Annotated in this window: 44 protein-coding genes and 1 tRNA gene; 18 read left to right on the top strand and 27 right to left on the bottom strand. The window is 59.4% G+C overall.

Annotated elements, in window-relative coordinates; all coding sequences use genetic code 11:
* Positions 1–124: 124 nt before the first annotated feature.
* The 8 genes from thrC to KUL77_RS09705 form a co-directional block, all read right to left on the bottom strand.
* Positions 125–1,417, bottom strand: a complete 1,293-nt coding sequence (thrC, locus tag KUL77_RS09740) for a threonine synthase (RefSeq protein ID WP_297146374.1) — start codon at positions 1,415–1,417, stop codon at positions 125–127.
* Positions 1,414–2,346 (bottom strand): homoserine kinase, encoded by a 933-nt coding sequence (locus KUL77_RS09735; protein WP_297146372.1) that lies wholly within the window; start codon positions 2,344–2,346, stop codon positions 1,414–1,416. The genes thrC and KUL77_RS09735 overlap by 4 nt, the downstream gene beginning before the upstream one ends.
* Entirely contained in the window at positions 2,343–4,847 is a 2,505-nt protein-coding gene (gene thrA / locus KUL77_RS09730; protein ID WP_297146369.1) for a bifunctional aspartate kinase/homoserine dehydrogenase I, read from the bottom strand. Before thrA ends, KUL77_RS09735 begins: the two co-directional genes overlap by 4 nt.
* Before the next feature lie 219 nt (positions 4,848–5,066).
* Complete coding sequence (locus KUL77_RS09725) at positions 5,067–6,296, bottom strand: dicarboxylate/amino acid:cation symporter (RefSeq protein ID WP_297146367.1); 1,230 nt, start codon at positions 6,294–6,296, stop codon at positions 5,067–5,069.
* Positions 6,293–7,069: a hypothetical protein gene (locus KUL77_RS09720; protein WP_297146366.1), complete on the bottom strand. Its 777-nt coding sequence runs from the start codon at positions 7,067–7,069 to the stop codon at positions 6,293–6,295. Before KUL77_RS09720 ends, KUL77_RS09725 begins: the two co-directional genes overlap by 4 nt.
* A gap of 19 nt (positions 7,070–7,088) precedes the next feature.
* On the bottom strand, positions 7,089–7,934 hold the full coding sequence (locus KUL77_RS09715) for a MurR/RpiR family transcriptional regulator (RefSeq protein WP_297146363.1): 846 nt from the start codon (positions 7,932–7,934) through the stop codon (positions 7,089–7,091).
* Between the two features lie 9 nt (positions 7,935–7,943).
* Positions 7,944–9,050 (bottom strand): dipeptide epimerase, encoded by a 1,107-nt coding sequence (locus KUL77_RS09710; RefSeq protein WP_297146360.1) that lies wholly within the window; start codon positions 9,048–9,050, stop codon positions 7,944–7,946.
* The gene (locus tag KUL77_RS09705) at positions 9,047–10,474 is read right to left on the bottom strand and encodes an SH3 domain-containing protein (RefSeq protein ID WP_297146358.1); all 1,428 of its coding nucleotides are present in this window, start codon (positions 10,472–10,474) and stop codon (positions 9,047–9,049) included. The genes KUL77_RS09710 and KUL77_RS09705 overlap by 4 nt, the downstream gene beginning before the upstream one ends.
* A 252-nt stretch (positions 10,475–10,726) precedes the next feature.
* Between KUL77_RS09705 and KUL77_RS09700 the strand changes: the two genes are divergently transcribed.
* From KUL77_RS09700 to KUL77_RS09690, 3 genes are all read left to right on the top strand, one after another.
* Positions 10,727–13,711 (top strand): TonB-dependent receptor, encoded by a 2,985-nt coding sequence (locus KUL77_RS09700; RefSeq protein ID WP_297146355.1) that lies wholly within the window; start codon positions 10,727–10,729, stop codon positions 13,709–13,711.
* 87 nt (positions 13,712–13,798) lie between these two features.
* Positions 13,799–15,058: a diaminopimelate decarboxylase gene (gene lysA / locus KUL77_RS09695; protein ID WP_297146352.1), complete on the top strand. Its 1,260-nt coding sequence runs from the start codon at positions 13,799–13,801 to the stop codon at positions 15,056–15,058.
* Positions 15,055–16,623 carry a serine hydrolase domain-containing protein gene (locus KUL77_RS09690; RefSeq protein ID WP_297146349.1) on the top strand — a complete coding sequence of 523 codons (1,569 nt, stop codon included), beginning with the start codon at positions 15,055–15,057 and terminating at the stop codon, positions 16,621–16,623. Before lysA ends, KUL77_RS09690 begins: the two co-directional genes overlap by 4 nt.
* A gap of 6 nt (positions 16,624–16,629) precedes the next feature.
* Here KUL77_RS09690 and KUL77_RS09685 read toward each other — a convergent pair whose 3' ends face one another.
* On the bottom strand, positions 16,630–17,112 hold the full coding sequence (locus KUL77_RS09685) for a peroxiredoxin (protein ID WP_297146346.1): 483 nt from the start codon (positions 17,110–17,112) through the stop codon (positions 16,630–16,632).
* Positions 17,113–17,210: 98 nt separating this feature from the next.
* Here KUL77_RS09685 and KUL77_RS09680 point away from each other — a divergent pair, with 98 nt between their 5' ends.
* Entirely contained in the window at positions 17,211–18,110 is a 900-nt protein-coding gene (locus tag KUL77_RS09680; RefSeq protein ID WP_297146343.1) for a DnaJ C-terminal domain-containing protein, read from the top strand.
* Here KUL77_RS09680 and pilH read toward each other — a convergent pair.
* The 10 genes from pilH to purB form a co-directional block, all read right to left on the bottom strand.
* Positions 18,107–18,487: a twitching motility response regulator PilH gene (pilH, locus tag KUL77_RS09675; protein WP_297146340.1), complete on the bottom strand. Its 381-nt coding sequence runs from the start codon at positions 18,485–18,487 to the stop codon at positions 18,107–18,109. The two genes, KUL77_RS09680 and pilH, sit on opposite strands and share 4 nt — an antisense overlap.
* A gap of 69 nt (positions 18,488–18,556) precedes the next feature.
* On the bottom strand, positions 18,557–19,561 hold the full coding sequence (locus tag KUL77_RS09670) for a YhdH/YhfP family quinone oxidoreductase (RefSeq protein WP_297146337.1): 1,005 nt from the start codon (positions 19,559–19,561) through the stop codon (positions 18,557–18,559).
* Positions 19,558–20,169: a TIGR00730 family Rossman fold protein gene (locus KUL77_RS09665; protein ID WP_297146379.1), complete on the bottom strand. Its 612-nt coding sequence runs from the start codon at positions 20,167–20,169 to the stop codon at positions 19,558–19,560. The genes KUL77_RS09670 and KUL77_RS09665 overlap by 4 nt, the downstream gene beginning before the upstream one ends.
* Before the next feature lie 17 nt (positions 20,170–20,186).
* The gene (locus tag KUL77_RS09660; RefSeq protein WP_297146335.1) at positions 20,187–21,275 is read right to left on the bottom strand and encodes an ionic transporter y4hA; all 1,089 of its coding nucleotides are present in this window, start codon (positions 21,273–21,275) and stop codon (positions 20,187–20,189) included.
* 106 nt (positions 21,276–21,381) lie between these two features.
* Positions 21,382–22,812 (bottom strand): dihydrolipoyl dehydrogenase, encoded by a 1,431-nt coding sequence (gene lpdA / locus KUL77_RS09655; RefSeq protein WP_297146332.1) that lies wholly within the window; start codon positions 22,810–22,812, stop codon positions 21,382–21,384.
* Positions 22,813–22,869: 57 nt separating this feature from the next.
* A complete protein-coding gene (sucB, locus tag KUL77_RS09650) occupies positions 22,870–24,048 on the bottom strand; it encodes a dihydrolipoyllysine-residue succinyltransferase (protein WP_297146329.1) in 1,179 nt (392 codons plus the stop codon).
* A 32-nt stretch (positions 24,049–24,080) separates the two neighbouring features.
* Entirely contained in the window at positions 24,081–26,918 is a 2,838-nt protein-coding gene (locus KUL77_RS09645; RefSeq protein ID WP_297146326.1) for a 2-oxoglutarate dehydrogenase E1 component, read from the bottom strand.
* Between the two features lie 159 nt (positions 26,919–27,077).
* Positions 27,078–27,578, bottom strand: a complete 501-nt coding sequence (locus KUL77_RS09640; RefSeq protein ID WP_297146324.1) for a hypothetical protein — start codon at positions 27,576–27,578, stop codon at positions 27,078–27,080.
* Positions 27,575–28,777 carry a cupin domain-containing protein gene (locus KUL77_RS09635; protein WP_297146322.1) on the bottom strand — a complete coding sequence of 401 codons (1,203 nt, stop codon included), beginning with the start codon at positions 28,775–28,777 and terminating at the stop codon, positions 27,575–27,577. The genes KUL77_RS09640 and KUL77_RS09635 overlap by 4 nt, the downstream gene beginning before the upstream one ends.
* A 1-nt stretch (position 28,778) precedes the next feature.
* Entirely contained in the window at positions 28,779–30,152 is a 1,374-nt protein-coding gene (gene purB, locus KUL77_RS09630; protein WP_297146318.1) for an adenylosuccinate lyase, read from the bottom strand.
* A 144-nt stretch (positions 30,153–30,296) separates the two neighbouring features.
* Here purB and KUL77_RS09625 point away from each other — a divergent pair, with 144 nt between their 5' ends.
* Positions 30,297–32,267, top strand: a complete 1,971-nt coding sequence (locus KUL77_RS09625; RefSeq protein WP_297146316.1) for an oligopeptide transporter, OPT family — start codon at positions 30,297–30,299, stop codon at positions 32,265–32,267.
* Between the two features lie 33 nt (positions 32,268–32,300).
* Positions 32,301–34,367: a S9 family peptidase gene (locus KUL77_RS09620; RefSeq protein ID WP_297146313.1), complete on the top strand. Its 2,067-nt coding sequence runs from the start codon at positions 32,301–32,303 to the stop codon at positions 34,365–34,367.
* Positions 34,368–34,413: 46 nt separating this feature from the next.
* Here KUL77_RS09620 and corA read toward each other — a convergent pair whose 3' ends face one another.
* From corA to KUL77_RS09605, 3 genes are read right to left on the bottom strand one after another with little or no spacing between them, the layout of a single operon-like run.
* The gene (gene corA, locus KUL77_RS09615) at positions 34,414–35,409 is read right to left on the bottom strand and encodes a magnesium/cobalt transporter CorA (protein ID WP_297146310.1); all 996 of its coding nucleotides are present in this window, start codon (positions 35,407–35,409) and stop codon (positions 34,414–34,416) included.
* Between the two features lie 31 nt (positions 35,410–35,440).
* Positions 35,441–36,664, bottom strand: a complete 1,224-nt coding sequence (locus KUL77_RS09610) for a DUF4105 domain-containing protein (RefSeq protein ID WP_297146307.1) — start codon at positions 36,662–36,664, stop codon at positions 35,441–35,443.
* Positions 36,651–37,529, bottom strand: coding sequence for a transporter associated domain-containing protein (locus tag KUL77_RS09605; RefSeq protein ID WP_297146304.1), 879 nt, complete (start codon positions 37,527–37,529; stop codon positions 36,651–36,653). Before KUL77_RS09605 ends, KUL77_RS09610 begins: the two co-directional genes overlap by 14 nt.
* A gap of 145 nt (positions 37,530–37,674) precedes the next feature.
* Here KUL77_RS09605 and KUL77_RS09600 point away from each other — a divergent pair, with 145 nt between their 5' ends.
* Positions 37,675–39,153, top strand: a complete 1,479-nt coding sequence (locus KUL77_RS09600; RefSeq protein ID WP_297146301.1) for a tetratricopeptide repeat protein — start codon at positions 37,675–37,677, stop codon at positions 39,151–39,153.
* On the opposite strand, the gene ybeY is transcribed toward KUL77_RS09600, so the two are convergent.
* The gene (gene ybeY, locus KUL77_RS09595; RefSeq protein ID WP_297146298.1) at positions 39,150–39,632 is read right to left on the bottom strand and encodes an rRNA maturation RNase YbeY; all 483 of its coding nucleotides are present in this window, start codon (positions 39,630–39,632) and stop codon (positions 39,150–39,152) included. The genes KUL77_RS09600 and ybeY overlap by 4 nt on opposite strands.
* 9 nt (positions 39,633–39,641) lie before the next feature.
* Entirely contained in the window at positions 39,642–40,619 is a 978-nt protein-coding gene (locus tag KUL77_RS09590) for a PhoH family protein (protein WP_297146295.1), read from the bottom strand.
* Between the two features lie 102 nt (positions 40,620–40,721).
* Here KUL77_RS09590 and KUL77_RS09585 point away from each other — a divergent pair, with 102 nt between their 5' ends.
* Positions 40,722–42,380: an amidohydrolase gene (locus KUL77_RS09585; protein WP_297146292.1), complete on the top strand. Its 1,659-nt coding sequence runs from the start codon at positions 40,722–40,724 to the stop codon at positions 42,378–42,380.
* Between the two features lie 46 nt (positions 42,381–42,426).
* On the opposite strand, the gene KUL77_RS09580 is transcribed toward KUL77_RS09585, so the two are convergent.
* Positions 42,427–42,502 (bottom strand) — tRNA-Glu (locus KUL77_RS09580).
* 134 nt (positions 42,503–42,636) lie between these two features.
* Here KUL77_RS09580 and pcnB point away from each other — a divergent pair.
* The 6 genes from pcnB (at position 42,637) to pgi (ending at position 48,229) form a co-directional block, all read left to right on the top strand.
* Positions 42,637–43,983: a polynucleotide adenylyltransferase PcnB gene (gene pcnB / locus KUL77_RS09575; RefSeq protein WP_297146289.1), complete on the top strand. Its 1,347-nt coding sequence runs from the start codon at positions 42,637–42,639 to the stop codon at positions 43,981–43,983.
* The gene (gene folK / locus KUL77_RS09570; protein ID WP_297146286.1) at positions 43,980–44,492 is read left to right on the top strand and encodes a 2-amino-4-hydroxy-6-hydroxymethyldihydropteridine diphosphokinase; all 513 of its coding nucleotides are present in this window, start codon (positions 43,980–43,982) and stop codon (positions 44,490–44,492) included. The genes pcnB and folK overlap by 4 nt, the downstream gene beginning before the upstream one ends.
* 69 nt (positions 44,493–44,561) lie before the next feature.
* The gene (gene panB, locus KUL77_RS09565; protein WP_297146284.1) at positions 44,562–45,380 is read left to right on the top strand and encodes a 3-methyl-2-oxobutanoate hydroxymethyltransferase; all 819 of its coding nucleotides are present in this window, start codon (positions 44,562–44,564) and stop codon (positions 45,378–45,380) included.
* A gap of 7 nt (positions 45,381–45,387) precedes the next feature.
* Positions 45,388–46,242: a pantoate--beta-alanine ligase gene (gene panC, locus KUL77_RS09560; protein WP_297146281.1), complete on the top strand. Its 855-nt coding sequence runs from the start codon at positions 45,388–45,390 to the stop codon at positions 46,240–46,242.
* Positions 46,243–46,337: 95 nt separating this feature from the next.
* Positions 46,338–46,718 carry an aspartate 1-decarboxylase gene (gene panD / locus KUL77_RS09555; RefSeq protein WP_297146280.1) on the top strand — a complete coding sequence of 127 codons (381 nt, stop codon included), beginning with the start codon at positions 46,338–46,340 and terminating at the stop codon, positions 46,716–46,718.
* Entirely contained in the window at positions 46,715–48,229 is a 1,515-nt protein-coding gene (pgi, locus tag KUL77_RS09550; protein ID WP_297146376.1) for a glucose-6-phosphate isomerase, read from the top strand. Before panD ends, pgi begins: the two co-directional genes overlap by 4 nt.
* Here the strand turns inward: pgi and KUL77_RS09545 are convergent.
* On the bottom strand, positions 48,203–48,895 hold the full coding sequence (locus tag KUL77_RS09545; RefSeq protein WP_297146277.1) for a response regulator: 693 nt from the start codon (positions 48,893–48,895) through the stop codon (positions 48,203–48,205). The genes pgi and KUL77_RS09545 overlap by 27 nt on opposite strands.
* A 42-nt stretch (positions 48,896–48,937) precedes the next feature.
* Between KUL77_RS09545 and KUL77_RS09540 the strand changes: the two genes are divergently transcribed.
* From KUL77_RS09540 to KUL77_RS09525, 4 genes are all read left to right on the top strand, one after another.
* On the top strand, positions 48,938–50,950 hold the full coding sequence (locus KUL77_RS09540; protein WP_297146274.1) for a hypothetical protein: 2,013 nt from the start codon (positions 48,938–48,940) through the stop codon (positions 50,948–50,950).
* Between the two features lie 28 nt (positions 50,951–50,978).
* Complete coding sequence (locus KUL77_RS09535) at positions 50,979–51,599, top strand: YdbL family protein (RefSeq protein ID WP_297146271.1); 621 nt, start codon at positions 50,979–50,981, stop codon at positions 51,597–51,599.
* A 79-nt stretch (positions 51,600–51,678) separates the two neighbouring features.
* Complete coding sequence (locus tag KUL77_RS09530; RefSeq protein WP_297146268.1) at positions 51,679–52,839, top strand: patatin-like phospholipase family protein; 1,161 nt, start codon at positions 51,679–51,681, stop codon at positions 52,837–52,839.
* 44 nt (positions 52,840–52,883) lie between these two features.
* Positions 52,884–53,708, top strand: a complete 825-nt coding sequence (locus KUL77_RS09525; protein ID WP_297146266.1) for a 3-hydroxybutyrate dehydrogenase — start codon at positions 52,884–52,886, stop codon at positions 53,706–53,708.
* Here the strand turns inward: KUL77_RS09525 and KUL77_RS09520 are convergent.
* The coding region (locus tag KUL77_RS09520) for an ATP-binding cassette domain-containing protein (protein WP_297146264.1) at positions 53,698–54,493 on the bottom strand (796 nt) is incomplete at its 5' end. The two genes, KUL77_RS09525 and KUL77_RS09520, sit on opposite strands and share 11 nt — an antisense overlap.

Genomic DNA, 54,493 nt, shown 5'->3' with positions numbered 1-54,493 from the left:
ACGCTCTATCCAGCTGAGCTACGGGGCCATGACCAATTATTATTGCAGCTATGCGCAGGTTTGAACAATTTGCCGGTGATAATGTCAAAACGTCGGATGTGTCTTTGCGCATTGCCGTAGAAAATCACCAATTTCGCAAGGTGTTTTCCAGTGTTGCTGCATCATTGGGCAGTGCTTCTGCGTGACTTGCGCGGGTGAGCATGGTGGCTAGTGCGGGCGGGGGGGGGACCTCTTGCCCCAGCAGTGGTTCGACGACTTCGGGGAACTTCGCCGGGTGTGCGGTGGACACCACGGCCCAGTTGCCCTGTTCGCCGCACGCGCGCAGGCGTTCGAGCACATCAACCGCGCAGGCGGTATGCGGGCAGATCACCTGCTGTCGGGTGTCGCGTGTACGGACGATGGTGGCGCGAATCTGGTCGTCGCTAACTGCTTCTGCACGCAGCACGCGGCGCAGTTCGGTGGCGTCTGGGTAAAGTGCTTGCAGGCGTTCGAAATTACTCGGTGCACCCACGTCCATTGCATTGGCAAGGGTGGCGAGGCTGGGCTGAGGCGTGTACTTGCCACCTGCAAAAAAATCGGGCAATACGGTATTTGCATTGCTGGCCAGCACCACTTCGCCCACCGGCAGGCCCATGCGCTTGGCGAGTAGGCAGGCCAGTGCGTTGCCGAGGTTGCCAGTAGGGATCACGAAATTGAGTGTGTGGCCGGTGCTACGGAAGTGGGTGAGTGCCGCATGGGCATAGTACGCGGCCTGCGGCAGTAAGCGCCCTAGGGAAATGCTGTTGGCCGAGCCCAGCGGAACTTCGCGACGAAATTCGGCGTCGGCCAGCAGGGTTTTGGCAAGGTGCTGACAGTCATCAAAACTGCCGTCCACGCGGAAGGCGCGCACGTTATCGCCAAAGCAGCCAAGCTGATGCGCTTGCCGTGGCGCGACGCGGCCATCTGGGTAAAGAATCGCCACGCGCACGCCGGGTTTGTTGTGGAAGGCGGCGCCAACGGCGGCCCCAGTGTCGCCAGAGGTGGCCACAACAATCGTGAGTGGCTTATCGCCGCGCGGCAGTGCGGAGAGGCAGCCTGCAAGAAAGGCTGCTCCGTAGTCTTTGAACGCGGCGGTGGGGCCGTGGAAGAGTTCAAGGATGTAGTCATTGGGCTTGCCAAATGGGGCAAGTGGCGGCGTGACGGCAAACGCATTGGCACAAATGGAAGGCAGTGCCGCTTGCAAGGCATCGCCCGCAAAGAAGGGCGTTAGAAAACGCGTGGCAATTTCGGTGAGCGATGCTGCGCCGTCAAAATCGTGGGTACTAAACTGGGGCCAGTGCTCCGGCAGGTAGAGCCCGCCGTCGGGGGCGAGGCCTGCAGCAATGGCATCGGCAATGGAAACGGAGGGCGCTTGCCCGCGGGTGCTATACGCGTTCATAACAGGACCTTGGCCGCTGGGCCAGCAATGGGGGTGATATGGATGTCGCTGCCAACGCCTGCATCTGCAAAGGCTTGGGCCATCGCGTTACCGGCATGCTGTGCATGTGCTTTAGATTCAAACCACGCAAACACACTGGGGCCGCCGCCGGAAATGCTGGCACCAAGCGCACCTGCATTAAGTGCGGCCTGTTTGACCTCGGCAAACCCTTGGATCAGTGGCGCGCGGCGTGGTTCTACCAAGACATCAGCCAGGCCAGCGCGCACCAGTTCGCTATCGCCGCGTTCGCAGCCCAGTAGTACTTGTGCAAGGTTGGCGCTTTGCTCCACAAATTCGTGCAGCGCGTAATGCCCGGCCAAGGCGGCGCGTGCGTGGCGGGTTTCTAACACGGCATGTGGGTGCACCACGGCGGCGTGCCAAGCGTGCGGAACCTGCACGCGGGTGAGGCGTGTAGCCGTGGCCAACACCACGCCGCCCAGCAGCATGGGGCCGATGTTATCGCCGTGCTTGCCGCCGCTGGCCACGGCTTCACCGGCAAGCGCAAAGTCGTACAGTGCGTGCGCTGAAAGTGGGTCGTCTAACAGAGCATTGGCGGCCACCAGCGCGGCGACGCAGGAGGCGGCCGAACCGCCGAGGCCGGAGCCCAGCGGGATGCCTTTTTCAATTTCAATGTCAAACCCAAACGGCAGCGCCAGCGCTTCGCGCAGCGCAATGAGCGCTTGGCCTGCGGTATTACGCTCGGCCTCTCGTGGCAATTCAACCACGGTGCCGCGAATAGCGGAAATGCGCACGGTGGGTTCGGCAATTTTGCGTGCAATCACGGTGTCGCCAATCCCGGCGATGCTATGGCCTAGGATGTCGAAGCCTACGCCGATATTGCCCACCGAGCCGGGCGCGAAGGCGCGCGCTTCTTGACGTGCAGCGCTCATAGCTTGGCCCCCAGTGCGGCGCAAAGGCGCAGCAGATCGGAGAACACGCCTGCGGCGGTAACTTCGGGGCCAGCGCCCGGGCCTTGCACGACCAGTGGGTTATCGCAGTAGCGGCGGGTCGTGAACGACACGCAGTTGTCGGTGAGACGCAGATGCGCGAACGCATGTGTGGTGGGAAGTTCTTTCAGCGTCACGCTGGCGTTGCCGTTGTGATCAAGTGAAGCGACATAGCGCAGCACACAGCCGTTCGCTTTGGCGGCATTTAGCGCCGCCTGCATCGGTGCGTCGAGTGCTTCAAGGCCCGCCATAAATGCATCGCGATCAGCACCGCGCAAGGCCTCGGGAACAAGGCTTTGTACCTGCACATCATCCAAAGAGATGGGCATGCCTGATTCGCGCGCCAAGATCACCAGCTTGCGTGCAACGTCGGTGCCGGAGAGGTCATCACGCGGATCGGGTTCGGTATAGCCCAGTGTGTGGGCTTCGCGCACGAGTGCAGAGAACGGTTTGCTGCCGTCAAATTTATTGAACAACCATGCAAGCGTGCCAGAGAAAATGCCTTCGATGCTGAGCAGCTCATCGCCGGTATCCAGTAGATCGCGCAGGGTGGAAATCACGGGTAAGCCAGCACCCACCGTGGCTTCATAACGGAAGCGCGCGCCGCTGGTTTTACAGGCGCTGCGAATGTCGGCGTAGCGCTGCAGCGGGCCTGCACCCGCTTGCTTGTTGGGGGTGATGACGTGGATGCCGGCGGCCAACCATTTGGGATAGTGCTCGGCCACGTTATTGCTACCGCTGCAGTCGATGATGACGGCGTGCGGAAGGTGGGTGTCGAGAAGGTGCTCTGCGAGATGGTCAAGATTGGCTTCGGCGGGCGGCGTTTGCATGCGCGCGTGCCAATCGGCGTCGTTGCCGTGTTCGTGCAGCCAGAGCTTGTTGCGGGTGGCCAGCGCGCGCAGACGCAGGTCGATGTTGTGTACGGCGCGCAGGCGTGGCAGTGCGGTTTGCAGTTGATCGAGCAGGGCGCTGCCCACTTTGCCTGGGCCAATGACGGCCAGTGCAATGGTCTGCGGTGATAGCCAGAACGAGGCGTGTACGGCGCGCAGTGCGCGGGTGGCGTCTTCGCTGCTGATGGCCACCGAGATATTGCGCTCGGAGGCACCTTGCGCAATGGCACGGATATTAACGCGTGCACGCGCCAATGCATCGAACATCTGTGCGGCCACACCGGGGGTGCCTGCCATGCCGTCGCCCACGGCGGCCAGCACACTGATGCCGGTACCCATGCGGACACCGTGTACTTGTTCGCTGGCGATCTCATTGGCAAAGGCTTCACGCAGCGCTTCACGCGCACGCGCAGCGTCTTGTTCGTGCACCACACAGCAAATGGAATGTTCGGAGGAGCCTTGCGAAATCATCACCACCGATACATGTGCAGCGCGTAACGCCGCAAATACGCGCTCGGCCGTGCCGGGCACGCCGATCAAACCGGTGCCTTCCAAGCACAGCAGCGCAAGATGATTGCCTAAGGTGAGGCCTTTGACCGGGCCGGTGCTGGCGCGATCGCCTTCGGCATCGATGCGCGTGCCGGGGAACTCGGGGCGGAAGGTATTACGCATCAAGATAGGCAGGCCGCGCGCGATGGCGGGTGTCATCGTCTGCGGGTGGATGACCTTGGCACCGAAATACGCCAGTTCGCAGGCTTCGCGATAGCTCATCGCGGTAAGTGGCACCGCTTCTGGCACCACGCGTGGGTCGGCCGAGAGCACACCGTCCACGTCGGACCAGATATGCAGTTCGTCGGCATCAAACAGACTGGCAAAAATAGCGGCGGAATAGTCGCTGCCGTTGCGGCCAAGCGTCGTGGGCATGCCGTTTGCGTCGCTGGCCACAAAGCCGGTGACGTTGACGCGTGGCTGCGGGTGTTGATTGCGCCATTCTGCGAGCTTCTTCGCACTGGCTTCCCAATCCACCACGGCACCAAGGTCGGTGTGCTTGACCACCAGCACGTCGCGCGCGTCGAGCAGCGCGTAGTCGTGGCCGCGTTCGCACAGATGCGCGTTGAGCAGGGTGGTAGAGAGTACTTCACCCATTCCCTGCACGCGCTCTAGTGCCGCGCGCCCGGGTTGGCGCAGCAGGGCGGTGGCGTGCAGCAGTTCGGTTAGTTCATCGCATAGTGCATTGACGCGTGCCTGCATGGCTTCAGGTTGCTGCAGTAGGGCATGCGCAGTATCGACGTGGCGCTGCCGCACATGTTCTAACGCGCTCTTCCAGTCGCCTCCCGCCGCTGCGGTTTCGCTGAGTGCAATCAGGGCATTGGTCGTGCCTTGCATGGCCGAGGTCACGGCAATTTGCTGGGCCGCGTCGTCGGCAATCAACAGGTCTGCAACATGACGAATACGCGCAGCATCGGCCAATGAACTGCCGCCGAACTTATGGGTTCGGCAGTGTGCGGTGCGTTTGGATGGGTCTGAATCGTCCTGCTGCAGTGCTGCGTTCATTGGGGCTCCTATGGGGCCCGCTCGCGGCAACCGGGATTTGCGCCCCGCTTGCTTCGCTGCGGGGCCGTTGTCTGGGAAGGTTTATCCAGGCATGACCGACCGCACCGAGGTAATGGTACCGGTGGTAATGGTCGTGGTGGTGGTCATGCGGCGGGACATAGTTTCGACTTTGCTGCACTGCAGCGGGAGTTGTCAAGAGGTTGTTGCGAGTGGAACGAGTTATTCCTGATCGGTATTGCGCGCGGCCACCACGGTGGTGACGGTCATGTCGCCCGTGGCGTTGCCCACGGTGGCGAGCACGTCGGGGATGGCATCGACCGCCATGAGTACCGGCAGCGGCGCAATCGGCAGGCCCATCGCGGTGGTGATAGGTAGGTTGGTGGCGAGGAAAATGGCTTGACCGGGCAGGCCCACCGAGCCCATGCTCACCAAAACGCTCAGCACCACGCCGGTGGCCAGCTGCGAGGGCGTAAGCGCCACCCCAAGCGCCCACGCGATGAAGCAGGCAGTGGCGAGGTATTGGATGGGGGATGTGATGCGAAACAGCGATACCGCCATCGGCAGTACCAAGCCCGAAACGCGGGCGGGAATGCCCAAGCGATTTTGCGCACTATCAAGCATGGCGGGCAGGGTAGCCAGCGACGATTGGGTGCTTGCGGCAACCGCCTGCACCGGCACGAGACCACTCATGAAATGCCCTAGCCGCTGCTTGCCAAAAGCCACCGCGACACCAATTAGCAGCACCACGCACAGCACATACAGCGCACATTCCAGCAGGATATAAATGCCCAGTGCCTGCAGCATGCCCAGCCCGGCGCGCGCAGTGAGCGCGAGCACTAGCGCGAAGATGCCCACCGGCGCGGCCCAGAGCACCCAGTGCACAATGATGATCATGGCGTCGCTGATGGCTTTGAGCAGCCCAACAACCTGCGCACGCGGCTCGGGTTCAAGCCGAGTGAGGGCAAAGCCAAAGAACAGCGCAAACGTCACCAACGGCAGCATGGCCGCGTTGGCGGCGGCGGAGATTGCGTTACTGGGCACCATTGCTACCAGCGCATCGGCCCAGCCGCCGCTAGGTGCAGAGATCGCTTCGGTATGTCCGCGCAGCGCTGCGGCAACGGCGGGGTCGGGCTGCAGCATGCCAAGGATTGCGGGGGCCAGCACGGCGGCAAGCGTTGCAGCGGCGGTGAGCAAAATGACAAAGCTAATGATGGCCTGCCGCGCCACGCGCCCGGAATGGGCGGCGTCAGAGGCTTGGTTGATTCCCACGACCACCAGTGCGAATACCAGCGGCACCACAGTCATTTGCAGCGCATTGAGCCAAAGCTTTCCAAACGGCTCCACGATGCTGGCCACGGTAAGCCCCATTGCGGGCGATTGCCACGCCAGCAAAATGCCCAGCACGATGCCGCCAACAAGACCGCTCAATACGCGCGTGGTTTGGCTCATGGGGCGATCTCCGGAAGCGCCCAAGAGGCCTGTAGTGCGCTGTATTGTGGGGTGGGGAGCAAGACAAAAACAGGGTGGCGCTTTTCATCCAGCCACGCCAGTAGTGTGTCCATGCTCTCGGGTGCCATCGCCGTGCAGCCCGCGGTGGTTTCGCCGGGTGCTTTCCATAGGTGCGCGAAGATGCAGCTACCACCTTGGCGCGCTTTGCCGTCGACATTGTGTTGAATCACGAACCCTTCGCGATAACGTTGGTCGCCGTTTTCGTGCAGGTCGCGACGCATGGGCTCGCTGGACTGGTCGAGGTAGGGCGCTTTCACCACGCTACGGTCGATGATCTGGTTGTAATAATTGGATGCGGGAACATCGATGCACCAGTCGTTGGTGGTCATCGGCTGATAGTGCAGGCCAGTAGCGATACGCTCGGCGTAGCCAAATGCGCTGCCTAGTGCAAACACGCCAGCGGGGGATTTGCCGTCGCCTTCACGCTTCACTGGGCCATCGTTACGCGTGGCATTTAGCCCCATGCCCCAAGCGCTGCCGGTGCGGCCAAGCGTGACAGAAACCGCGCTGCCCACTTGCTGCCAGTGCTGATCGTGACGCTCAAAACGGCGCAACGTGGCACTGGTGGCCTCCCAGTTGGCGGGGGTCACCACGACCATTTGCGCGGCATTGGCCCAGTGCGAGGCTTCGCTTGAAGCAGAGGCAGGCATGTGGGCACAGGCGGTTAATGTGGACATGGCAAGGAGTGCAGCGGCAAAGCGATATGTCGGCATAAATAATCCAATGAGCAGGTCAGGACTCTAACCAGCGTTGGGTGAGCTCCAATGTCTGCTGCAGGCGCGTGCGGCGGCTGTCGTCGGCTTCGTAAAGGCGAATGAAGAGGCGATCTAAAAGGTGCTGCAGGGCCGAGTGGTAGAGCAACGGTTCGATCTGCGGGCGGTCGTCGTGCGCGGCAACAAGCAGCGGAATATCGGCGTGCGCGCGCAGAGCGTTGGCGCTGTGGCGGGTGATGGTCACCACTTTGCCCTGTTGGCTGCGCATGTGCCGCGCGAGTTGGCTTAGCGTGGGCTGTAATCCATGTTCAGAAAAAGCCAACAGCACATCATCGGGCTTGGCGGCCGAGAGGCTGGCGGTCATGTGTGCGGTGTCGAAATTGTGCACCGTCAAAATACCCAGCTGCGCTAGCCGCAGCGCAAGCGTGCGCGCGTGCAGGTCGTCTTCACCAAGGCCAATAATAAACACGGTATGCGCTTGGCCGATCATCGACGCCACTTGCGCAAGCGTGCCAACAGGGTTGATTAAACGCGTGGCCTCTTCCGCCTCAGATTTGCGCAGCCATAGGTCATAGCCCTGCACACTGGTGGGCGATGCACCTTTTGGCGGGCTGGGCGCTGCGCCTGTATCCGCGCGGATTACCGCTTCGCTGATCGCAAGCTTTAGATCGGGATAGCCCTTAAATCCCAGCTTTTGGCAAAACTTCACTACGCTGGATTGGCTGATGCCCAGTGCGTTGGCCAGTTGCTGGGAGGAGTAGTCGCGCAGCAGCTGAGCATTGTCGATGATGAAGTCGGCAATGCGGCGCTCGATGGCCGACATCTGGTCGCGTTCGGAGCGAATTTTAGTGAGCGCCGTTGTCACGCGGTTGCCTCAGGCGGCCAGTTCTTGGACAGGCGTCAACCCATCAATACTGCGAATGCCTAAGCCCGGTGCATTGGTCACGCTGATCTCCGATTCGTTGAAAATAACGCCACTGGCAACCGGATCGTATTGGCATAGTGAAGGCCCGTCCAAATCCACCTTGCTGATAACGTCCGATTTTGCCACGGCCAAGTGCACGGCAGCGGCCACCCCAATACTAGATTCCAACATACAGCCGATCATGCAATCAATCCCATAGAGGCTGCAGATGTCGGCGAGCTTCACTGCATTCGAGATGCCGCCGGTTTTCATCAGCTTGATATTGACGATATCGGCAGCGCGCATGCGGATCAATTCCACCACTTCGCGCGGGCCGAACACGCTTTCATCGGCCATTACTGGGGTGTGTACGCGCTCAGTGACATAGCGCATCCCGGCAAGGTCGTGCGCTTTTACCGGTTGTTCCACCAGCTCCAGTTTCACCCCCGCATCTTCCAACGTTTGCAGGGCATATACGGCCTGCTTAGCGGTCCAGCCTTGGTTGGCGTCAAGACGCAGCAGGGCGCGGCCTTCCACCGCGGCATGAATGGCCTTGGTACGTTCAATATCCAGGCCAATATCCTTACCTACTTTGATTTTGAGCGATTCAAAACCGCGATTAACGGCGTCTAATGCGTCGGCCACCATCTTGTCGATGTAGTCCACGCTAATGGTGATGTCGGTGGTAATGGCCGGTTCGCCGCCGCCCAGTAGCTGATAGACGGGGGCCTTATACAGCTGGCCCCAAAGGTCGTATAGCGCAATTTCTACAGCGGCTTTGGCGCTGGTGTTTTTCTCCATTGCACCTTGCACCAAGTAGGTGAGGTGGTTGAGGTTGGCGATCTCTTGCCCGATCAGGCGCGGTGCAATGTATAGGCGCACGGCTTCAACGATTGAGCCGTGGGTGTCGCCCGTAATCACGGCGGTGGCCGGGGCGCTGCCGTAGCCGGTGTTGCCGGTATCGGTATGGATGGTCACCACGACGTCTTCCACTTGGTTGACGGTGCGTAGCGCGGTTTTGAAGGGCGTTTTCAGCGGCACGCGCAGCATGCCAAAGCGGATATCAGTAATTTTCATTCTTGGGTTACTCGCACGATATTGGTGATGCGATCCACGTAATCGGTTGTTTTGTTGAAGCGCAAAGGAAGGAGCGGTGTGACGGAAACGCCGTTCAAATGCATGCTGTGCAGCTTGCCGTCTTGGCCGAGATAGCTGCCGCCGTTGGTGTCGTGAATGACCCAAGGCTGGCCGTCGATCGTGCCGATATACATCATGACGTGGCCGGGGATGTAGATGAGATCGCCCACATCGAGCGCAGCGACTGCGGCCATGCGTTCGGCGCGGCTGCTATTGGCCGTGAACGCAGTGCGCTTAAAAGCAGGGCTCACAGCCTGCGCACTGGTATTGCGCGGCATCTGCACGCCCATGCTGCGGTACACGTCGGAGACAAAACCGCTGCAATCACGCGCGTTGTACGAATGCCCCCAGCCGTAACGTTCGCCTAAAAATTTGAAGGCTTGACGCACGATAGTGCTGTGTGTCAGTGGCAGATAATCGGCGCTGCTGTCGGCAATGCGCGGTAGTAATGCAGGGGCAAATTGCAGTTTGCCATTGGTGCCGCGTAGCGGTAGGTCAACTATCCATGCGGTGTACGGGTGTTGCCCGTTAACGGGTTGATCAGGTGCTGCGCTAGCCAACGGTACACGCGTGCCCATATCAAGTTGCAGTTCGGACAGCTGCGGCTGCTCGCGAGTGAATACGGTGCTGGGTTTTGCGCCGGTAATGACGCGGTAGGGTAAGCGTGTGGCATAGCCTAAAACGGCGTCGCGTGTGCCTTCCGCAATCGTGCTGGTTTCAACCCATGCAGCGTAGCGTTCGCTTACAACAAACAGCCATTTGCCGTCGCGGCTGGTATGGGCAATCACCACTGCGTCACCGGGAAATAGGGCGCTTTCTTGAAAGCGGTCAATATCGGTTTCGCCCTGCGTTGAAAATACCCGGAATGAGGTTGGAAACGCGCGCTGATCGGTGCGGTGGATGGCCAGGCCGTAGCGCGTGGGCTGGGTTGCCGGAATTGCAGCAAGGGCGCGGTTGGCCATAACCGCATCCAGCGTGGTTTTGCTGATGGGTTTGCTGGCTTCATCCCAAAGCGGTTTGCTGGGCGGTGCGGCGAGGTTGGTGATCCATGCTTCCACCTTGGCCCGAGAGAGCGTGGCTGGAAATGCCGCGATGTTATGCATGGAAGGATCTTGTTGCAGCAGCCGCGTATTGCGCGCATTGATCGTGCTGCGCGGCAACAAAATGGCGTCTGGAGCCTGCTGGCGGTGGATCCAAAATTCGGGTGTTAGATAGGCGTCTTGCATGCCAATCACCCCACTTGCTGGAACTGGCAGCGGTGCGTTTTGCGCCGCAGCGGGCAGCACATGCAATGCCATGGCGAGCGCAGCAGCAAGCAGCGGTGCGGCATGGCGATAACGATGGTGTCGATACGGCGGATTCATGTCTTTACCACGGCAGTGGAATGGGATGTTGTCGTCATTTTAAGGGCTGGCTGCAGTGGTTGCGTAATAGGTGATTCTTCACATATATACGCTAAGAATAAATTATTGACCAGCCTTATTTGCCGTGGTACACATCTCTTTAACGAATGCCTGCCCGCTGTTGGCGGAGCGCGTCAAGGTGAGGACGGGCATCGGACAGTTCACATATTGAAGCCAACCATTTGGGGAGTCGTTATGCGTTGTAGCCGTTCTATGCGTAAGTCCATGCTCACTGCGGCGCTGGGCTTGTGCCTATCATCTTTGGTTGCCGCGCCAGCATTGGCACAAACCGCAACGGGTGGTGTCGCCGGACGCGCCAGCGCAGGCGATACCGTTGTGGTGGTCAACACCGCAACAGGGTTAAGCCGAACCGCCACCGTCAATAAAGACGGTACTTACCGTATTGGCCAGTTGCCGCCGGGTAACTACAAGCTCACCGCTGGCGCCGCTGCGCCGGTGGCCTTCACTGTGGATCTGGGCAGCACCACTACCGTCAATGTGCGCAGTGATGCAGGGCTCACCAATCTAGATGCTGTGCAGGTGATTGGGAGTGGTGTGGTCAATCATGTGGACGTGCATTCAACCGGCACAGCCACCGTCATTGATCGCCAAGAACTTGCGCGGCTCCCAGTGGCGCAAAGCATGGGGTCGGTTGCATTGCTAGCGCCGGGCGTCATCAAGGGTAATTCGTCGTTTGGCGGTATCTCGTTTGGTGGTTCTTCCGTTGCTGAAAATCAGATTTACATTAACGGACTGAACGTGACGGACTTCTACCGCCGTCAGGGCAACTCCAGTGCGCCGTTCGCGTTCTTCGATCAGTTCCAAGTCAAAACCGGCGGCTATTCGGTGGAATTTGGGCGCAGCACAGGCGGCGTCATCAACGCCTCGGTGCGCTCGGGCGGCAATGAGTTTCACGGTGGTGCCGAGCTGACGTTTGAGCCCGCTGCGTTCAATGCCAAGACCGACGATCATGTATTCACGCATCCCACAGCGCCCACTACTTATGTGCGTGGTAGCCATGACCGTTCGAGCCTGACAAAAACCAACGTCTGGGCATCGGGCCCTATTTTGAAAGATCGCCTGTTCTTCTTTGCGATGTTTGAAAATCAGGATTTCAGCTCCGGCAACACCGATAACACGGGTTCTGATTGGAGCGAAGTCGAGTCGAGTAATGGCTTCTGGGGCACGCGCCTAGATTGGAATCTCACCGATAACCACGCGCTGTCGTTTATGGCGTTCTCCGATAAGGGTGACTCAACTGCGTCTGCCTATGCCTATGACTGGGACAGTGCAGCGAAGGGCAGCTACGGCGGCGACACGCTCAACGATTTTGGCGGTAAGAACTGGACGCTAACCTATACCGGTCATTTTGGCGAAAACTTTGTAGCCAAGGCGATGTACGGTGAGAACGACCGTAATGCTTATACCCACTCGCTACTGGATGATGCGTGCAACTCGATTTCGGTGGACGCAAGTTATGCCGGTGCCGCCGCTCTAGTGGGTAAAACCGTTGGCTGCCACCCAACGGGCAGCTCGGTTACCAAGATGAATAACACGCGCAAGATTGGCCGCATGGATTTTGAATGGAGCCTTGGCAACCACTTGCTGCGCTTTGGTTTGGATCAAGAAAAGCTCACCACCGATCAAAGCTTGTTCTATCCGGGGCCGGGTGGCGATGCGTTGCTGGCGATGACACTCAACGCTGGCGTGGAAATTGTGGATGGTTCGGGCGTGTTTCTCAGCCAAAATACCGATGTGATCCGCAAGCGCCATAAGGTGTCTGGGGGTTCGTTTGAAACCGTCAACAACGCGTATTACCTCGAAGATAACTGGAACATCACCGATAGCTTCTTGCTGAACTTGGGTGTTCGTATTGATAGCTTTCAGAATAGAACCGCGAGTGGCGGTGCGTTTATCGATATTAAAAACCTTGTTGCACCGCGCGGCGGCTTCAGCTGGGATATGAAGGGCGATGGCACCACCAAGCTCTACGGTAACTTGGGGCGCTACTACCTGCCGGTGACCAATATCATCAGCACCTCGTTTGCAGGCGGCATGGTGGATGAGTACAGCTTCTACAACCTCTTAGGTTGGGAACAGGCCACCAATCCGGAAACGGGCGCCACCTATTTGACGCCGAAAGTTGGCACACAAATTGGCCCCACCGATACCAGTATGAATACCGGCGGCGATGATCTGCGCGGTATCTTCCCGAAAGATCTGAAGGCGGTGTTTCAGGATGAAGCCATCCTTGGCTATGAGCGTGCGATCGACGAGGCGTGGTCGTGGGGTGTCAATGCCACTTATCGCCGGATGACGCGTACGATTGAAGATACGCGCATCACCACGGCGGCCAACTGTCCTTCTGGTTTCAACTGGCCGATCATCAACCCGGGTGAGAAAAATACGCTGTGGTGTGACGATACGGGCAATGGTCAAGGCGGCTGGGTTGAGCTGGATACCAGCGTGGATGGTTATAAGAAAACCAATGGTGAAATTATTGGTTACAAGCGACCGAAGCGCGAATATAAGGCGGTTGAGTTCCAGATTGACCGTGCTTGGGATGGTAAGTGGGCATTCAATGCCAGCTATCTGTGGTCGAAGTCCACCGGTAACTTCGAAGGCCCGGTGAATTCGGATACCGGTTATAACGACACCGGCATGGTGCAGTACTACGACCACCCAGCGGTGAACGAGCGCTATGGTGTGCTGTTTAACGATCACCGTCATCAGGTCAAGCTGCGCGGTAGCTATAAGTTGAACGATATGTGGTCGTTTGGCTCAACGTTGACCGTGCTTTCTGGTGGGCCGATTACCGCATACGGCACCTACTGGCCGGGCGATAACCGGGCGGCAGGTTCTTCCGGCGAATTTAGCGGCGGCGGTTCGGGCTGGATTTGTGTGAGTAATTGCACAGCGCCTTATGCGCAGCGCACCTATCAATACAGCGAGCTAGGGGCATTTGGTCGTATGCCTTGGACATACGATCTAGGTGCAAGCGTCACATGGACGCTGCCGGTGCCGGACGTAGATCTGAAGGTGCGTTTCTCGGTGTTCAACCTGCTCAATCAGCAGACCGAAGTACGCGTTCGCACACGCTATGAGGTCACCCCTGGGGTGTATCGTGAAACCTTTGGTGAAGGCTCCAATTGGACGGCGCCGCGCTCGGCGCAGTTGGTGTTGACCTATAACTTCTAATCGTTGTTGTACGTTCCTCCCGTGCTGTTGTACCCCTTGACGGCGGCCTGAAATTTTAGGCCGCCTCTTTTTATTTGAGGCTCCCCCATGTTGAACGACGCAACCGCCGAACTATTTCCTGCATTGGATCTTCACAAGCTGGCAAGCCAAGAGGGAACACCGTTGTATGTGTATTCCGCGCCGGCCATCCTCAATAAACTGCGGTCGCTGCGCGAAGCGCTTAATGGCTTGGATGCGGGCATTCGCTATGCAGTCAAAGCCAATGGCAATGGCGCAATCTTGCAGTTGATCGCAAAAGAAGGTGCGGGGGCGGATATTGTTTCTGGAGGGGAATTGCAACGCGCCTTGCGTGCAGGTATCGCGGCAGAAAATATCGTGTTCTCAGGTGTTGGCAAAACCGATGCGGAAATTAGTCTCGCATTGGATGCAGGCATTGGCCGGTTTAATTTAGAGTCGCGCGCTGAGCTAGAGGCGATCCAACGCATTGCGGCGACGCGCGGCGAAATGGCGCGCGCTTCGGTACGGATCAACCCCGATGTGGATGCAAAAACGCACGCCAAAATTTCTACAGGGAAAGCTGAGAATAAATTTGGCGTGAGCATGGATGAAGCACGCACATGGTTTGAAGGCAAAGATCAGTGGCCGAATGTGCAGCTTGATGGGCTGCATATGCACATCGGTTCGCAGCTGCTTGATCTTGCGCCCGTGCGAGAAGCCTTGGCCCGCATGGCGGGTTTTTGGAAATCGTTAGAATCCGCTGGGCATACGATCGCCAGTATTGATGTGGGCGGCGGCTTGGGCGTTCGCTATCGCGATGGCGAGCAAGCCCCCGATGCGCACGACTATGCACAGGCAATTAGAGAAGCGCTGCACGGCTTTACTGGGCGCATTTTGGTGGAACCTGGGCGCTGGCTGGTGGCGGAATCTGGCGTGCTGCTGTCGCGGGTCATTTTAGAAAAACAGGGGCAGGCGCGACGCTTTTTGGTGCTGGATGCCGCCATGAATGATCTGCTGCGGCCTAGTTTGTATGAAGCATGGCACGACATTGTTCGCGTGGGCAGCAATGCCACGCGTGAGGCGCTGGCATACGACGTGGTTGGGCCTGTATGTGAAACCGGCGATACTTTTGCCGTGCAGCGCACGCTGCCGCGCTGTGAGGCTGGCGATCTTGTCGCGGTAATGAGCGCGGGCGCGTATGGCATGTCGATGGCCTCGACCTATAACTCGCGGCCGCTGCCTGCAGAAGTGCTTGTTGATGATGAGCGCTATGCGGTGATTCGCCGCCGCCAAACGCTAGACGCCATTCTTGCGGAAGAACAGCCAGCAAACCATTGGAACGCGCTATGAAAACGTCTCTACTTACCGCAGCGTTGTTCTGCGTGATCGGATCGGCTGCGGCACACACTCCGCCGCATCGGCCAGAGGTTGCAAGCATTGATGCGGCTGTCCAAGCAACGATTAAGCGCTATCAACTGCCCGGTATCGCCGTGGGGGTGATTGAAAACGGCCGCATTGTGTTTGCCAAAGGCTATGGTGAAACGGTGTATGGCAGTGGCGACCCCATTACCGAAAATACCTTGTTCAAAATTGCATCCAATAGCAAAGCCATGACCGCCTCTCTGTTGGCGCGGCTGGTGCAACAAGGAAAGCTGCGCTGGGATGATCCGGTCATCAAGCATCTTCCCGATTTTGCGATGCACGACCCTTGGGTCACCCAGCATATGACCGTCAGCGATCTGCTGGTGCACAACAGCGGCCTGCCGCAGGGCGGCGGGGACCTGATGTTCTGGCCGGAACCCAATCTCTTCACGCGCAGCGATATTCTGCATGGTTTGCGTTACTTTAAGCCCGCGTATGAGTTTCGCTCTGGCTACGCCTACGACAACCTACTGTATGTGGTGGCGGGCATGGTGGCGGAAGCGGTGGGTGGTGCTTCTTACGAAACGTTGATGCAGCGTGAGGTATTTACACCACTCGCGCTGCACGGCTGCAAGGTAGGCGCGTTCGCGCTGAAGGACGCAGGAAGCGTCGCTCAGCCGCACGGCATGGACGCGGGCAAGGTGGTGCCTACTCGCGCAGATGATGCCGAAGTCGCCGCGCTCGCCTCCGCTCCAGCAGGCGGGATCCGCTGCACCCTAAGCGACATGCTGGTATGGGCGAATAATTTTTTAGCGCCCACCGAAGCGCAAAAGGTTTGGCTAGAGGATCGCCAGCGCGCCGAGCTGTGGAAGGCGCGTACGATCATGCCCATCTCGCAGCAGAAAAAGCAGTGGGATAACACCCATTTCTACGCCTATGCCTACGGCTTTCGTCTGGCTGATGTAGATGGCCAATGGACGGTTTCACATACCGGTACGCTTGGCGGCATGTATTCCATGATGATGCTGCTCCCCGATCAGAAATCGGGCTTTGTTTTTATGATCAATGGAGAAGGCGACCGGGCGCGCACCGTGCTGGGCGAGGTGTTATTAAAACTGTTTACCGCACCGGAGCAATCGTTAGGTGTGAATGGCTATGCCGATGCGCTGGAGAAGCCGGCCTCGAAAGCCTCTGCGGCTCAGCAAAACATACCCGACATCGCCAAACGCAAGCCGGTGAAGCCCGCGCACATGCAGCAGTGGCTAGGCGTTTGGCGCGACCCGTGGTTTGGTGAGGTGCGCATTTGCCCGGTGGGGCAGCAGGTGGAATGGCGCTCGGCAAAATCGCCCAAAATGCACGGCCGCATTAGCACGCTCGATGGGCGTTATGTCCTCGTCTGGGATGATGAAGGCGTGGATGAAAACCCTTGGTTAAATTTCAGCGGCGAAGGCGCAACGCGCCAGCTGCATATGGCCAAGATCAACCCCGATGGGGATTGGAGCTCGGACTACGAAGACTTCGCCTTCACCCGCATTGGCGAGTGTGAAAATTAACCCGTATTAGCCTGGGAGCTGGCTCAGCACATGCTCGGCGGAGGATACGCGGAATTCACCGGGGGCTTCTACCCACAGCCCGCGCACCACGCCGTCTTCTGCATACAGCGCAAAGCGCTTGCAGCGCACCCCCATGCCATAGCCGCTGGCATCAAGCTCAAGGCCCAATGCGCGGGTGAAATCGGCATTGCCATCGGCCAGCATGCGCAGGCCTGCGGGGGTGTTCTGCGACTTGCCCCACGCTTGCATGACAAAGGCATCGTTGACCGCCATGCAGGCCACGCTGATCCCGCGCGCGCGGAAGGCGTCAAGGTGCTGGATAAAACCCGGCAGATGGCGCTCGGAGCAGGTAGGTGTAAATGCGCCGGGGACGGCAAACAGCACCATTTTGTTGCCGTGGAAGAGCGAATGCGTATCGACCCGGTGCACGCCGTTGTCGATGTACTGCAAAACGGCTTCCGGAAGGGTGTCGCCGACTTGAATCGTCATTTTGCAGCCTCATTAATGGGGATATACCAGTCTAACCAAGCTGCGGAAATAAAGGGCGATGCAGTACCCTGATACGCAGCTCTTTGTGTGGATCAATCATGGAATTTAAGGATTACTACGGCATTCTTGGGGTGGAACCCAGCGCAGGCGATGCCGAGATTAAAACCGCCTACCGGCGGTTGGCGCGTAAATACCACCCCGATGTAAGCAAGGAAAAGGGCGCGGAGGAGCAGTTTAAGGCGGTCAACGAAGCCTATGAAGCGCTGCGTGATCCGGCCAAGCGTAAGGCCTACGACCAGCTACGTGCGGGTGGCTATCGGCCGGGTGATGAAATTCACCCGCCACCGGGTGGGTTTGGTCACGGCGCAGGCGGGGCACAGGGGTTTGATTTTGACGAAATCTTTGCCGGCGGCGGTTCGGGCGGCGGGTTTTCGGATTTCTTCGAGAATATGTTTGGGCGCGGCCGCGCCGGTGCTGGGCCGAGGCGCGCGCAGCCTGCAGGCGATACGCGTGCCAAGCTCGCCGTATCACTTGCGGCGGTGTACAACGGCAGCAGCGTGCGCATCGCCGTGGCCGGACGCACGCTGGAGGTAAAGGTGCCGAAGGGCGTCAAGCCGGGGCAGGTGATCCGCCTTGGGAAACAAGGCAACGGCGGGCGCGATTTGCTCTTGGAAGTGGAATACGCCGCCGACCCGCAGTTTGAGGTCGATGGCCGCAACATTATTTACAGCCTGCCGGTGGCACCTTGGGAAGCGGCCTTAGGGGCGACAGTGAGCGTGCCCACGCTTGGTGGCGCGGTGGAGCTGAAGATTCCCGCCGATTCTGAATCGGGCCGCAAGTTGCGCCTGCGCGGGCGCGGCCTGCCCGGAAGCGGCAATACGGCGGGTGATCAGATTGTGGAGCTAGAAATTCTTGCACCCAAAGCGCATACCGAAACGCAGCGCAAGGCCTACGCAAAAATGCGCGATGCGTTTGGCAACGATTGGCGCAGGGATTAGGCCGCGCTGGGGCCGCTGCTCACATACTGGCTGATCAAGTTGGAGAGTTCGGTTTCACTAAACGGCTTGGTGATATATGCCTTGGCCCCTTGGCGCATGCCCCATACGCGGTCGGTGTCTTGGTCTTTCGTGGTCACCAAGATCACCGGAATGTGCTTGGTGGTGGGCTCGCGGCTAATCGAGCGTGTGGCCTGAAACCCATTCAGGTTCGGCATGACCACGTCCATCAAAATGAGGTCTGGAATCTCACGCTTGGCCGCTTCCACACCGGCGGCGCCGTCTTCGGCGGTCAGTGCGTCGTGGCCAAGCTTTTCGACAATTCGCCGAATGCTCATCAGCTGCGAAGGTGAATCGTCAACAATTAAGATGCGTGCCATGAAAATCCCCGAGTGTTCGGCTTGAATTGTAGCCTTCGCGGCGCAGGCTGCAAGTACGAAGTCATGCGCTTAATGGGAAGCTGTGATGCGCACCACGGTGCGGCCAAGTGACCCGCCTTCCAACATATGGGCGAATACACTCGGCAGGCCGTCAAGAGATGTCTCGTGGGTGCAGATGGCATCGAGATTGGCGGGTTTCCAATCGCTGGCCAAGCGCCGCCAGACTTCATTGCGAATATCGCGCGCGGTGCCCGCCGAGGCTACACCCAGTAGAGAAACACCGCGAATGATGAAGGGCATCACCGTGGCGTGTAACTCCGGCGAAGCGGCTAGGCCGCAGCTGGCCACGTTGCCGTAAGGGGCAGTGTGCGCCAATAGAGCCGCTAGCATCGGCCCGCCCACGTTATCCAGCCCGCCGCCGAAGCGCGCGCTGTCCATCGGCTTGGTGGTGGACAGTGCATCGCGGCCCAGTACGGTGTGGGCCCCCAGCGAGCGCAAATAATCGCTGTGCTCGGGTTTGCCGCTGATTGCCGCCACTTCGTAGCCCGCTTGGCTGTAGATCGCCACGGCCAAGGAGCCCACCCCGCCGGTGGCGCCGGTGACCGCCAGTGGGCCAAGCGCAGGCGTTTGCCGGTTATCGATCATGCGCAGCAGGCCTAGCGCCGCGGTAAAGCCCGCAGTGCCAAGGATCATGGCTTCGCGTAGGCTCAGCCCATCGGGGAGAGGGATCACCCATTGGGAATCGAGCCGGGCGTATTCGCTATAGCCGCCGTCGCGGGTTTCGGAGAGGCCGCTGCCGGTGACCAGCACAGCATCGCCTTCCTTGAAGCGGGCATCGGTCGAGGCCACCACATGCCCGGCAACGTCGATCCCGCCCACCAATGGGAACTGACGCAGAATTTTGCCCTTACCTGTGCCCGCCAATGCGTCTTTGTAGTTGACCGAAGAATAAGCGGTTTTAATCACCACTTCGCCGGGGTTAAGGTCTTCAAGTGTCAGCGTTTCAATGCCGCTGCGGTAGCCATTGGCATCGTTATGAATACGGAAGGCGCGGAACTGGGCGGGGAGAGTCATACGGGCTCCGAAGGGGTTTTCAGTTGGCTGCGGCGTTTTTCATCCAGCCATTTGTCGGCCTGTGCGGGCTGATAGCGCTGCATCCATGTCAGCATCGCGTCGATATCGCTGCCCTGCCACATATCGTCACGCTGCTCCGCATGCAAGAAGCACTCGCGCACCATGGTATCGAGCATTTGCATCAAGGGTTGCCAGAAGCCGTTGGAATCGAGGAAGGCGCAAGGCTTTTTACCAAGCCCCAGCTGGCGCCAAGTGAGCATTTCAAACATTTCATCCAGTGTGCCAAACCCACCGGGCAGGGCGATGAAGCCATCTGAAAGTTCAAACATGCGCATTTTGCGGGTGTGCATGGAGTCCACTACTTCCAGCCGGGTAACACCCTTATGCGCCACTTCCCAGTTCACCAGTTGCTCGGGGATCACGCCAATCACCTCACCGCCCGCCGCCAGCGCCGCGTCGGCAACGATGCCCATTAGGCCAACATTGCCGCCGCCATAGACAAGGGTGATGCCATCGTTGGCCAGCCGCGCGCCAAGCACACGTGCGAGTTCGGCGTAGGCGGGGTTGCTACCGGCGTTGGAGCCGCAGTACACGCATAGCGCGCGCAATGAAGAGGGGGCAGTCATCAGGGAACAAAACTCAAAAAGAGGTAGGAAGCAAAGAGCACTAAATGCACAAGGCCGGGCAGCACAGTGGTGCGGCCGGTGCGCAGTGAAATGGAAACCACAAACAACGAGAGTAGCAGCAAGATGGTGGACTTCATGCTGAGCCCAAGTTCCAGCGGCCAGCCGGTGACAACGGCGATCATCGCCACCGTGGGGACGGTGAGGCCGATACTGGCGATGGCCGAGCCAACGGCAAGGTTGAGGCTGGTTTGCAGGCGATTGCGCAAGGCCGCACGCACGGCGGCCACGCCTTCTGGAAGCAGCACAATCGCCGCAATCAAAATACCGAGGGCGGCCGGCGGCGCGCCGCTACTGGCGAGTAGCGCTTCGATCGACGGTGAAATGGCTTTTGCGCTAAGCACCACGGTGACGAGGGCGGCCAGCAAAAGGGCGAGGCTAGACAGTGCTTCGCGGTTGCTGGGCAATTCGGCGTGGGTGTCGGGCGTATCGCCATTGGGTTCGGGCAGAAAGTAATCGCGGTGCTTGACGGTTTGAAATAGGGTAAATGCACCAAACAGCACCAGCGTGGCCACGGCCACGAAAATGAGCTGGGCGGGCGTATAGACCGGGCCGGGCGCGCTGGTGGAGTAGTTCGGCACAACTAAAGTGAGCACCACGATCACCGTCAGAGTGCCAAGCGCGGCGTTAACGCCCTCTAGATTGAAGCCCTGCACGCCGTGACGGCGTCCTCCGGCGAGTAGGCTGGCGCCAATCAGTCCGTTCAAAATAATCATCACGGCTGCAAACACGGTGTCGCGCGCCAGCCCGGCAGTGGCTGCGCCGCCGCCCATCATCATCGATACAATCAGCGCGACTTCAATAATGGTAACTGCCAGAGCCAGCACCAAGGTGCCGAACGGCTCGCCAACGCGGTGGGCGATCACTTCGGCGTGGTGCACCGCGGCGATCACACCGCCGATCAAGGCGATAACGAGGACGAAAATAAGGCCGGGTAGGGCAGGAGCGGCTGCATTGACGCCCAAAATGGCAAGGCCAAGCAGCGGCAGTGCGACCGCCCAGAGCGGATTGTGTTTGACGAGATGAGGCATCGGTTTAGGAGGTCTCCTTGAATGAAAAAGGGGAGGCGCCAGCGGCACGCTCCCCCTTACGTGTAGCACAGGCTCATGGCGAGCCTGTGACAGGCGTGCAATGGGCTTAGTTCGCCTTATGAATTGCGCGCTTGGCTACTGCCATCGCGGCATCGTGCACCGCTTCCGACAGCGAGGGGTGGGCGTGGCAGATGCGCGCTAAGTCGTCGGCGCTGCCCTTGAACTCCATCGCCAGCACGCCTTCGTGCACCAGCTCGGAGACGTTGGCGCCGATCAAGTGCATGCCAAGGATGGTGTCGGTTTCGGCATGTGCCAGCACCTTCACAAAGCCTGCTGGCTCGGCCATCGCCACGGCGCGGCCTACGGCGGCAAACGGGAAGCTGCCCGCTTTGTACGGAATGCCTTCGGCCTTCAGCTGCTCTTCGGTCTTGCCAACCCAAGCCAGCTCCGGCTCGGTGTAGATCACATAAGGAATGGTGTCGAAGTTGACGTGGCCGGGTAGGCCCGCGATCAGTTCGGCCACCGCGATACCTTCCTCAAAACCCTTGTGCGCCAGCATCGGGCCGCGCACGCAGTCGCCAACGGCCCACACGCCGTCCACGCCGGTGTGGCAGTGCTCATCGACCATGATTTGCCCGCGTTCGTTGACCTGCACAGTGCAACCTTCGGCCAGAAGGCCCTTAGTGGCGGCGCGGCGACCCACGCAGACCAGCAGCTTGTCCACGACCAGCGTTTGGGCCTCGCCCTTGGCATCGGTGTAGGCCACATGCACGCCGTCTTTCTTCACTTCGGTGCCTGAAACCTTGCAGCCGAGGTTGATATTCAAGCCTTGTTTTTTGAACTCACGCGCGGCGAGCTTGCTCACTTCCTTATCGGCGGCGGCGAGGAAGTCCGGCAGGCCTTCCAGCACAGTGACCTCTGAACCCAGACGGTTCCACACGCTGCCCAGTTCCAAACCAATCACGCCCGCACCGATCACACCAAGGCGCTTCGGCACTTCGGTGAAATCCAGCGCGCCTTCGTTATCCACGATGTGCTCACCGAACTTGGCGAACGGCAGTTCGATGGAATTCGAGCCTGCGGCGATGATGACATTGGTGCCTTTGAGCGATACTTCGGAACCGTCGTGCTGCTTCACCGTTACCACGTTACCTGCGTGCAGTTGGCCGAAGCCGTAGAACGCGGTGACTTTATTGGCTTTGAACAGAGCGGCAATGCCGCCGGTGAACTGCTTCACGATGCCGTCTTTACGGCCCACCATTTTGCCGACGTCGATCGCAGGCTTATCGAAGCTGATGCCGTGCTGGTCGAAGATATGACCCATATTCCAGAACTGGCGGGAAGAATCCAGCAGCGCCTTGGACGGGATGCAGCCCACGCGCAGGCAGGTGCCGCCAAGGGCGGGCTTGCCGTCTTTGCCAAGGGCGGCGTCGATGCAGGCGGTTTTCAGGCCCAGCTGGGCGGCGCGAATCGCGGCGTGGTAGCCCGCAGGGCCGCCACCGATAACGACGACATCAAATTGCTGTTGTTCGCTCATTGCATTGGTTCCTTTATCTGCAAGCAGAAAGCCCCGCTGGGCGGGGCTTTCGCTGGATTACATGCCCAGCAGCATGCGGTGGGGGTTTTCCAGCTGGTTCTTGATGTCCACCAAGAACAGCACGGCTTCCTTCCCGTCGATGATGCGGTGATCGTAGCTGATCGCGATATACATCATCGGCGCAGCAATCACTTGGCCGTTTTCAACGATGGCGCGTTCCTTGATGGTGTGCATGCCAAGGATGGCGCTCTGCGGCGGGTTCACGATGGGGGTGGACATCAGCGAGCCGAAGGTGCCGCCGTTGGTAATCGTGAAGGTGCCGCCTTGTAGGTCGTCCAGCGACAGTTTGCCGTCGCGGGCCTTCTTGGCGTAGTCGGCAATGCCTTGTTCCACTTCGGCAAAGCTCATGCGCTCGACATTGCGCAGCACCGGGGTGACGAGGCCCTTGTCGGTGGACACGGCAACCGAGATGTCGGCGTAGCCGTGATAAATGATGTCGCTACCATCCACCGAGGCGTTGATCACCGGATATTTTTGCAGCGCGTTGGCGGCTGCCTTGGCGAAGAAGCTCATGAAGCCCAGCTTGATGCCATTGGCTTTTTGGAAGTCGTCCTGCAGCTCCTTGCGCATCTGCATGACCTTGGACAGGTTCACTTCGTTGAACGAGGTGAGCATGGCGATGGAGTTCTTCGACTGCATCAGGCGCTCGGCGATGCGGGTGCGCATGCGGGTCATCGGCACGCGTTCTTCCGGGCGGGCGCTGGCACCCAGCGGTGCTGTTTTGCCGGAGGCGTAGTTGACGATATCTTCCTTGGTGACCATGCCACGGCGGCCGGTACCGGCCACATCGGCAGGGTTCACGCCGCTGGTGGTGGCGGTAAAGCGCGCACCCGGCGGCAGTGCGTCGGCGGCGGCCGGTGCTGCCGGAGCGGCAGCCGCAGCTGCGGCGGCCTTCTGTGCTTCAGCAGCGGGAGCGGCCGGGGCCGCAGCGGCCACGGCACCTTCTTCGATCACCGCAATGACCTGCTGGCTGGTGACGGTGCTGCCTTCGGCAAACTTGATTTCCTTGAGCACGCCATCGACAGGGGAAGGCACTTCCAGCACCACCTTATCGGTTTCAAGATCAAGCAGGTTTTCATCGCGGCTTACCGCGTCGCCCGCTTTTTTGTGCCAAGTGGCGATGGTGGCGTCGGAGACGGATTCGGGAAGAACCGGGACTTTGACTTCGATGGTCATGAACTGTGTCCTATCGGAGAAACATGAAAGGGTTAGTCGGCGTGCTTATCGCCGGAAATCGGGTTGGTGAGCGCGTCGGCCAAGAACTCTTGCAGCTCGCGTAGGTGGTCGGCCATATGGCCCACCGCCGGCGACGGCGAACTGTGACGGCCAGCATAGCTGAGCGACTGCTTGGGCTGCAGGCAGGCGTGCAGATGGTGCTGAATTTGATACCAAGCGCCTTGGTTACGCGGTTCTTCCTGACACCAAATGACTTCAGTGGCGGAAGCGAAACGCTTGAGTTCGGCGATCAGTTCTGGGCGTGGGAACGGATAGAGTTGTTCCACGCGCACCAGCGCAACGTCCTTGATGTCTTGCTTCTGCACCGCTTCGAGTAGGTCGTAATAGACCTTGCCCGAACACACCACCACACGCTTGACCTTCTTCGCGGTGGCTGTGGTGTCGGGGATCAGGCGCTGGAATTCGCCGTTGGCGAGTTCGTCGAGTGAGGACACCGCCAGCTTGTGGCGCAGCAGCGATTTCGGGCTCATCACCACCAGCGGCTTGCGGGTGTGCATGCGCATTTGACGGCGCAGCATGTGATAGGCCTGGGCCGGGGTGGAGGGCATGCAGACCAGCATATTGTCCATCGCGCACAGCTGCAGGAAGCGCTCAAGACGCGCCGAGCTGTGCTCTGGACCTTGGCCTTCATAGCCGTGCGGCAGCAGCAGTACAAGGCCAGTCAGTCGGCCCCACTTGGCTTCACCGGCTGCAATGAACTGGTCGATCACCACCTGCGCGCCGTTGGCGAAGTCGCCGAACTGGCCTTCCCAAATGCATAGCGTGTTCGGGTCGGTGGTGGAGAAGCCATATTCGTAAGCCATCACTGCTTCTTCGCTGAGCAGCGAATCGATAATGGCGACGTTTTCGGGCTTGTCGGTCAGCTGACGCAGGGGCAAGTAGTAGCTGTCGGTCTTCTGGTCGTGCAAGATCGCGTGACGGTGGGTGAAGGTGCCGCGGCCCACGTCTTGGCCAACCAAGCGCAGGTTATAGCCTTCCTTCACCAGCGTGGCGTAGGCGAGGTTTTCGGCAAAGCCCCAGTCGCCCGCGTGCTCACCGGCGGCCATTTTTAGGCGTTCTTCGTACACCTTGGCCACGCGCGAGTGCAGCTGCACATCGCTGGGGACGGTGTTGATCTCGGTGGCCAGCGCTTTGAGCTGATCCATCGCAAGGCCGGTGCTTACAGTGTCGGACAGTTTGCCGGAGAGATACTTCGGCCAATCGACGTAGAGCGCATCGCCTGGTGCCAGGCTGGCTTCTTCGGCAAGATCCGTGGTGACTTCACCAGAATCCAGCTTATTGCGGTAGGCATCGGCCATGCTGTTGCCAGAACCAGCAGGCAGCACGCCCGCACCTTCCAGCTGCGCCGCGTATAGCTCGCGGGTGGTCTTATGCTTGCGGATCACCTGATACATCAGCGGCTGGGTGATCGCCGGTTCGTCGGCTTCATTATGGCCGTGACGGCGGTAGCAGATGAGGTCGATCACCACATCTTTAGCAAACTGCTGACGGAATTCGAACGCCAGCTTGGCGGCATACACCACCGCTTCCGGATCATCGCCGTTAACGTGCAACACCGGCGCACCGACCATCTTGGCGATGTCGGTGCAGTAACGGGTAGAGCGGGTGTCTTCCGGGTTCGAGGTGGTGAAGCCCACTTGGTTGTTCACCACCACGTGCACAGTGCCGCCCACGGTAAACCCGCGTGCCTGCGACATTTGGAACAGCTCCATCACCACGCCCTGACCGGCAAACGCCGAGTCGCCGTGGATCAGGATTGGCATCACTTGCTTGCGTGCGGCATCGCCACGACGTTCTTGACGCGAACGCACCGAACCTGCAACCACCGGGTCGACGATTTCCAAGTGCGAAGGGTTGAACGCCAGTGCCAGATGCACCGGGCCGCCGGGGGTGGCCACGTCGGCGGAGAAGCCCATGTGGTATTTCACGTCACCGGCAACGGCGTGTTCGTCATGGTCGAACTTACCTTCAAATTCGTCGAACAGCTTGCGCGGGTTCTTGCCCAAGGTGTTGACCAGCACGTTCAAGCGGCCACGGTGGGCCATGCCGATGATGATGTCCTTCACGCCCACGCTGCCGGCGCTTTGGATCACCGTATCCATGAGCGGGATCATGGAGTCGCCGCCTTCCAGCGAGAACCGCTTCTGGCCCACGTACTTGGTGTGCAGATAGCGTTCCAAGCCTTCGGCCGCCGTGAGGCGCTCTAAAGTGCGCTTGCGTGCATCAAGGCTGAGGTTGTACTGGCCGCCGGTAGCCTCTAGGCGTTCGTAGATCCAGCGGCGCTGCTGCACATCGGAGATATGCATGAACTCTGCGCCGATGCTACCGGTATAAGTGGCTTGCAGGCGCGCGAGCAAGTCTTTCAGCTTCATGCGCGGCTGGCCAGCGACGCCGCCGGTGCTGAACTCATCGCCCAAGTCAGCGTTACCAAGGTGGTGGAAGCCAAGTTCCAGATCCGGCGGGTTTAGCGGCGGGGTTAGGCCCAGCGGATCGAGCTTGGCACCCAAATGGCCGCGCGAACGGTAGGCGGTAATCAAACGGCCAACGTGGCGCTCGCGTTCATCGCCACTGCCTTCGCCGCCACCAAGCAGGCCACGCGCGGCCAGTTTGGCGGCTTCCGTGATGTGTTCGATCACGGCAGAGTGAGGGATATCGCCCGCTTCGCGGCCTTTTAGGCCATCGAAATACTGCTTCCATTTGGCATCGACACTGTCAGGGGCAACGAGATATTGCTCGTACAGGTCTTCAATGAAGGCACCGTTGGCGCCGAGCTGGGAGGTTTGTGCAAACTGCTTGAGGAGACTGTCCACGGTGTGGCAAGCAACCTTTGTTTTGGGGAGGAAGGAGGCTGCCCCGCGTCGTCTTAGGCGCGTGGCAGGAAAAACTGAATGCGCACTTGCAAAGAATGTGAATTATAGCCTCACGAAGTGCTAAACCGCACCCGATTCAGGTCAAGAAATGGACTTCCATCAGATTCCGAGGGCTCTATATTCAGTAATGAGTCGGGAACGCTCCCAAATTTCGCCGAATTTCCCCTGTAATTGGCGCACACGGGCGCGGGCGTCGATGCTGGCGGTGCCCACGGCGGTATCGCCTTGAGGACGGTAGTAATAGCCGCCGACATCGTTAGACACCAGCGCGGCGCGGTCTTCGCGGTAGGCCGGGTCGTCCACTTCGCGGAACTCAAACACACTGGGCAGGCGCTGGGCCAGTTCTAATAGCTTGGAATGCGCGGCCTGTGGCGCGGCCGCGTCGTGCAGGAGCACCAAGACCCGCGCATCGCGCTTGGAGGTGGCCACCCAGCGCAGCGCGTCCATCACGTCGGCGTGGTCGAACAGCCAAGATTCCAGATTCAAGCTACGGATCAGTACGCGCTGGCGTGTATCGCTAATGATGCGTGTGGTGATCTCAATCGCGGCCGGATGATCCAAAATGCGGATGGGGTCGTTGGAGGCAGGGGCATCACTCATGGCAGATCCTCGCTGTCGAGTTGATAGTGACCTGTTGCAAGTAGCTCAACAACGGCGCTGCGGCCGCGCGCGGTAAGGCTTGTATATTGCGCACTGCCGATACCCTCTGCGGCCGCGAGGTGACGGGCGTCGGCAATGTCCATACTGTGACTTTGCCCGCCCACGTAGAGGCGTGCACCACCGTGGCTGTCGCGCCGCCACGCCATGCGTGACCACGGATGGCGCAGCAGCAGGGCGCCAGTCTTTAACGCTTGCTCCAACTGGGCTTGGTTGGGCGCCGTTTCGCTGGCGGCGGGCATCACCGCGCAGCGGTAGGTGGTAATAAAGCTGCCGAACCAGTCGCCGAAGCGGTCGGGGTCGTCCATATGCAGCTGGCGCAGTGCGGCTTCGGCGCGGGCCAGTGCGCTGGCGTCTATTTCGCACGGGTCAGCGGGTAGGCTGAGATCGGGATCAACGTAGCGCAGCGTATCCGGCGCGTCGGCGGTTAAGGTGTCGGCATAGTCGCTTAATAGCTCGCCCGCGCTGGGCGCGCGTAGCCCCACCGAAATGGTGAGGCAGGGATCCACCGCCACGCCGTGATGCGGTACGCCGGGCGGTAGGTAGAGCATGTCACCGGGGTGCAGCACCCAGTCGTGAGTGGGGGTGAATGTGCTCAGCAGGCGAATATCTACATCATTGCGGTAGTCGCTGGCCGGGTTGGGATCGGTGTCGATCATCCAGCGCCGCTGGCCTTGCGCCTGCAGCAGGAAGACGTCGTATTGGTCGATATGCGCGCCCACCGATCCACCGGTGGCGGCAAAACTAATCATGATGTCGTCCATCCGCCAGCGCGGTAGGAATTGGAAATGCTCCAGCAGGGCGCGCACGTCGGCGTCCCATTTATCGACATCCTGTACCAGCACCGTCCAGTCGAGATCGGGCAGCGCCGGGAACACTTCTTCGGCGAACGGGCCGTGGCGCAGGCTCCAGCGATCATTGGCGCGGTCGTATTCGACTAAGCGCGCCAGTGTGCCTTCTTCGCAGGCAAGCCCAGCAAGGTCTTCCGGTTCTAACGGAGAAATAAAATTAGGGAAGGCATTGCGGATCAGCAGCGGTTTTTTCTGCCAGTAGTCGCGCAGAAAAACCTCCGGCGACATGCCGAGCGGGAAGGGTCCGCGCGCGGCATCGATTTCAAACGGGATGGCGCGCGCGCTGACCATATTAGATGCTCCGTGCCAGCGACTCGGCCAAGCCGATATAGCTGCCGGGTGTCAGCACCCGCAGGCGCTGCTTGGCGTCTTCCGGCAATTCCAGCGCCTCAATGAAGGCGTGCATGGAATCGGCGGTAATACCGTGGCCGCGGGTCAGCGCCTTGAGCTGCTCATACGGGTTGGGCAGGCCGTAGCGGCGCATCACGGTTTGCACGGCTTCGGCCAGCACTTCCCACGCGGCGTCCAAATCATCGTTCAAACGCTGCGGGTTCACTTCCAGCTTGCCAATACCCTTGGCCAGCGATTCCAGTGCCACTTGGCTGTGGCCAAACGCGGTGCCGAGCGCACGCAGCACGGTGGAGTCGGTGAGGTCGCGCTGCCAGCGCGAAATAGGCAGTTTGGCGGAGAAATGTTCAAACAGCGCATTGGCGAGGCCGAAATTGCCTTCGGCGTTTTCAAAGTCGATCGGGTTGACCTTATGCGGCATGGTGGACGAGCCCACTTCGCCTTCTTTGAGCTTCTGCTTGAAGTACCCCAGCGAGATATAGCCCCACACATCGCGTGAAAAATCGACCAGCACCGTATTGGCGCGGCGCGCAGCGTCGCCGATTTCGGCCACGTTGTCGTGCGGTTCAATTTGCGTGGTGAAGGGGTTGAAGATCAGGCCCAAGCTTTCGACAAACTTTTGCGCAAAGGCGGGCCAATTTACGTTGGGGTAGCTGATGATATGGGCATTGTAATTGCCCACCGCGCCGTTGATCTTGCCGGTGATTTCCACCGCCGCAATCTGGCGGATCTGGCGTTCTAAGCGCGCCACCACGTTGGCGATTTCTTTGCCCAGCGTGGTGGGCGAAGCAGTCTGGCCGTGGGTGCGCGAAAGCATCGGCTGCGCGGCCTGTGCATGGGCCAGTTGGCGCAGGCTGTTGGCGATGCTTTGGTACGCGGGCAACACCACATCGCGGCGCGCAGCACTGAGCATCAGCCCATACGAGAGGTTATTGATGTCTTCGCTGGTGCAGGCAAAATGGACGAATTCCAAGGCGGGGCGCAGTTCATCATCCGCTTTCAGACGCTCTTTGATGAAGTATTCCACGGCTTTGACATCGTGGTTGGTGCCTTTAGGGCCCGATTCAATCTCCTTGACGCGCGCGGCATCTTCCACCGAAAACCCGTCGGCCAATTGGCGCAAGCGTGCGCTGGCAGCTGCGGAAAATGGTGCCAGTTCAGTGATGCCCGGTTCGCTTGCCAGCGCCAGCAGCCATTCCACTTCCACTTTAACGCGGGCTTTGATCAGGCCGTATTCGGAAAAGATGGGGCGCAGCGCGTTCACTTTGCCTGCATAGCGGCCATCGAGCGGGGATAGGGCGGTAAGAGCGTCAGACATGGGCGTAGGGTCAGCCGTAAGGATAGCCGCCTATTTTAGCCTTTCTTTATTTATCTCCGCGCATAACAGCCGCGGGCTGGACTTGCGCGCCTGTAGCCGTTACGGTTTCACGCTTGCCTTTCCCAAACAATAAAAGGACGTCCGATGGCGAATCCGGGTGCAGCGGCGCCGCAGTTAACCCTGCGCGCAGTGATTTTGGCGGTGGTTCTAGCGGTGATTCTCTCCGCGGCGAATGCGTATCTCGGGCTGTTTGCCGGGCTGACCATCGCCACTGCCATTCCCGCAGCAGTGGTGTCGATGGGCGTGCTGCGGCTGCTCGGCGGCGGCACAATTTTAGAAAACAACATCGTGCAGACCGGCGCGTCGGCGGGTTCTTCAATCGCGGCGGGGGTGATCTTCACCATTCCCGCACTGATTATTTTGGGCTATTGGGACGATTTCAAATACTCGTGGGTGCTGGCCATTGCTGGCCTTGGCGGGCTGTTGGGTGTGCTGTTTTCGGTGCCACTGCGGCGTTCGATGATCGTAGAAGAACCGCTGCCGTTTCCAGAAGGAAAGGCGGCTGCCGAAGTGCTGAAAGCGGGTGAAAACCCAGGGCCGGGGCTGAAAATTCTGGCCGTGTCCGCCACCTTGGGCGGGCTGATTAAAGCAGCGGCGGCCAGCGGTATGCGCCTGATTCCGGATACGGCGGCGGGTGCAACGTTCTTTGGTAAATACCTTGGCTATATCGGCACCAACCTCTCGCCTGCGCTATTGGGTGTGGGCTATATCGTGGGGCTGAATATCGGCATTGTGGTGGTTTCCGGGTCGATTCTGTCTTGGCATTTCGCCATTCCGATCTATCACCAATTCTTTATGGGCACCGATCCAGCATTGGCGCAAAGCATTGTTGGCGCGGGTGCGGCAGATATTGCCGGAGCGATTTGGTCGGCCAAGATTCGCTACCTCGGCGTGGGGGCGATGCTGATTGGCGGCGTGTGGACATTGTTCAGCCTGCGTAAGTCACTGCTGTCGGGCGTGAAGAGCGGCATTGCCGCAGCGCGTAAAGGCGGCAATGAAGAAGTCGCTGAAACCGAACGCGACCTGCCGATGAAGTGGATGCTGGTGGCGCTGATCGCCTTCGTGGTGCCGCTGCTGCTGCTGTATCAGGCCATCGTAGGGATGTGGAGTGTGAGCATCCCGATGGCGATCATTATGATCGTGGCGGGTTTCCTGTTTGTGTCGGTATCGGCCTATCTCGCGGGTCTTGTCGGCTCGTCGAATAACCCGGTGTCTGGTATCACCATTGCCACCATCTTGTTTGCAGCGGCTGTGCTCTTGGTGCTGCTTGGCGAAGGCGGCAAGCAGGCGGTAGGCATTGCCGGTGCGCCGCTGGGTGCGGTGGCCGCGATCATGATCGGTGCCGTAGTGTGCTGCGCGGCGGCAGTGGGCGGCGACAACTTACAAGACTTGAAAGCGGGCTATATCGTGGGTGCAACGCCGTGGAAACAGCAGCTGATGCTGGGCATTGGCGCGTTTTCCTGTGCGCTGATCATGGCCCCAGTGCTGAACCTGCTGGCACAGGCCTACGGCATTGGCGCACCCACTGCAGAGCATCCAAACGCGCTCTCTGCACCGCAGGCCACACTGATGGCTTCGGTTGCCAAGGGCATGTTCGGTGGTGAGCTGCCGTGGACCATTATTGGTATTGGTGCTGTGATCGGCGCGGCGATTATTGCGCTGGATGAAGTGTTGAAGGCGAAAAAATCCAGCTTCCGCGTGCCGGTGCTCGCCGCCGCCATTGGTATCTATCTGCCGTTAGAACTCATGGTGCCGATTTTCCTCGGTGGCCTCTTGGCTTACTTGGTGGAAAAACGCCACGGCATGGTGGGTACGCACGACGAAGCCGCGCGCGACCGCCTGCATCGCCCCGGCACACTGTTTGCGGCGGGCCTAATTACCGGCGAAGCCTTGATGGGTATTTTGATCGCAATCCCAATTGTAGTTTCGGGCCGCGCCGACGTGATCGCCTTGCCGGAAAGCTTCCAGCAAGGGCAGCTGGTGGGCCTTGCGGTATTGGCGGTGATCGGCTGGCTGCTGTACCGCACCGGCGCGAAGGCCAACCCGAACGCCTGATATACGTTTTCCATTCAAGAAGAGAACAACGCCATGAACCTTCGTTACGCACTGCTTCCACTTGCCCTTGCGCTGTCGCTGTCTGCCGTTGCTGCACCGGTCAAGCACGGCTTGACGCCGCAGGAAATGGTCTATTTAGACCGCTATTCATCGCCCACACTGTCGCCGGATGGCCGTGTGTTGGTGTTTGCCAAACGTGTGATTGATAAGGAAACCAATAAAGCGGCCACATCATTGTGGATGCGCAACCTTGTCACGCGCGATATGCGTCCGCCGCACCAGATCAGCCCGGAAGGCTGGAACGTGAATTCACCCGCCTTCTCGCCCGATGGCCAAACGCTGTACTTCCTCAGCGCGAAGTCCGGCTCTATGCAGCTGTACGCCATGCCGAGCCAAGGCGGGGAAGCCAAGCGGCTCACCGATTTTGCGTTGGATGTTGATGGTTACAAGCTCTCGCCCGACGGCAAGCAGGTGGCGCTGGCGTTTTCGGTCTATCCCGAGTGCAAAGCCGATTTAACCTGCACGAAGAAAAAATCCGATGACGTGGCGGCACAAAAAAACACCGGAATGTTGTTTGATCATATGTTTATTCGCCATTGGGACACTTGGGCCGATGGTCGCCTGAACCGCGTGTTTGCGGCCAAGTTGGGCGGCGCGGACATGCTGACCGCGGCCACGCTGCTGAGCGGCGATATTCACGGCGACATTCCTTCCAAACCCTTTGGTGATTTAGGCGATTTCGCTTGGTCACCCGATGGCAAGCAGGTAGCGATGAGTGTGCGCCAGTCCAACCGCGAAGAGCCGTGGAGCACCAATTTCGATATTTGGTTGGTCAAGGCCGACGGCAAGGGCGCGCGCAATCTCACCGCCGCCAACAAAGCATGGGACGCAGGTCCGGTGTTTTCGAAGGACGGTAAAACGCTGTATTACCGCGCGATGACACGCCCGGGTTTTGAGGCCGATCGTTTCGGCTTGATGGCGTTGAACTTGGCAACAGGTAAGACCAAGGAAATTGCTCCGAAGTGGGACGCCTCCGCCGACGGCATCACGCTGTCGGGCGATGGTCATATGATTTACACCACCGCCCAAGACATGGGGCAGCATCCTTTGTTTGCGGTGGAGATCGCCACCGGCAAGGTGAAGAAAATCGTAGGCGATGGCAGCATCTCGGCATTCGATATCGCGGGTTCTACGCTCGCCTTCTCGCGTAATTCGCTAAAAACCGGCGACGTGATTACCGTGACCAGTACAGATGGTTTGGCATCGCTGCGCCCGATCACGCCCAGCGCTGGCGAAATGCTGCCAAACGTCGAGTGGGGCGACTACGAACAGTTCAGCTTTGCCGGCTGGAACGACGAAACCGTTCACGGCTATGTGGTGAAACCGTGGAATTACAAGCCGGGTAAAAAATACCCGGTGGCCTTCCTGATTCACGGCGGCCCGCAGGGCAGCTTTGGTGATGGTTGGAGCTATCGTTGGAACCCGCAAACCTACGCAGGGCAAGGCTATGCGGTGGTGATGATCGACTTCCACGGCAGCACGGGCTATGGCCAAAAGTTCACCGATGCGATTAGCCAGCACTGGGGTGATCGCCCGCTGGAAGACTTGCAAAAGGGCTGGGCGGCGGCGCAGCAGAAGTACGCATTCCTCAATGGCGATAAAGCCTGCGCACTGGGCGCCAGCTACGGCGGCTTCATGGTGAACTGGATTGCAGGGAATTGGAATTCACCGTGGAAGTGCTTGGTAAGCCACGACGGTGTGTTTGAAAACCACGCAATGGGTTATGCCACCGAAGAACTGTGGTTCTCAGAATGGGAAAACGGCGGCACACCGTATGACAACCCGGAGGGCTACCAGAAATACAACCCGGCCAACCATGTGAAGAATTTCAAGGTGCCGATGTTGGTGATCCACGGTCAGCAGGATTTCCGCATCCCGGCCGAGCAGGGCATCGCACTGTTCAGCGCGCTCCAGCGCAAGGGTGTGGAATCTCAGTTCCTGTATTTCCCCGATGAAAACCACTGGGTGCTGAAGCCGCAGAACAGCGTGCAGTGGCATGAAACCGTGAATGCTTGGTTGAAGAAGTACATTGGCCAGTAAGCAATACGTAAGCGGCCCCGGCTTTCCGGGGCCGTTTGCTGTGGGGCTATAGCCAACTAATTTTGCGTAAATAGCGATACAGGCCGATGCAGGCCAGTGCCACCACACCGATCAAAACGAGATAACTGTAACGCCCACCGAGCTCTGGCATATGCTCGAAGTTCATCCCGTACCAGCTGGTAATGAGTGTTGGGGCTGCCAAGAGGCCCGCCCAGCCAGCTAGTTTTTTGACGATCTCGCCTTGCGCGACCGTCACCAATGACAGGTTGACGTTCATCGCCGCCGCTACCATTTCACGCAGCGTATCGATGGTGTCGTCCACGCGCGCGGCGTGGTCGAGTACGTCGCGGAAATAAGGTTTGACTTCGTCAGAAATCGCGAATGACGGCGTGCGCATCAGCTGCGACAAAATATCCTGCATTGGTGCTACCGCCATGCGCATCTGTGTGAGCTCTTTGCGTAAGTCATACAGATGGCGAATGGTGTGGCGGCGGTAGCTTTCAGAAAAAATATCCTGTTCCAGTGCATCGAGCTCTAGCTGGAAATCAGCGGCGATGGGCTGGTAGTTATCCACGATAAAGTCGAGCACGGCGTGCAGCGCCACGCTGGGGCCTTGGGTGAGCATGTCCGGCTCGCGTTCAAGGCGGTTACGCACACTGGCAAAACCTAATGAGGCGCCGTGGCGCACGGTGATGAGAAAACGTGCGCCCATGAAGATATGGGTTTCACCAAAGCGCACATGGCCTTCGACCCGCTGGGCGGTGTGCACGGCGATAAACAGCGCGTTCTCGTAGCTTTCTAGCTTAGGACGCTGGTGGGCGTGACGCGCGTCTTCAATGGCAAGATCGTGCAGGGAAAACTCTTCCTGCATTTTGTCCAGCAGTGCGTCATCAGGCTCGTATAGGCCGATCCACACAAAACTGCCGTCGTCTTGTGCAAGCACATCGCTGATGTCGTCAAAACCAATGTCGCGACGCTGGCCACTGCGGCTGTAGCTGGCGCAGTTAACAATGCTGGTAGGTGCTGGAAGAGGTGTTGTCATGTCAGCATCCTGCCGCCGTTTGTGTGCGGCTTCAAGCGTTTGTGCGTTGGCTAAAGCGCCAAGCCAGCGCTGCGTGCAACGGCAGCAGCAGGGCGATCCAGTGGCCGTTGCGCTGTGGGTTCACTTGCAGCCACAGCGGTAGGCAGGCCAGTACGGCCAGTGCGGCAACGATGACCAATACGATGCGAAAGCGTGTCGAAGGCGTGCGCCCACGCAGCAGCACCCATGCGCCAGGGAGCAACAGCAGGCTGAGTGGGCTTAGCAGCAGTAGATTGCGGTTAGCCCACATCGCGTGGTGTTCGGTGAAGGCCCAGCCCAGCAGGAGTACGCTGCCTAACAGGCCGCCGATGAACCAGAACACGCCAGCAGCCGCAGCAAGAACGCGTTCTTGGCGCTGGCCAGCAGCAAGTACACACGCGGCCAGCACGCTGCCGAGGATGAGCCAGCGCCAGAATGGATCGCGATAGTCCATCGGTTCTGCCGCTTGGCGCTGCGGTAGAAGCTCTACTTCGTCTTCCACCAATGCTTGGCCGTTAGCAAGCTTCACGCGACGCAGATCGTCGGCGAGGCGGCGTGGTAGAAAACCTTGCTGCCAGCGAGTGAGTGCGCGGTCGGCGAAGGGGCCAAGGGCAAGATCAAACCCAACCCACATCCACGGTTCGGGCGATGCGAGCCGCAGTGCTTCACTGCGGTAGGTGTCGCCGCTGGAGCGGCCTTCGGTTTGTTTTTTCAGCAGCCCGCCCAAGGCGCGGTCGAGTGCATCGCGTACGCGGGTGGCGCAGTTATCGGTGAAGTAGTCGTAGTGGTAGCGCGCGTTTTCGGGTTTGGCATTTTCACGCAACGCGGCCGCAAGTGTGCGCGCTTGTTCGGGTGAAAGATTGAGCCATTGCAGGTGCGCGCCGCGCCCCACTTCGCGATAGTAGTCAAGGTCTTCGTCGAGTGGTAGCGCCATTAGCCGATAGCGCATGCTGCCTTTCAGAAAGCGAGTGACGAAATCGCTTTCTTCTAAATCAAAGTAGCCAAAGTTATAGCTTATGGGCGAAGGTAACGTGGGGTCGGCCACCACGATGGCGTCGTGGCCGAAGCGTTCCCAAAAAATATCGCCTGGCCCCATGGTGATGACACCAATACGCGGCGGTGCTGCTACGGCTTTGGCTGGTTGGGCTTGAACTTGTGCGCGAGCTTGCCACGGCAGGCAAGCCCATAAGACGGCTAGAACAAGCGCGAAGAAAAATGGGCTATCACTCTTCCGCATGAACGCTCACATGCAGGGCCAGCAGGCGGCGCGCGTCAGCGCTGGTGACGCGGAACACGAAGCGATTAAGCGTGAGCTCTTCGCCCGCTTCTGGGAGGTGGCCAATGGCTGCGGTAATCAAACCGCCAATCGTGTCGTATTCATCGTCTGGGAAGTCGGCACTGAAGCGTTCGTTGAAATCTTCAATGGGCGTCAGTGCGTCCACCACGAACTGGCCGTCGGCCTGTACGGCGATGAGCTTGGATTCATCATTAGCGTCATCGTGCTCGTCATCGATGTCACCAACGATCTGCTCCAATACGTCTTCAATGGTGACAAGCCCCGCAACACCACCGTATTCGTCGATCACAATCGCCATATGGTTGCGCGATAGGCGGAACTCACGCAGCAGCACATTGAGATTTTTCGATTCTGGGATGAGCACCGCAGGGCGCAGCAGGGCGTGAATGCTGGCTGGGCCATTGTCGGCAACAACGCCGCGTAGCAAATCCTTGGCCAGTAAGATGCCGAGGATCTCGTCTTTGTCTTCACCGTGTACAGGGAAGCGCGAGTGGCCCGACTCTACCACCTGTTTCATCAGGTCAAGTAGCTTGCCGTCGGCAGGCAGTACCACCATTTGCGCGCGCGCCACCATCACATCGCCTACGGTCATCTCGGCAATGCCAATGGCGCCTTCGATCATGCGCAGGGTGTCTGGGCCAATAACGCCGTCGGCCTGCACATCGCGCAGAAGTTCGATCAAGTCTTCACGGCTGGAAGGCTCGCCCGATAGTGCAGCACTGATGCGGTCTAACCACGATCGGTGGGGCTTATCGGCAGATTTTTCGTCGGAGTCGGCGGATTGCCGACTGTCGTCCTCGGACATGGGGTGTGGGGTCTTGTGGCTTGTAACAGGGGTAAAGTCTAGCGAATCTTGCGGCTTATGGCAGGATGTTGGGTAAATGTCCGTTTTTTGCGAAGGCATGCGTTTTCGTGATAGACGTGAATTTTAACGGCAGGGGGCTTTTCGGATGGGCGCTGTGCGTCGCGTAATTGCAGCCGTGTTGATCGCATCCATTGGGCTGTTTGTCGCCTGTTCGAAGCCTGCTCCACCTGCACCTAGCGCCCCTCTTCCTGCGCCCGTTGCGCCGACGCTGCGCGCGGTGGTGGCCGTGTTGCCGCTGGCCGCAGAAGATACGTTGGCCGATGGGATGGCCCGCCATTTTGCGCGCGTACTCGGCCAGCAACAGGCGTTGGCGGTGATTAGCCCAGAGTCAGCATTTCGTTTTCGCGATAGCAGCGAACTCAATAGTGTGATCGGTGAAAAATTAGGGGCTACGCACCTACTGCGCGGCACGCTGCAACGTAGCGATGGCACGCTCACGCTGGCGGTAGAACTGATTCAAACAGCCGACGGCAGCACGCTTTGGCAGCAGCACTATCAGCGCACCGAGAAAGAAGTCTTTGCCCTGCAAGATGAAGTGCTGCAGTCGGTTGCGCAAGCGCTTCAGCTCGAGCCACTGGATCTATCGGCGCCCGATGATCGCCCCCCAAGTAAACGCCTTGCGGCCTATCAGCAGGTGCTTGAGGGCGAGCAGCAGTTGCAAGGAATCGACGTTTTTTCCATCCAGTCGGCGGTAAAGGCTTTTCAAGCCGCATTGCAAAGTGACCCTCAGTACGCCTATGCAAGCGCACGCTTGAGCATGGCGCGCGTGCGGCAGTTGCAGCAGTTTCCAGCGCTGTACAGCGGGCAAATGGAGCGTGAGCGCGCGCAGGCCAAGCAAGAAGCCGAAGCAGCGCTGCAGCGTGCGCCAAATCTGCCGGAAGCCCATTGGGCCATGTCGGTTTGGCTGGCTGATCTTGGCAGCAGCCCCGCGCTAGGGTTACAAGAAATGCAGAAAGCCGTTGCGCTGCGCCCGAGCGATGCGGCGCTGCAAAGCGCGTTGGCGGTGCGCCAGATTGGTTTTGGAAAGCTCGATGCTGCGCTGGAAACGCTACGTGTGGCGATCAAGTACAACCCGCTATCGCCTGGGCCGTACTACACATTGGGAAGCGTGTATCTGGGGTTGGCCAATTACGAGCAGGCCGAGCACGAGTTTGAACAGGCGCTTGCGCTGGAGCCTAAACTGCCTTTGGCGCACGCATTTCTGGCAATGGCGGTATTTCAGCAAGGGCGCAGTGCTGAGGCCATTAAAATGGCTCAGCAGGAGCCGGAGGCGCTGTGGCGGCATTACGCGTTAGCGATGGCGTATTGGGTCAATGGCGAGCGCGCAGCCTCTGATCGTGAGCTGCAGGTGTTGATTGACGAGCACGCGAGCGAAGCCGCAACCCAGATCGCCGGGGTCTATGCCCAGCGTGATGACGAAGAATCCATGTTTCGTTGGTTAGACGTGGCGCGTCAAGCGCGCGATCCTGGTCTCATGGAAATCCGTTACATGCCTTATATTTCGCGCTATTCCAGCGACGCACGGTTTACCGCGATTTTGCGCGAGCTGGGGTTTGCGCCTTAGGCGTCTTGGTAGGGGTCGGCAATACCCAGCCCTGCCAAAATCTCGCGCTCGAGCTGTTCCATGGCTTCAGCTTCTTGCGGGTCTTCATGATCTAAACCCAAAAGGTGCAGGCAGCCGTGAACGGTCAGGTGGGCGTAGTGGGCGTGCAGGGGCTTGCCCTGTTCTTTGGCCTCGCGCGCCACCACTGGGGCGCATATCACAAGGTCTCCCAGTAGTGGAAGTTTGACGCCCTTCGGCAGCCCCGGCGGAATGTCCGCGGGGAAGCTCAGTACATTGGTGGCGTAGTCTTTGCCGCGATAGTGCTGGTTCAGCGCGCGGCCTTCAGAGGTATCCACCAAGCGCAGCGCTAAATCAGCTTCACGAATGCGCCCCTTTAACGCGGCGGCGACCCATTTGCGAAAACTCACTGCCGCAGGAACGCCCGCGCGTGATACCGCGTACCCCACAGCCACATCAAGACGAACAGGACCTTTGGTCATAGCCACATCTTACCCCTGTTTTGTAACGGCATCGCGCGCCTCATAAGCGTTCACGATACGTGCGACCAGCGGGTGACGCACAACATCGCGCGCTTCAAAGAACGTAAAGCTCACGCCCTCCACGCCGCGCAGCACTTCGGTGGCGTCTTTCAGGCCAGACTTCTGGTGCTTGGGAAGGTCGATCTGGGTGAGGTCTCCGGTGATCACTGCGGTGCTGCCAAAACCAAGCCGAGTGAGAAACATCTTCATCTGTTCGATGCTGGTGTTCTGCGCTTCGTCCAGAATTACGAAAGCATCGTTCAGCGTGCGGCCGCGCATATAGGCCAGTGGCGCGATTTCAATTACGTTACGCTCAAGCAGGCGTGCCACCTTATCCACACCCAGCATTTCATACAGTGCGTCATACAGCGGGCGCAGATAGGGGTCAACTTTTTGGGTGAGATCGCCAGGGAGAAAGCCCAGCTTTTCACCTGCTTCAACCGCAGGACGCACCAAGATAACGCGCTGCACGCGCGACTGGTTCAGTGCATCCACCGCCATTGCCACTGCGAGGAAGGTTTTGCCGGTACCGGCAGGGCCAATACCAAAATTGATGTCGTGGGTGGCGATAGCGTGTAGGTATTTGCGTTGGTTGCCGCCGCGTCCGCGCAGGGTGCCGCGCTTGACCCGCACTTCCACATCCTGCGGTACATGCTCTGCATGGCGCACAGGGGCGGGCGCGTCGTCGGCATAAGCGCCCAGCCGGGTGTGGATACTGTGTTCGTCCAACACTTCGCTGGCGGCATCGGCATACAGCTCGCGCAGCAGGCGCTCGGCTTGGTTCACCGTGGCCTCGCTATCGCCCTGAACGCGAAACACCGCGCCACGGTTGGCAATTTCCACGCCAAGGCGCAGTTCGATCAGGCGTAAATGGGCATCGAACGGGCCTGTTAAATTGGCCAAGCGCTCGGTGTCTTCGGGTTCAAGTGTGAAATCGTGCTGTTGCATAGGCCGGGAAGGGTAGCGCGATGCGGCGCTGTCCGCTACGTCACTTGTCTGAACGATGCGCTTGTTGCAAGGTGCAAGGGGTATCCATTGCGGAGTTGCTCCATGCAAAAGTTGGTTGGTGCTTTGTTATTGAGTTTCGCCTCGGCTCCGCTGCTGGCGGGGTCTGTGACCGTGCTAAGCGCGCACCGGATCCATACGATGGACCGCGCTCAACCGCAGGTAACGGCGCTTGCCTATGATGACACCGGTAAGCTACTGGCACTGGGTGATATCAAAACACTGCAGGCGCGTTACCCGAAGGCGGAGCGTCTTGACGTGGGGCCAGCCACGGTGATCCCGGGCCTGATCGACGCACACGGCCACGTGCTGGGGCTGGGGATGACCTTTATGCAGGTCAATCTCGACGGAAGCACCAGCAAACAAGAAATTCTGGGAAAACTCAAAGTGTTTGAAAAAACGCTACCAGAAGGGGAATGGCTGATTGGCCGCGGTTGGGATCAAAACCGCTGGCCGGAAAAAGTGTTCCCAACGGCAGCAGATCTGGATGCCGCGTTTCCTAATCGCCCGGTATGGCTGCGCCGCGTGGATGGTCACGCAGGCTGGGCCAATAGCAGTGCAATGAAGCGCGTGCAGCGTGACCTGAACGGAACGTGGCAGCCTGAAGGTGGGGTGGTGCGACGCGATGCTAAGGGTAATCCGAATGGAGTGTTTATTGATAACGCGATGGACATCATGGAAGCCGTCTTGCCGCCCATGGACGATGCGATGCGCGAGAAAGCACTCACACTGGGCATGCAGGCGGCGGTTGCCAATGGCTTGACGGGTGCGCACGACGCCAGCATTCCGCTGGAAGAGCTGCGGGCGTACCAGCGGCTGGCCGATCGTGGGCAAATGCCTATGCGTATCTATGCCATGGCCAATGGCGACGGCGAAGCGCTGGAGTGGCTGTGCCAAAACGGGCTGTATCACCACCCGTCTGGGCGTTTGCAGATGCGCGCGGTGAAGCTGTTTGCCGATGGCGCATTGGGCAGCCGTGGCGCGGCGATGCTAGAAGATTACAGCGACGACCACGGCAATCGCGGCTTACTGGTAACAACCCCAGAGGCGATGGCCGCGGCCACCGAAAAAGCGCACCGCTGCGGCGTGCAGGCGGCCACGCACGCCATTGGCGACCGTGGTAACCGCATGACGCTGGATGCTTACGCCAAAGCCTTGGGGCCGGATGTGCAGGGCGATCACCGCTGGCGTATTGAGCACGCGCAGATTTTGTCGCCAGAAGACCTGCCAAGGCTTGCGCAAATGCACGTCATTGCTTCGATGCAACCCACCCATGCCACCAGCGATATGGGCTGGGCGGAAGACCGCGTTGGCGCCAAGCGCATCGTGGGTGCGTATGCGTGGCGGCAGTTGCGTGACAGTGGCGCGCATCTTGCGTTTGGCTCAGATTTCCCGGTGGAGTCGGTGAACCCAAGGCTAGGTCTGTATTCGGCGGTCACCCGCAGCGATGCGCAGGGGCTTCCGGCGGGAGGCTGGTACCCAGACGAAAAGCTCACCGCCTTTGAAGCATTGCGCGGCTTCACGCTGGAGGCGGCCTACGCGGGGTTTGCTGAAAATGAAATCGGTAGCCTCAGCCCCGGCAAACGCGCTGATTTCGTAGTGCTGGCAGAAGATCCGTTGGCCGAGCCAGCAAAAACGCTGCGTTCGTTAACGATTAAAGCCACCTATGTGGACGGCAAGCCCGTATTCAAAGCACAGCCGTAAAAAGAAAACTAAAAACCCCACGCGTTTGCATGGGGTTTTTAGTATTTGGCGCTCCCTACGGGATTCGAACCCGTGTTTTAGCCTTGAGAGGGCCACGTCCTAGGCCTCTAGACGAAGGGAGCATAAGTTTTGGCGGCGGTGCTGAAGGGACGATCAGCCCGTTTTTTTACGGAAACCGCAGCGAGCTTGCTAGTATAGAGGGCTGCGTCTGCCGCTGGCAACGCCCTTTTGTCTCCTTTGTTGCCTATAGCAGCGCATGACCGATTCCAGCTCACAACCGTTGTCGCCTTCTGAATTACACGTCATCCCAAGGGATGTGCACGGCCTGTCGCGCAAGCACATGAGCGCGAATGCGCTGCGCGTGCTGTACCGCCTGCGCGAAGCTGGATTTGAAGGTTATTTAGTCGGTGGCGCCGTGCGCGACCTATTGGTGGGCGGCGCACCGAAAGACTTTGATGTAGCCACCAATGCCACGCCGGAAGAGGTGAGGGCGCTGTTTCGCAACTGCCGCTTGATTGGCCGCCGGTTCCGTTTGGCGCATGTGGTCTATGGCCGAGAGATTATCGAAGTGGCCACGTTTCGCGCCAATGGCGGCGATGACGAAGGTGACCGTTTAACCGACGACGGTGGCCGCCTACTGCGCGACAACGTGTACGGCACCATCGAAGAAGACGCGGTGCGCCGTGACTTCACCGCCAATGCCCTGTACTACACGATCGAAGATTTCTCCGTTCGTGATTATGTGGGGGGCTTTGAAGACGTACAGGCGCGTCGCTTGCGCCTGATTGGCGAGCCCGAAGCGCGTTACCGTGAAGACCCGGTACGCATGCTGCGCGCGGCGCGGCTGGCGGCCAAACTGGGCTTCACCATTGACCCTGCTACTGCCGAGCCCATTGCCAAGCTGGCTCCGCTGCTGGCCGAGGCCGCTCCGGCGCGGTTGTTTGAAGAAACCTTAAAAATGTTTCTGGCCGGGCATGCAGAAGCCTGTTTCAAGCTATTAGAAGTGCATGGTTTGCTGCCAGTGCTGCTGCCGGGGACGGCGCAGGCGCTGACATCGAACAAGTCGGGTGCACTGCGCAATATGCTGCTGCAGGGGCTACGCAATACCGATGCGCGCGTGACAGCGGGGCAGGCGGTGTCTCCTGCCTTCCTGTATGCCGTCTTGTTGTGGCCCGCCTATTGCCGCACGCTGGCTCAGTTGCAAGCGCAAGGTGTGCATTTGACGGAAGCCCAGCAGCGCGCGGCTGACCGCGTCACCGTGCAGCAAGTGGCACGGGTGGCACTACCGCGCCGCTTCTCGATGCCCATGCAGGAAATTTGGTTGCTGCAACCGCGCTTTACCCTGCGCCAGCGTAAGCGCGTGTTCCGTCTGCTATCGCACCCGCGCTTCCGCGCCGCGTTTGATTTTCTCGAACTGCGCCTCGTGGCCTCGCCGCTGCATGCCGACGACGTGGCCTTCTGGCGCGACGCGCAGTTACAGCCGGAGGCGGCCGTAGTGCGCAGCGAAGCGCAGGCACTGGACGAAGACATGGCGAGCGGCGAGGATGCGGGGGCACCGCGCCGCCGTCGGCGCAGGCGGCCACGTTCGGGAGATGGGCAATGACGCAACTAATCGATGTTTGTATCGGCTTAGGTGCCAATATCGGTCAACCGATTGCGGCCATCCAACAGGCCTTTGACGATTTACGTGCGCTGCCGCTAACCACGCTTGTAGCCGCTTCGCGGCTATATCGCACGCCCGCATGGGGGCGTGTGGATCAGCCTGACTTCATCAATGCCGCCGCGCTGCTGCGTACGCAGCTTCGGCCAATGGAGCTATTGCATCACCTTCTGGATATTGAACGCAAAGCAGGCCGCACCCGTGATAGCGAAATTGCGTCGATGCGCTGGGGGCCGCGCGTGCTGGATCTTGATCTGTTGCTCTATGGCGATCGCAAACTCAATGAGCCAGGGCTACGCGTGCCGCATCCCCACTTGCACGAACGCGCTTTTGCGCTGGTGCCGTTGGCGGAAATTGCGCCCAATGCTGCGTTTCCCGGCTATGGCAGCGTAGCGGAAGCGTTGCGTCTGATCGATGCCAGCGGCGTTGAAGCTGTTCATTTGGAACGCTGATTCTCTGTAGTGCGCGCGGTGCTTCGTGAAATCGGGCGATAATGCACGCCCGCCGTGTCGGAATTTGCAATGAGCGTTCATGCCGAACAAAAAGCCGCTTGGAGCGTGCCGCAGCTGCAGCAGGCGCGTGCTGCTGGCCAAAAATTAGTGATGCTGACCTGTTACGACGCGAGCTTTGCGCGTGTTTTAGATCGGGCGAATATCGACTTAATTTTGATTGGTGACTCGCTGGGCATGGTGGTGCAGGGGCGCGATTCCACCTTGCCGGTGCAGGTGGAGGACATCGTCTATCACACCGAGGCGGTGGCGCGCGGGGCAACACGGGCGCTGAAAATTTCCGACTTCCCGTTTGGCGCCGATGCCAGCCCCGAACAGGCGCATGCGGCGGCCGTACGCTTTATTCAAGCGGGCGCGGCCATGGTGAAATTGGAAGGCGCGGGTCATAAGCTGGCCACAATCCGCTATTTGGTTGAGCGTGAAATTCCCGTCTGCGCGCATCTTGGGCTTACCCCGCAGTCAGTGCTAACGATGGGCGGTTTCAAGGTGCAGGGGCGTGAACAGTCGGCCGCAGAACGCCTGCGCGGTGAAGCGCTGGCGGTGGCCGAGGCCGGTGCTGCGCTATTGGTGTTAGAGGGCGTGCCCGCCAAACTTGCGGCAGAAATTACCAAGGCCAGCCCCATTCCCACGATTGGTATTGGCGCGGGTGCCGAGTGCGATGGCCAAGTGCTGGTGCTGCACGACATGCTGGGCATCAATACCGGGCATCGCAAACCTAAATTTGTCAAAGATTTTCTTGCCGAAGGTGGCTCGATCCAAGGTGCCGTGGAGGCTTATGCCGATGCGGTGCGCAGCGGCCGCTTCCCCGATTCCGAACACGCGTACAGCTGAGAACACCATGATTGAAACCATCACCCAACTCGCTGTGCTGCGTGAGCGCGTCGCTGGCTGGCGCCGTGAAGGGCTACGCGTAGGCTTCGTACCCACGATGGGCAACTTGCACGCAGGCCATTTTTCCCTAGTGGAGCTGGTACGCCAACACGCCGACCGGGTGGTTTCGAGCGTCTTTGTGAACCCCACCCAGTTTGGCCCAAGTGAAGATTTCACCCGCTACCCGCGCACGCCGGAAGCCGATACCACTGGGCTGGCGGAAGCCGGTTGCGATGTGCTGTGGCTGCCCGAAGTGGAGGCGATGTATCCGTTTGGCGTTGAGCTGGCGTCGAAGGTGCATGTGCCCGGTGTGAGCGCTGTGCTCGAAGGGGCGTGTCGTCCGGGTCATTTTGACGGCGTGTGTACCGTGGTCACGCGCCTGTTCAACCAAGTGCTGCCCGACGTAGCCGCGTTTGGCAAAAAAGATTATCAGCAGCTGGCGGTCATTCGGCAGCTGGTGGTAGATTTGCATATGCCGATGTGGATTTTGGCCGGGGACATCGTGCGTGAGGCCGATGGCTTGGCCATGAGCTCGCGCAATCAATACCTCAGCGCGCAGGAACGCCAGTTGGCCCCCGTGATCCATCGCACACTACAAGCCATGTGTACGTCTGCAAAGGCTGGACAGACGCGGGCACAGGTGGAAGCCGAAGCCGAGGCGACACTGCGCAGTGCAGGTTTCGTCCCCGATTACGCGGTGCTGCGCAAGCCCGATTTTAGCGCGCCCAACGAAGGCGAAAGCGGTGCGCGCGTGGCACTCATTGCAGCTCGTCTGGGGCGGACACGGTTAATTGATAACCTTGAATTTATTTTGCCCGGATAGTTTCTAGTGGCTCAATTGTTGCAGTGCGCAAAAAATGCGTTTTATACTGCGAACACCCACGTTTCAGCATTTTTACCGTTTCACCGGAGCTCACCATGCAACTCACCCTGCTCAAGGGCAAAATTCACCGCGCCACCGTCACCCATGCCGAGCTGCACTACGAAGGCTCCTGTGCCATCGACGGTCGCCTGTTGGACATCTCCGGAATCCGCGAATACGAGCAGATCCATATCTACGACGTCACCAGCGGTGAGCGTTATTCCACCTACGCCATTCGTGGCGAAGAAGGCAGTGGCGTAATTTCGGTCAACGGCGCAGCTGCGCATAAGTCCAAGGTGGGCGATCTCGTCATCATCTGCGCCTACGTGCAGTGCGAGGCCGAAGAGGCCAAAGCGCACAAGCCTACCTGTGTGTATGTGGACAAAGACAATCGCATGACCCACACCAACCACTCAATGCCCAAGCAGGCCGCATAACGATGACGAATTTGCTGGATGGTCTTTCTGCTCATGCACAACGGCTGTCCAGCACGACATTGTCGGCGCTAATAGCCGCTGACGCCGCCCGTGCGCAGGATTTTTCCGTGCGCTGCGGCGCCCTCTACGCTAACTTTGCGCGCCAACGCTACGACCGCAGTGCGCTGGACGCCTTGTTCGATATCGCCCAGCGTGCCGATCTTGCGGGCGCTATGTGCCAGTTATTGGGCGGTGAAGCCGTCAATAGCACCGAAGACCGTGCGGCCCTGCATAGTGCGCTACGCGGCAACAATGGTAATGGTTCTGCGTTTGCGCTGGCGGCGCGTGCGCAGGCGGTGTCCACCCAGCTGCGCATGCGTGAATTGATCGACGCGCTGGCGGGCACCAATGTCACCGATATCGTCAGCATTGGGATTGGTGGGTCCGATCTTGGGCCGCGCTTGGTGGTGGATGCGCTGGCACTTCCCGGTGCGCGTTTCCGCGTGCATTTTCTTTCCAATGTGGACGGCAATGCGGCGCGCCGCGTGCTGGCCAAACTTGATCCGGCGAAAACAGCCGCGATCATGATCTCGAAAACGTTTGGCACCCAAGAAACCCTGCTCAACGGCAGCATCGTGCGGCAGTGGTTAGGTAACGATGAGCGCCTCTATGCGGTGAGTACCAATGCGCAGCGCGTGGCCGATTTCGGCATTCCACCCGAGCGTACCCTGCCGATGTGGGACTGGGTGGGGGGACGCTATTCGCTGTGGTCGGCGGTGGGCTTCCCGATTGCGCTGGCGCTGGGGATGGACCGCTTCGAAGACTTGTTAGAAGGCGCTGCGGCCATGGATACGCACGCGCAGAAGGCTCCACTGCGCGAAAACATGCCGGTGTGGCACGCACTTGCTGCGATTTGGAACCGTAATGGTCTGCACGCCGCCACGCAGGCGGTGCTGCCCTATGACGACCGTCTGCAGCTGTTGCCAAAATATCTGCAGCAGTTGGTGATGGAAAGCCTAGGTAAGCGTGTGCGCCTCGACGGCAGCGCGGTGCCGACCGATACCGTGCCGGTGTGGTGGGGCGGCGCGGGAACGGATACCCAGCACAGCTTCTTCCAAGCGCTGCACCAAGGCACGCAAATAGTGCCCGCCGATTTTATCGGTGTGGCGCATGCCGACCACCCATTTAAGGCAAACCATGACGCACTGCTGGCCAATTTGCTGGCGCAGACCGAAGCGCTGGCGAATGGGCAAGACAGCGAAGACCCGCACCGTCGCTATCCGGGTAACCGCCCCAGCACGTTGCTGCTGCTCGATACACTCACACCGCATAGCCTTGGCATGTTGATTGCCCTGTACGAACACAGCGTCTATCTGCAGGCGGTGCTATGGGGCATCAATGCGTTCGACCAGTTTGGTGTGGAGCTTGGCAAGCAGGTGGCCAATTCGCTGCTGCCAGCGCTGCGTGGTGAAACGGTAGCGAAAGACCCAGTCACCCGGCAGTTGCTAGAGGTCATCAACGCGGAGCGCTGATTGGCATTCGTGTTCGAAATTTTGCAGTGCATGGGCGCTTAGAGGGGAGGCCTGCAGCTGGCGTACGGTATTGAGTAGGCGCGCAGCACCCACGAAGCCGCAGGCAGCGGCGAGGCGATGCAGTTCGGCACGAATGCTGGCTTCATCCGAGTTTTGAGCTGCACTGATAATGCGCTGCTGCTGGCCACTAAGCTCCTGCAAAAACAGCGCCCGCAGCGTGCTGACGTGCTCCGGCTTGCCCCCCATAGCGGCGAGGGCCGCGGCGTTGTCCCATATGGGAAACGCCTGCGCTGGTAAGTGCAGCTGCAGCGCGTGCAGCAGCGTTGGTACGGGTATCGGCTTGTGTAATACCTGCACAAATCCTGCTTCTACTAGCTGCGCATGAACTTGTGGATCGCAGTCGGCCGTATGCGCTAATGCGGTGGCGGTGATCCCTTGGTGGCGTAGTGTGTGCAGCAGCTGAATGCCACTGCCGTCGGGAAGGTTGGCATCGAGTAGCAGCAGATCGAAAGACGCTGTACTGGCCACCGTACGTGCTTCTGCACGTGTTGTCGCCAATACGGCTTGTGCGGGCAGGCGGCTGATAGATTCAAGTAGAAATGCGGCGCTGACGGGGTCATCTTCAGCCAAAAGGATGCGCGGCATATTGGGTGTGGGGAGGTTCATTGTGTTGGCGTCCTTCCTGAGTATGCTTAGTCCATGCTGCGAATGATCGTACCCTTTTGTCTGGGCCTTGTAACAGTGCTGGCGGCGACGCCCGTGGCGGCACGCAGTGCGCAGCTAAAAGCGGCCAAGATCACCACGCCGGTTGGCACGTTGGAGCACGTGCAGCTGCGCCTAGACTGGCCAAGCACGCAGGCCTTTGGAACACTGCAGCTGTTGGCAAAAAGGGTCGATGCACCGAGTTTGGGTTACCACTTTCGCAATGTGCAATGGCAGTGCCCTTTGCAACATAGTGAAGCCGCGGGCTGGCAGTGTGCGGGGCCATTACGCAGCGGCACAGCGCCGCCGATGCAGCTTGCGGTGCAGCTAGCGCCCGATATGACGCGGGTGGATTTGGCGCAGGGGCGCGCACGCATCACACTTGCGCAGCGCGCAAAGACGCCGGATCTCACCACGCTTGATTTGACCCAAGTGCCGCTAGCCTGGGCGCAAGCACTGGCGACCCAAGCTTGGGCGGATAGCCATTTGAAAGCCGGTTTATTGAGCGGGCGCTTAGCAGTAACCGCACCGAGTCGCGACGCGTTACAGATAGTCGGAACGCTGGATGTGCAGGGTGTTGGTTTAGAAAACAGCGATAGCAGTATCGTTGCTGAAGGGCTTGGAGCCGCGCTTCAACTCAACTACCTCAGCCGCCCCGCGCAGGCGCAGCTACAACTTGAGGGCGAGCTGCTGCGCGGTGAGTTTTTGGCCGGAAACACCTACGTGGCGCTGCCGCAAGCGCCAGTGAAGTTTCAATTAGACGCAACCCAGCATGGGCAGGAAGGCTGGGTATTGCCGAAGATCACCTGGCAGGATGGGCAAACACTAAACGCGCAAGCATCGGCCCAGCTCAGTGCGGATGGTGCTTTGCAAACGCTGGCTGTGCGCGCGCAAAGCCAAGATATGACGCCACTCAAGGCGCACTACCTATCGGGTTGGATGGGGCTGGTGGGGCTGTCTGGTGTTGAGCTGCGTGGCAAGGCAAGTGTGCGTGCGGAGGTGAACCAACAAGGGTTAGAAAGTGTGCAGGCGGAGCTGGAGGGGGTTACGGTTGATGACCCGGCTGGGCGCTTTGTATTTGATGGCCTGCAGGGAAGCGTCGTCTATTCTGCTAAGCAGCAGGTAGAGAGCGCACTGCGTTGGAACGGCGGGCAGCTCTATGGCTTGGCGTTTGGCGCGACGGTGATGCCGTTTACTAGTGCACATGGTCAATTGCGTGTGCGCGAAGAAGTGCCAATACCATTCTTGGATGGGACGCTTACCTTGCGCGACGTAGTCATTCGCCCTCCGCAAGCCAACGAGGGCATGGATATTCGTTTTGGTATGCGTCTGGCCGACCTAGATTTTGGCAAGCTGTCGCAGGCCTTGGAACTTCCGGCATTTCAGGGGCGGCTTGGCGGCGATATTCCCAGTGCACATTATGCTAATGATCGCATCGATTTTGATGGCGGTCTTTCCATGCAAATTTTTGATGGCCGCGTGGCGTTTTCATCACTTTCCCTAGAACGCCCTTTTGGCACCGCGCCCAGCCTGAGTGCGGATATTGAGATGGACGACTTAGACCTAACACGGCTCACCGAAGTGCTGGGTTTTGGCAGTATCAGCGGTAAGCTCGATGGGCGCATGACAGGGTTTCGCTTGGTGAACTGGGAGCCGGTAGCGTTTGATGCGCGTTTTATCACCGACGCTAAAAAAGGCGTGAAGCAGCGCATCAGCCAGCGCGCCGTGCAAGACATCAGCAGCGTGGGCGATGCGTCTTTCTTTAGCAGCCTGCAGGGGCGCTTGATTGGCCTGTTTTCCGATTTTGGCTACCGCCAGATTGGTATTGGCTGCCGCTTGGAAAATCAGATTTGTGCGATGTCTGGCCTACATTCAGCTGGCAATGCCTTTACTATCGTAAAAGGAAAGGGCGTGCCGCAGTTGGACGTGATTGGATACAACCGAGCCGTGGCTTGGCCAACATTGTTGGAACGCCTGATGGCCGCGGGTAGGGGGGATGTGGCCCCCGTGATCGAATAAACCATTGACGAAGTTAGGGAGCAAGATGATGAAACAGTGGATGGGTGTACCGGTTGCAGGCGCGTTGCTGCTCAGCGCATGCGTCACCATTAATGTGTATTTCCCAGCGGCGGAAGCCAAGGAAGCGGCGAAGGAATTTGTTGAAAAAGTCATCAATGACGCCGATAAAGTGCAGATCAAACAAGAGCCTGCGAGCGGTGGCGGCATGGCCGTGCTGGATCGTCGCATCGAACTGGACTTGTCGCGCTTCGATCCGTGGGTGCTGGTGGGTGTGGGCAGCGCACGCGCGCAGTCTGCGCCGGATATCAGCATCAAAACTCCTGCCATTCAAGCGATCCAGTCGCGCATGGAATCACGTTTTAGCAGTAGCCTGCGCGCGGGGTTTGATAGCGGTGCGCTGGGCTTTACCGCTGATGGCCTTATCAGCGTGCGTGATGCGTCGAAGGTGGAGCTAAAAGACCGCGTGGCGCTGAACTCGGCCGTGGCCGACGATAACCGCGACCGCAATGCGGTGTATCGCGAAGTCGCGGTGGCCAACGGCCATCCGGAATGGGAAACGCAAATTCGCGGTGTATTTGCCAAGCAGTGGGTGTCTAGCGCGAAATCTGGCTGGTGGTATCAAACTGGCGGCGCGTGGAAGCAAAAATAAGCGCTTCATCGGCTTCTTCACAACGCTACTTCGCCGGGGCGAGTAGCGTTGCTGTATCGCAACAATTAGCCGAGCGCTTATGCCCCGCACCCGTCAAGCGGCTTCAAAACAGGCCGACGGCTTTACCTCCTTAAATGCGCTCGTGTTACAGGGCGGCGGCGCGTTAGGGGCCTACCAAGGCGGCGCGTATGAAGCGCTGGCAGCGCGGCCCGATGATATTGATTGGGTCGCAGGGATCTCCATTGGCGCGATCAATGCGGCGATTATTGCCGGCAACCCCAAACCCCTTCGCGTTGAGCGCCTGCGTGCATTTTGGGATCGCGTAGGGCTGCGCCTTTTGCCATTGGCAGAGGCGGTGCAAATACCGGAACAGCTGCGCGAATGGTGGGATGCGTTTGCCGCGCAATGGGGGGCGGTGCATGGTGTCCCCGGATTTTTTAGCCCGCGTCCGTGGTGGGAATGGTGGCCGCGCATGCCGGTAAGCGTGTACGACACCGCGCCACTGCGTGAAACGCTGCTACAACTGGTGGATTTTGAGCTGCTGAACCACGGCCCCTTGCGCTACTCGGTGGGTGCGGTGGATGTGGAAACAGGGAATTTTGTCACCTTCGATAGTACGCACGAACACATTACCGTGGATCACGTACTAGCCAGCGGCGCGCTGCCGCCAGGGTTTGCGCCGGTCAAAATACATGGGCGGCACTATTGGGATGGCGGGCTAGTATCCAATACACCGTTGTCGTGGCTCATGCGCGATTTAGAAGAGCACTCGGGCGAACACGCAACGGTGTTCCAAGTGGATTTATTCAGCGCACGCGGCCAAGTCCCGCAAACGCTTCTGGATGTGGCCGAGCGCAGTAAAGACATCCAGTTCTCCAGCCGGACGCGCATGATCAGTAACCTAGTGCGCGAGCGGCATGAGCTTCGGCATTTATTGCGTGAGCTTGCCGAGCAGCTTTCACCAGCCCAGCGCAAAAGCCCGCAGGTGCAGGCTTTGTTGGCGCGCAGCCGCTTGCCTGCGGTCACCTTGGTGCACGTAATCCACCATCCCAAGCCTTATGAAACGCACAACAAAGACTACGAGTTTTCGCGCCTGTCGATTCATGAGCATTGGCAGGCCGGACAGGTGGACATGGCAGCGTCGCTTGGGCTGCTTGGCCAGCAACGTGCGCCGTGTGCAGGTGGGTTCTGCGTGATCGATTATCAGAGCGATGGCGCAACGGTGCGCAGCAGTCGCTAAAACATTTGGCTAGATGGTTTTGCTAGAAATCAAGGAGCATCAAGATGAGCGATGTAACGAATCAAACGGTCAGTGCAACAACGCAGTTGAGCCTAAAGGGAAAAACAGCATTGGTAACAGGGGCCGCCAGCGGCATTGGCAAGCGGATTGCCGAAGTGTTTGCCGATGCAGGCGCGAATGTGGTGATCGCCGACCTAAAGCTGGAGCAGGCACAGGCAACAGCCGATGCGATCGCAAGCAAGGGCGTGCGCACGCTGGCTGTTGCCATGGATGTGACCGATGAAGCAGCGGTAGATGCTGGGTTTGAGCTGGTCAACAAGCAGCTGGGCGCGATTGACGTGTTAGTCAGTAATGCCGGTATTCAAATTGTGGCGCCGCTGCAAGAGTTTCGTTTTTCCGATTGGAAAAAGCTCATTGCGGTGCATTTAGATGGCGGATTTTTAACCGCGCGTGCGGCGATGCGGCAGATGATCGCGTCTAAGCGTGGCGGCAGCATCGTGTTTATGGGGTCGGTGCATTCTAAAGAGGCATCGAAGCTAAAGAGCCCATACGTGGCGGCCAAGCACGGTTTGGAGGGGCTAGCCAAGGTGATCGCCAAAGAGGGCGCGGCTTATAACATTCGCAGCAATGTAATTTGCCCTGGCTTTGTACGCACGCCGCTGGTGGAAAAACAAATTCCAGAACAGGCACAGGAGCTTGGCATTAGCGAAGCCGATGTGGTGAAGACGGTGATGCTCAAAGATACCGTGGATGGTGAGTTCACCACGGTAGATGATGTGGCCCAAGCCGCGCTGACTTTTGCCGCGTGGCCTAGTAATGCGCTTACTGGGCAGTCGCTAGTGGTTAGCCACGGCTGGTTTATGCAGTGACCGAGCTTTCACCTAAGAACTGCAACTTGGCGAGCTCGGCATAGAGCCCGCCCTGCGCCAGCAGTTCGGCGTGGGTGCCTTCGGCCACGATACGGCCGTGTTCCATCACCACGATGCGGTCGGCTTTGAGTACGGTGGCAAGACGATGCGCCACCACCAGCGTGGTGCGTCCGGCCATCAGGTTTTCCAGTGCCTGCTGCACGTCGCGCTCGCTCTGTGCATCGAGTGCGGAGGTGGCTTCGTCCAAGAGCAGGATCGGCGCGTCTTTGAGCAGTGCACGCGCAATCGCGATGCGCTGCTGTTGGCCGCCCGAGAGGCGCGCGCCGCGTTCGCCCAGTTCGCTGGCAAAGCCATCGGGAAGGGCGTCAAGAAACTCGCTCGCTTTGGCCGAATCGGCCGCACGGCGCACTTCGGCATCGGTCGCCTCCAGCTTGCCATAGCGGATGTTGTCGGCTGCGCTGCTGGCAAAAATGACGGGCGCTTGCGGCACAATGGCAATGGCGCTGCGCAGATCAGAGGGGTCCAAGGCAGTAATTGTTTCGCCATCTAGCACAATGCGGCCTGCGTCCGGGTCGTGGAAGCGCAGCAACATCGAAATGACGGTGCTTTTCCCAGCCCCCGATGGCCCTACCAGTGCAACGGTTTCACCGGGTTTCACGTGTAGCGAAAAACCTTCCAACGCCGGTGCGTCCGGGCGCTGTGGGTAGTGAAAGGTTACGTTATCGAAATGGATTTCGCCGTGTACGGGGGCAGGTAGTTGGCGCGGGTGCGTCGGTGCGGTAATG

Origin of the sequence: Thermomonas sp. (assembly GCF_019104945.1) — a bacterium.
Lineage (GTDB): Bacteria > Pseudomonadota > Gammaproteobacteria > Xanthomonadales > Xanthomonadaceae > Thermomonas.
Note: the sequence above shows the minus strand (reverse complement) of the source record. Positions and strands in the feature narration are given on the sequence as shown.

What these genes read in the sequence shown, in the direction of transcription:
- panD (WP_297146280.1), top strand. Translation starts at nt 46,338, where the DNA reads ATGCAACTCACCCTGCTCAAGGGCAAAATTCACCGCGCCACCGTCACC.
- KUL77_RS09735 (WP_297146372.1), bottom strand. Translation starts at nt 2,346, where the DNA reads ATGAGCGCTGCACGTCAAGAAGCGCGCGCCTTCGCGCCCGGCTCGGTG.
- KUL77_RS09700 (WP_297146355.1), top strand. Translation starts at nt 10,727, where the DNA reads ATGCGTAAGTCCATGCTCACTGCGGCGCTGGGCTTGTGCCTATCATCT.
- KUL77_RS09680 (WP_297146343.1), top strand. Translation starts at nt 17,211, where the DNA reads ATGGAATTTAAGGATTACTACGGCATTCTTGGGGTGGAACCCAGCGCA.
- folK (WP_297146286.1), top strand. Translation starts at nt 43,980, where the DNA reads ATGACGCAACTAATCGATGTTTGTATCGGCTTAGGTGCCAATATCGGT.
- KUL77_RS09540 (WP_297146274.1), top strand. Translation starts at nt 48,938, where the DNA reads ATGATCGTACCCTTTTGTCTGGGCCTTGTAACAGTGCTGGCGGCGACG.
- KUL77_RS09535 (WP_297146271.1), top strand. Translation starts at nt 50,979, where the DNA reads ATGAAACAGTGGATGGGTGTACCGGTTGCAGGCGCGTTGCTGCTCAGC.
- KUL77_RS09625 (WP_297146316.1), top strand. Translation starts at nt 30,297, where the DNA reads ATGGCGAATCCGGGTGCAGCGGCGCCGCAGTTAACCCTGCGCGCAGTG.
- panB (WP_297146284.1), top strand. Translation starts at nt 44,562, where the DNA reads ATGAGCGTTCATGCCGAACAAAAAGCCGCTTGGAGCGTGCCGCAGCTG.
- KUL77_RS09660 (WP_297146335.1), bottom strand. Translation starts at nt 21,275, where the DNA reads ATGCCTCATCTCGTCAAACACAATCCGCTCTGGGCGGTCGCACTGCCG.
- purB (WP_297146318.1), bottom strand. Translation starts at nt 30,152, where the DNA reads ATGTCTGACGCTCTTACCGCCCTATCCCCGCTCGATGGCCGCTATGCA.
- KUL77_RS09530 (WP_297146268.1), top strand. Translation starts at nt 51,679, where the DNA reads ATGCCCCGCACCCGTCAAGCGGCTTCAAAACAGGCCGACGGCTTTACC.
- thrC (WP_297146374.1), bottom strand. Translation starts at nt 1,417, where the DNA reads ATGAACGCGTATAGCACCCGCGGGCAAGCGCCCTCCGTTTCCATTGCC.
- pcnB (WP_297146289.1), top strand. Translation starts at nt 42,637, where the DNA reads ATGACCGATTCCAGCTCACAACCGTTGTCGCCTTCTGAATTACACGTC.
- KUL77_RS09720 (WP_297146366.1), bottom strand. Translation starts at nt 7,069, where the DNA reads ATGCCGACATATCGCTTTGCCGCTGCACTCCTTGCCATGTCCACATTA.
- KUL77_RS09725 (WP_297146367.1), bottom strand. Translation starts at nt 6,296, where the DNA reads ATGAGCCAAACCACGCGCGTATTGAGCGGTCTTGTTGGCGGCATCGTG.
- KUL77_RS09620 (WP_297146313.1), top strand. Translation starts at nt 32,301, where the DNA reads ATGAACCTTCGTTACGCACTGCTTCCACTTGCCCTTGCGCTGTCGCTG.
- KUL77_RS09545 (WP_297146277.1), bottom strand. Translation starts at nt 48,895, where the DNA reads ATGAACCTCCCCACACCCAATATGCCGCGCATCCTTTTGGCTGAAGAT.
- pilH (WP_297146340.1), bottom strand. Translation starts at nt 18,487, where the DNA reads ATGGCACGCATCTTAATTGTTGACGATTCACCTTCGCAGCTGATGAGC.
- KUL77_RS09590 (WP_297146295.1), bottom strand. Translation starts at nt 40,619, where the DNA reads ATGCAACAGCACGATTTCACACTTGAACCCGAAGACACCGAGCGCTTG.
- lpdA (WP_297146332.1), bottom strand. Translation starts at nt 22,812, where the DNA reads ATGAGCGAACAACAGCAATTTGATGTCGTCGTTATCGGTGGCGGCCCT.
- KUL77_RS09635 (WP_297146322.1), bottom strand. Translation starts at nt 28,777, where the DNA reads ATGGTCAGCGCGCGCGCCATCCCGTTTGAAATCGATGCCGCGCGCGGA.
- KUL77_RS09685 (WP_297146346.1), bottom strand. Translation starts at nt 17,112, where the DNA reads ATGACGATTCAAGTCGGCGACACCCTTCCGGAAGCCGTTTTGCAGTAC.
- KUL77_RS09600 (WP_297146301.1), top strand. Translation starts at nt 37,675, where the DNA reads ATGGGCGCTGTGCGTCGCGTAATTGCAGCCGTGTTGATCGCATCCATT.
- KUL77_RS09610 (WP_297146307.1), bottom strand. Translation starts at nt 36,664, where the DNA reads ATGCGGAAGAGTGATAGCCCATTTTTCTTCGCGCTTGTTCTAGCCGTC.
- corA (WP_297146310.1), bottom strand. Translation starts at nt 35,409, where the DNA reads ATGACAACACCTCTTCCAGCACCTACCAGCATTGTTAACTGCGCCAGC.
- ybeY (WP_297146298.1), bottom strand. Translation starts at nt 39,632, where the DNA reads ATGACCAAAGGTCCTGTTCGTCTTGATGTGGCTGTGGGGTACGCGGTA.
- KUL77_RS09640 (WP_297146324.1), bottom strand. Translation starts at nt 27,578, where the DNA reads ATGAGTGATGCCCCTGCCTCCAACGACCCCATCCGCATTTTGGATCAT.
- KUL77_RS09525 (WP_297146266.1), top strand. Translation starts at nt 52,884, where the DNA reads ATGAGCGATGTAACGAATCAAACGGTCAGTGCAACAACGCAGTTGAGC.
- thrA (WP_297146369.1), bottom strand. Translation starts at nt 4,847, where the DNA reads ATGAACGCAGCACTGCAGCAGGACGATTCAGACCCATCCAAACGCACC.
- KUL77_RS09670 (WP_297146337.1), bottom strand. Translation starts at nt 19,561, where the DNA reads ATGACTCTCCCCGCCCAGTTCCGCGCCTTCCGTATTCATAACGATGCC.
- panC (WP_297146281.1), top strand. Translation starts at nt 45,388, where the DNA reads ATGATTGAAACCATCACCCAACTCGCTGTGCTGCGTGAGCGCGTCGCT.
- KUL77_RS09710 (WP_297146360.1), bottom strand. Translation starts at nt 9,050, where the DNA reads ATGAAAATTACTGATATCCGCTTTGGCATGCTGCGCGTGCCGCTGAAA.
- KUL77_RS09605 (WP_297146304.1), bottom strand. Translation starts at nt 37,529, where the DNA reads ATGTCCGAGGACGACAGTCGGCAATCCGCCGACTCCGACGAAAAATCT.
- sucB (WP_297146329.1), bottom strand. Translation starts at nt 24,048, where the DNA reads ATGACCATCGAAGTCAAAGTCCCGGTTCTTCCCGAATCCGTCTCCGAC.
- lysA (WP_297146352.1), top strand. Translation starts at nt 13,799, where the DNA reads ATGTTGAACGACGCAACCGCCGAACTATTTCCTGCATTGGATCTTCAC.
- KUL77_RS09585 (WP_297146292.1), top strand. Translation starts at nt 40,722, where the DNA reads ATGCAAAAGTTGGTTGGTGCTTTGTTATTGAGTTTCGCCTCGGCTCCG.
- KUL77_RS09690 (WP_297146349.1), top strand. Translation starts at nt 15,055, where the DNA reads ATGAAAACGTCTCTACTTACCGCAGCGTTGTTCTGCGTGATCGGATCG.
- KUL77_RS09705 (WP_297146358.1), bottom strand. Translation starts at nt 10,474, where the DNA reads ATGAATCCGCCGTATCGACACCATCGTTATCGCCATGCCGCACCGCTG.